Source organism: Leuconostoc sp. BM2 (genome assembly GCF_002095565.1).
Taxonomy (GTDB): domain Bacteria; phylum Bacillota; class Bacilli; order Lactobacillales; family Lactobacillaceae; genus Leuconostoc; species Leuconostoc falkenbergense.
On sequence record NZ_MOWQ01000007.1, the window covers coordinates 1 to 57671 of the forward strand.

The following is a 57671-nucleotide window of genomic DNA, read 5'->3' on the forward strand; positions in this document are numbered from 1 at the left end:
GTCTTTGACTGACCCTTAATCATGATTGGGGTAGCTTGTTTAACCCAAATAGCAATAGAATCTTTTGATGGTCCAAATTCTTCTGCTAATGATTTGAGTGAACGGCCTTCTTGGTGAAGTTTAACCAATGAATCTTTGAAATCTTGTGAATAACGAATTGACATAAAAATACTCCTATACTTTCATTTTACGGACTGAATAAAAATAGTCCATTTTTTTAGTATAAGAGCAGCTAAGTATATAAGGACATATACTTTATTCCATCATAAAACTCACATTATAAAAGTAATATATATATATATATATATATTACTTTTATAATTTTAAAGGTATTTTGTATCAAATTCAGGATCTTGACTGGTCAAAATTTTTGGGCCATCCTTAGTAATCGCCAAAGTATGTTCATATTGTGCTGACCATGAACCATCAGCCGTCGTAACAGTCCAACCATCTTCTTCGGTATGATCTGTGTTGACTTTCCAGCCACCAATGTTAATCATTGGCTCAATTGTAATTACCATGCCTTCACGTAAGCGAACGCCATGACCTGGCTTCCCATAATGTGGCACATTTGGCTCTTCATGCATTGTTGGGCCAACGCCATGACCAATATACTCACGCACATCACCATAATGATGTTCAACTTCTGTATATTGTTGAATCGCATTCCCGATGTCACCAATGCGATTACCAACAACAGCTTGGTCAATACCTAAGTACATTGCTTTCTTAGTAACAGCCATCAAGTCTTTAATCTCTGGTGTGACTTCGCCGACTGCATAAGACCAAGCTGAATCTGACACGGCACCATTCAAGCCGACAACTGTATCAACTTTAACTAAGTCACCATTCTTGAGCCTCAAACCTTTACGAGGCAATCCATGTGCGACCTCGTTATTAATACTAATTGTCGTGGCATACTTGAATCCTTCAAAACCGATTTGAAGTGGCACGCCACCATGACTTTCAATATACTCGCGTGATTTTGTTTCAATTTCCCAAGTGTCGATTCCTGGCTTAATTAAGTCGCGCAACATGAGGTGCATACCAGCAATGATAGCGCCTGATTGACGCATGGCTTCAATTTCTCGTGGTGATTTTAACTGAATCATTTTTGTTTTGACTTCTTTCCATTTTTAATACTCCATTTTATTATAGCATTTCACCCCAAAATAAAAAGCACGCAATTGCGTGCTAACTATTACTGCGCCATTTGTTGTGTTATTGATGTGTGAACACGTTCAATCTCTGTTTGGCTCATCACTTCAGTTGACCCTAAACCACTAATACTTTGGGTGGTTCCTTTTAGTTGATCCTGCTTAACCGTCCCGAATGCTTTACGATAGCTGAGGGCAAGATTCTTCATAGAAGTTGTTGAAACATCCGTTTGAACATTGTTAGAAATTGTCGTTAGCAGTGAATCATTAAATAATGTGCCAACTTTAGCTGAGTTTTTCAAGACAGCCTTGATAACGAGTTGCTGTCTCATTTGACGACCATAATCACCATTAGGATCTTCATGTCGCATACGTGAGAACGCCAATGCTTCATTTCCATCCATGTGATAAGTCTTGCCGGAAACAAATGAATATTGACTCTCAGAATCAGCTTGTGTTGTGTCACCAGTCGTGGTGAACGTCAAAGGTGATGTGACATCAACACCACCAACGGCGTCAACCATTTTAACCAGACCACCCATGTTAATCAAGATATAGCCACCGTTAATATCAATATTTAACAGATTTTCAACAGCTGACACCGCTGAATCAGCTGATCCATAGGCATATGCAGCATTTATCTTCATTTGTTGACCGCTGACTGTTACCAACGTATCACGTGGAATTGATGTCATTGTCGTGACATTAGTTTTGGGATTAATGGTCATGACGATCATTGTATCTGTTCGACCTTTATAGTTACGACCCAGTTCGCCAGTATCTGTTCCAAGCAATAAATAAGAAACTGGCTTTTTGCTACTAGTAAGTTTGTTAGCAGATTTTGTCGTTTTGGACGATTTCTGCATTTTAGTAATTGTGCTGTTAACTTTATAGTACGCGTATGAACCTGTTGCAATTCCCCCAACTACGAGTAGTCCAATAATCGTTAAAATAATATTTCTTACTGTGTGTCGCTTTTTTGGACGCATTTTTGAACGCCTTTGCATGAGCAATTCCCCTTTGTTGTTTGTTACATAATTGTAAAATAGTATAACACAAAATGAACCTTAATAATCAATCCATACAAAAAAGTCCACAAAACGTGAACTTTTCATTAGGTATAAATACTACATTGTACCAAATAAACGGTCACCCGCATCCCCTAGACCCGGAACGATATAGCCATGTTCATTCAGTCCTTCATCTAATGATCCTGTATAGATATCAACATCTGGGTGTGCATCTTGAACTGCTTTGACACCTTCTGGAGCTGACACCAATGTGATTAACTTAATATGCTTAGCGCCACGCTTCTTTAAAGCAGAAATAGCATCCTTAGCTGACCCACCAGTTGCCAACATAGGGTCAACCAACAATACGTCGCGTTGATCAATATCCTCAGGCAATTTAATGAAATATTCAACTGGCTCGAGGGTTGTTTCATCACGATACATACCAATATGACCAATTTTGGCTGCTGGAATTAATTGTACAATGCCATCGACCATTCCCAATCCAGCACGTAGGATTGGCACGACAGCTAATTTTTTACCTGCTAATTGCTTTTTAGTAGTTGTCGCTACTGGTGTCTCGACAACAACATCTTCCAATTGCAAATCGCGGCTAGCCTCATAAGTCATCAACATCGCGATTTCGTCCACTAATGCTCGAAAGTCCTTAGTGCCGACATTCTTGTTACGAATCATTGTGAGCTTATGTTGGATCAACGGATGATTCATTTCAACAAATTTTCCCATGATAGTTTTGAATGAACACAAACGAATCGACTGAAAACGCCGTATTCATTATTTCCTTCCAATTCAATTTACTATCTTAAATTATACCAAAAAATAACGTTATCCGGATAAAAATATCATTCACAAGAGGATTGGACAATTAATCAAGCACAGTTGCGTTTTGATGATTAGTAACAAGATAGGCACCTAAACCTACAAGTGCACCAAGAGCAGCCGGTACAACCCATCCAAAGCCAAGTGAGGCAAATGGCACAAATTGGTGATATCCATTCACAACACGCTGTACGCTAGCCAACGACACTAAAGGTGAGCTAGCAAGGGCATCTAAAACAGCAGGTAAAGTGACAGCAGCCACAACAAAACGATAAACTAGCGCTGATTGCTTGAAATATTTGCTGAATAGCGACAATAAGATAAGTACCAAAGCAAATGGATACAATAGCATCAAAACCGGTACTGACCAAGCTACGATATTAGTCAAACCTGCGTTAGCTGTGACAAATGATCCAAACGCAATGACACGCAACCACCAAAGATAACTCACTTTTGGAAAAACACGGTGCATATCTTGTGAGAATGAGACGAACAGTCCCATAGCTGTTGTGAAAACTGCTAAGGTCACGATAACGCCGGTCAACGCTGTCCCAAAGTTACCCATATAATGGCCAACAATTTGAGCAAAAGCATCGCCACCATTTGCTGATGGTTTGAACAATCCCAAACTACTAGTACCAACCAGAACTAGCGCTGCATAAATCACCGCTTCCGCGACAATACTTAACAAACCAGCCTTTGCTAATACAGTCGATACTTGCTTTTTGTGGAATTCTAAGCCTTTGACAGCATATACAACTGAAACGGCTAAGGCCAACAAGGCTATGCCATCCATTGTATTATACCCATCTAAAATTCCCTGAAAAGCGGCATTACTTTGATACGCCGCAGATACCGTTTGATGTGTGTTCCCCATTGGCATAACTAACGATAATACCAACACTAATAACAATAGTCCCAAGAATAGCGGATTAAGATATCGTCCCACCCATTTCAATAAGCCTGATTCTTTAACTGTTAGAAAGTAAGCCAATCCAAAGAAGACAGCCGAGAAAACTAGCATTGCTAATCCTTGATATTTAACAGGTATAAATGGTGCTACGCCCATTGAAAACGCCGTTGCTGCTGTACGCGGTGTTCCAAAAAAAGGACCGATTGTCATGTGAATAGCAACTAAAAATACTGTGCCAAACCAAGGTGCGACTGGTTTGGCAATGTCGTAAACACTTTGACTATTGGTGACACTCACTGCCATCATTGCCAAGAATGGCACAATAGTACCAGTAATCAAAAATCCAACCGTTGCTGGTAACCAATTACCACCTGATAATTGACCTAACTGGACAGGAAAAATTAAGTTTCCTGCTCCAAAAAACATTCCAAATATTAGTGACGCCACTAATACTAACTTTTGTCACGTTAATTTCTTTTCGTCCATTTCTTTTCTCCCTAGTAGTATACGTTATTGCTTCAATTTACTCACTAAATCATTTGAATATTCATACCAATTCCTCTTCCCTCTATGATAAAAATAAAAAAGACTAGCTACAATTTTTTAGCAGCTAGTCTTTCAACATATCAAATCAGCTACCTATCATGTTTGGTCTGATAGGCGCAAAAAATTTCAGCACTTATCACTAATTAATGATAATAATGCTGATAATAATTTGTGTTGTTGTTGCGAATTGATTTGTCATATTATTTTCTCATTTATTTATTAACAATATTAAACCAAATATCATTTATTTTGTCAACCTCTAATTTTAGTCAAAAAAAAACGCTTATCGCGTTTTTTTAAATTAGCGTTGTACGGCTACTGTCGTTTCAGTTGTTGCTGCAGTACGTTCTTGTACCAAAACATTTTCTGATGACAATGCAGACTTTGCTTGCTCAGCCAACTTTGAGAATGTGTCAAAATCAGAAACAGCAAGATCAGCTAACATCTTACGGTTCAATTCAACACCGGCCAATGTCAAACCATGCATCAACTTTGAGTATGACAAACCGTTCATACGGGCTGCTGCGTTGATACGAGCAATCCATAGCTTACGGAAGTTACGCTTTGTGTTCTTACGATCACGGTATGCATACAAGTATGACTTGTAAACTTGTTGCTTAGCAACCTTAAAATTAATACGACGTTGTCCACGGTAACCCTTGGCCAACTTAACAAACTTTTTACGACGTGCGCGTGATACTGTACCACCCTTAACTCGCATGGGTATTTCCTCCTAGAAATTAAATAATTAGACTTACCTTGAAATTAGAGCGTGCTCAACATCTTAGCGTATGTCTTAACAGTCGTTGAATCCATCATGCGTGTGCCACGCAATTGACGACGTTGCTTCTTTGTCTTACCGTGGAAACGGTGTGAAGTATAAGCTGAAGCTGACTTCAAGCCACCGTTAGCTGTCTTCTTAAAGCGCTTTGCTGATGCGCGGTGTGTCTTCATCTTTGGCATGTGACCAATTCTCCTACTTTACGATTTTTGTTTATGCTTGATTAAACAAGCGACTAAACCCTTACTTACTTGGCATCGCGTGGTGCCAAGACCAAAAACATTTGGCGGCCATCCATTTTGGCACGTTGTTCCACCTTGGCGATGTCATCAAGTTCTTCAGCCATGCGGTCTAAGACCCCACGTCCAATGTCTTGGTGAGTAATCATACGACCACGGAAACGCAAATTCAGCTTAACTTTGTTGCCTTGCGACAAAAACTTGATTGCTGCCTTTTTACGTGTTTCGAAATCGCCTGAATCAATCACTGGTGACATACGAACTTCTTTAACTTGAACAATTTTTTGGTTCTTACGTTGTTCTTTTTGCTTCTTTTGCGCTTCGAACTTCGCTTTACCCCAGTCCATGATTTTGGCAACTGGTACTTCAGCGTTAGCCTGTACCAATACCAAATCAAGGTCTGCATCATTCGCTAATTGTTGGGCATCACGTGTTGACATTTCTTCTTGCTTACCATCATGGATAAGCAAAACACGTGGTGCGCGGATATTTTCGTTGACTAGATCAACTTGTCGTGGTTGACGTGCTATTGTCTGGCACCTCCAAATTTATTTTGTGAATCAAGAAGAAAAGTGGGCAAGAACTTAATCTTTACCCACTTCAACACTTGCAGTACTTAACGTACAACTGTATCTGCCAAGTAACGATATCACTTGGCGAGAAGCGGGTGCTTCTACTTGTTCAACAGATACTAGTTTACTACCTCATAGATCATTTGTCAACTGTGTTCTGGATTAAACGAACGCCATAGTGACTAATGACTAAAATCGCGAATTGAACGCCGGCAAACAACGTGACAAAAACAATCATATGCATGCTGAACGATTTAGCTATTAAACTTAAAACATGTTGTAATCTTGTGAAAACATCCCAAGAGTTCAAGCGAAGAAAACGGCCGATATATATGCCAACACCCGATAATATCGACAAAACAGCCATAAGGAATAATTCTAACACATCGTGGCGTTTGTCAAAATAATGTTTAAAAATAAGCTCTAAACTTAAAATACCTAACACAACACCGATAAAGATACCTGCCGACAAAACCGCATAATTGAAATATTGCATACGGACTGTCAAACCAATACCGATGTATTGTAAATGAATATAATCTGTAATCATATACATCGTATTTGGATAGAATAGCAACCATAAAATACTAAAAATTGTCCCCACTGTGACACGTTTAGTAAATGCCACTACTAAGGCAAAATCCAAAGGTAACAATGCCAAAAACACATTCCAGTTTAAAAATGTAAAATGTGTGGGGGTCAGGTAGACAAACAAAAAGAAAAGAACCACAATTAGATGAATAGCACCTATACTAATTAAATTTTGTTTTCTCATCCGAGCACCTCCTTAATTTGCTACATCTTATATTTTAGCACGTCATTGCGTTGTCGTTTCCTGTGTTTATAAGGACCATAATTGTCTTTATCGTGATAAAAAGTTGGTCTCACTGGCTGTAACAGTATTCAGTATCATTCTATGGTACAATAACGATAATAAAGCTTTATCAAAACCTAGAATTTATAGTAACCTTATGTCAAGTAAATACCCTTGACATTAAATAGAGTTTAACTGTTGACAAACGCTGTAAATTTAGGTAAACTTGACTAGTTGATAAATTGAAACGAAAGGAGGTGCTATCATGGCTACCCCATCAAACAAGAATTCAAAGTCTCACAAGCGCAATCGCCGCGGACACATCGGTTTGAATGTTCCAAACATTTTGTTGGATCAGACAACTGGTGAATACCGTGTTGCTCACCGCGTCTCACCTTCTGGTGTTTATAACGGCAAGCAAGTTGTTGATAAGAAGTAACAATGATGCCTGTTCTATTTGTAGAACAGGTTTTTTTGTTTGCGAAATAACTTTAATTTAGGATCTATGACTATAAAAATCAAAGAAGCCGCGGTTGACTCTGCTGACCGCGCCCAAGAAATGATTGCACGTGGTGCTAACCGAATTGAATTAAACGCTCGCCTTGACTTAGGCGGCATTACCCCTGACACACGAACTATAATCGACACGCTAACTATTGCTGGTGATATACCAGTTGTCATTATGGTTCGCCCTCGTGGTGGCGATTTTGCATATGATAATACTGAATTAAACCAAATGCTAGAAACCTTACAAATTGTTGCAGATTTAGGTGGTCAGCATGTTACTTTCGGTGTTGTGCGAAATGGATCACTGGACACAGACATGATGTCGACGTTAATCGAGACTGCAGATACACTGAATTTACATGTCGTTATGCACATGGCATTTGATAAGATTACAATAGACCAACAACAAGCAGCTATGCAATGGTTATTCACACATGGCGTTACGCGTATTTTGACCCACGGTGGTGTGCTAACAACGGCCATCACTGAACTAATGCCACAATTAGAATTTCTTGTAGATCGCGCACCAGTTGGCATGACCATTTTACCTGGTGGTGGTGTGACACACGATAATGCTGACGAAATTGCTGATGTGCTTGGTATTTCTGAGGTACACGGTACTAAAATAGTATAGCTTCATTTGACTGTTGGTTATAAATACTTACTAATTGAACAATAAAATACTTTTAAGCTTTAAATCTCAAATTGGCTATTGTCCGAATACGTGCCAAGCGTTCACGTTAAAAAGTTTTGGGAGAATTTTTGAGATGAATAGAAACAATTCGAAGGCTTTGAATCATCATTTAAGTCCTATCATCATTTTTTTGTTGTCTATCTTTGTTAGTTTTTCTGCTTTTAATACAGTTCAATCTAACGTTGACGCAAGTACCTTTTTAACAAAGCACAAAATATACAAAGTTAAAGTCGCAAGTGTCAAGACAGATAAAAAAGCAAAATGGATAGTCAAAGGCACTTCTAAAGCCCCAAGTGGCACAAAGATATACGCAACAACTGCAGATAAGCAAAATGCTAACTATGGTGTGAACGCTGCACAATCAACCAAAAATAAAACTTAGGCAACTATGAAGCATGGCAAGTTCAGCCTAGCCATTAATCCTCATGTTCTAAAAAATGCTACGGATTATCAAACTAATCAACATTTCAAAGTATACTTATTTGCTGTCTCAAAGTTAAAGTCTTCTTGGGCCAATTCAAATGCGATATCAGCGTCAGCAATGCATGATATCAGGTCAAAAGTGTCCTCAAACAAACTAAAATATACTAAATCTCAGTCAAACTATTATCAATATTTAGCAGCAAAAGCAAGTTCAAAAGCAGCTAGTGAATCAATAAAATCCTCATCTAGTCTCGCAATCGCATCATCAGAAAGTGTAGCACGTGCGGCTAGTGAATCTGCGTCACGCGCTTCTTCAGAAGCCATTGCATCATCGCAAGCGGCTGTTGCGGCAGCTAGTTCATCGGCAGCACAACAAGCACAATCGACGGCGGCTGCAACCGATAATAATTCAGCTACCAATGTTAATTCAACTAATCGCGCCAAATGGGCGATTCAAAATGGTTACACATGGGCCACTAGAAAAGGACATTCTCATATCATTGCCCCAGGTCAACCATTACCTGATGGTTACTACTGGCAAGTGCCTTAAAAAGATTTAGAAATCAAAAACCACCCAATAGGTGGTTTTTTAATGTCAGTAAGTCGCTTATCATTACGTGATACAATGAAAGAGTCGATATTTAAAAAATACATATTAATTATCTTGCTATCATTGATGAAATGACACAATCAAAGCAAACATTTTTCAAAATTGGTTACATATACCAACAGCACAAGGAGCTAATCACATGCCATTAGATGGACTCTTTACTCATGCCATCATTCATGAACTTAATACATTGATAACGGGTGGCCGTATCACCAAGGTACATCAACCCTATTCAAACGAAATCGTCCTTGTTGTACGTAACAACGGGCAGAATTATCCACTGCTTTTGAGCGCACATCCAAGCTATGCCCGCGCACAAATCACCTACATTCCATACGAGAATCCACAAACCGCGCCTAATTTTGTGATGTTTTTGCGACGCTATTTGGAAGGCACTAAAATACAACGAATTGAACAAGTTGACAATGATCGTATTATCAATTTTTATGTCAACGCCCGTGACGAATTAGGCGATGTACAAGAAATTCGAGTCACGCTTGAAATGATGGGACGCCACTCTAACCTTTTTCTCGTACGCGAGCATGATAATCGCATTCTAGAACTCATCAAGCATGTACCTGCTGACCAAAATCGCGTGCGCTCATTGTTCCCAGGCGCAACCTATATTTTGCCGCCAGCGCAAAATTTGTTAAATCCCTTTGAAAGTGGTTTAGACGGCTTAGCATCTATGATTTTGGATGAGCCGTTCGACAATTGGGCAAAGCAAATTCAAAGTACCTTTCAGGGATTTAGTCGCGACAGTGCATTAGCTTTAGCACGCGCTATCAATCAGGATGGGGATCATTTGGCAAATGCGCGTCATTGGTTGGCACAATTTGATAATCCGCAACCAACCTTGTTTACCTCAGCCAACGGTGGATTCAGTTATGCAGCATTTAATTGGCAACAAGAATCTGCAAGCGCGCAATCATTTAACACAATTGGTGAAATGCTAGATGCTTATTACGTTGGTAAAGCTGAGCGTGAACGTGTTAATCAACAAGCCGGATCATTGGTCCGCGTTGTTAAAAACGAGCTCAAAAAAAATATCACAAAACGTAAAAAGCTTTTAAATACGCTATCAGACGCTGAAAATGCCGATGATTTGAAAGTCAAAGGCGACTTGCTCATCACCTATCCGCATCTTGTAGAAAAAGGTATGACAAGCGTACAAATCGAAAACTACTACGATAACAATAACTTATTGTCAATCACACTTGATCCTAAACTTAATGGGCTCAAAAATGCGGAAAAATATTTCACGAAATATCGCAAGTTGCGGACAGCGGTTGACTTTGTCAATGAACAGTTGGCGCTCACTGACGCTGAAATTTCCTATTTCAATAACATCATGGCGCAATTAGATGTGGCTTCACCAAAAGATGTTGAAGATATTCGCATTGAATTAACAACAGAAGGCTATATTCGAACCAAAAAGAAAAGTAAACAGCGACCCAAAGTGTCACACCCCGACAGATTCGAAAGTAGCGATGGTACGCTCATTGAAGTCGGAAAGAATAATTTGCAGAATGAACGTCTCTCGCTTAAGCAAGCTGATCGTCGCGATATTTGGTTACATGTTCAGAAAATTCCAGGATCACACGTCATCATTCATGACGCGAATCCCTCAGAAGCAACGCTTATCGAGGCAGCCAAATTAGCTGCTTATTATAGTAAAGCTAGAGATTCGGCTAATGTTCCTGTTGACTATTTACCTGCTGGTAAATTGCGAAAGCCAAACGGTGCAAAACCTGGCTTTGTCATTTTTGAAGGTCAGCAAACACTCTATGTGACCCCTGATGCTGCACTTGTTTCACAATTGAAAATAAAAAAATAACAGCCTGACGGCTGTTTTTTTTGTTAGTTAGGATTTGGTAAATAAAGGTTCCCTAATGTGGCAGCTAACACTGCTTTAACTGTGTGCAAACGATTTTCTGCCTGTTGAAATTGGTGTGCATACGGTGCATTAAAGACATCGTCAGTGATTTCCATTTCTGTCAAACCGTACTTGTCATAAATATCTTGTGCCATTGTCGTTTGAACATCATGAAATGCTGGCAGATCATGCAGAACAATGACTTGATTATTATGCGTTTTTGCTACCAATTCATGATTGATTTGATAAGGTAGCAATAGTTCGATTCGTTGTGCGAACTGGTCTTCCTCACCCATTGACGCCCAGACGTCTGTATACAAAATATCTGCGCCTGAAACACCTAAATCAACATCATCGGTAATAGTAATTTTTGAACCAGATACGGCAGCCTTTTGCTTTGCCAACTGTTGCACATCATCAGTTGGCTGCAAACTTTTAGGCGCCACAATATGAACATTAACACCCAAAATAGCGCCTGTCACCAACAAAGAGTGGGCAACATTATTACGGCCATCCCCTAAATAAGCCAACGTAATGCCTGACAAATGACCAAAGTGTTCTTTGATGGTCAAAAAATCAGCCAACATTTGTGTCGGATGCCACTCATCTGTCAGACCATTCCACACTGGCACGCCACTGGTGGTTGCCAACTCTTCAACAATTTTCTGAGAAAAACCACGGTATTCAATACCATCATACATGCTGCCCAAAACTTTTGCTGTATCTTGTAGCGATTCTTTTTTGCCAAATTGAATGTCATTGTGACCCAAAAATTCTGGATGTGCACCCAAATCATTGGCCGCAACTGTGAATGCCGAACGTGTCCGCGTTGACGTTTTTTCAAATAATAGGGCAATATTTTTACCCGCCAAATACTGATGGGGAATATTTTGTTGTTTGAGTGACTTTAAATGCGCTGCCAAATCAATCAATGTTTCTAGCTCTGCTTTAGTAAAATCAATCTCTTTCAAAAATGATTTACCTTGGAAATGTGAATTCATTGGCGCTCCTCCAAAATTTTATAATTACGCGTTACTTCTTTTTTGACGTTGGTCACAGCCGTACCACCAAGTGATGTACGACGATTAACAGCCGTTTCTGAAGCCAAAATTTGATAAATATCAGCTTCAATTTGAGGTGCAGCAGCTTGTAAGTCAGTCAAAGTCATTTTCTGTAACGGTGTATGTGTCTGAATGCCCTTCAATACCAACTGACCAACAATCGCATGTGCTTCACGGAAAGGCACTCCTTTGGTGGCTAAATAGTCAGCGAGTTCTGTTGCATTTGAAAAATCATCTTGCGTTGCAGCTAACATTTGACCCTCATGAACCGTTAAGCCATTTAACATGCCAGTAAATATTTTCACCGAGGCAATTACCGTGTCCATCACATCAAAAACTTGTTCCTTATCCTCTTGCATATCTTTGTTATAAGCAAGTGGTAGAGATTTCATTGTCGTCAATAGCGCCAATAATGAGCCATAGGTACGGCCAGTTTTACCCCGCACCAATTCCGCAAAATCAGCATTCTTTTTTTGAGGCATGATTGAAGAGCCTGTTGAAAAATCATCTGACAATTCAATATAATTAAATTCATAGCTCGACCATAAAATTAACTCTTCAGCCATACGTGATAAATGCATCATTAAAATCGAAGCATTGCCGAGAAATTCCAATGCGAAGTCACGATCTGACACAGCATCTAACGAATTATGATAAATATCACTAAAGCCTAGCTCATCCGCAACAAATTCACGGTCAATGGGAAATGTGGTACCCGCCAAAGCTGCAGCTCCTAGTGGCAGAATGTCCGTATGCTTTTGGTTAAATTCAAAACGTTCGTAATCACGTTGGAACATGTTGAAATAAGCTAACAAATAATGACCATAAGTTATAGGTTGGGCATGTTGTAAGTGAGTATAGCCAGACATAATCGTGCCGGCGTGTTTGTCTGCCAATGATAATAGCTCACTCTGCAAGTCGGTCAAGGCTGACATCACATGTGGTAAACGGTGTTTTACCCAAAGGTGAAAATCAGTTGCCACCTGATCATTTCGAGAACGCGCAGTATGAAGTTTGCCAGCAACAGCGCCAATTTTTTCTGTCAATAAAGCTTCCATATTCATATGGATGTCTTCATTTTTAACATCAAATGTCAAATTACCCGCTGTTAATTCTTGTTGCAAACTTTCTAAGCCAGCCACAATTTGTGCTGATTCGTCACTTGATATAATAGCTTGTTTGCCCAACATTTTTGCGTGGGCAATTGACCCTTCTAAATCTTCAGCCGCCATTTTTTGATCAAAATGAATCGACGCCCCAAACTCATCAACCCATTCAGATGCTTTGGCAGTAAAACGACCACCCCATAATTTATCACTCATATCACTTTTTTGCACTGCGCAATGCAACAGTGTTTTCCCTTCTTCAAAGCTATGTACGCGCCGAAGCGCTTGTTTATTTCACTGTATCTTTCTTTGGTTGTGAATGAACATGGTTCACTTGTTCATACACCGTGTTACTCAATGTCCACAACTTGATGAAGCCAACAGCAGCTTCTTGGTCAAAGGATGATGCAGCCGTGTAAGTTGCCAAATCTTCGTTATATAATGAATTTTGCTCTGATTGACGCGCAACAGCAATGGCATTACCTTTATAAAGCTTCATTTTAACAACACCGTTCACATTTTTTTGTGTATCATCAACGAAAGCCATCAAACTGTCAAACAAAGGTGATACCCACTTAGCTTCATAAACGAGATTAGCTAATTGTTGCTCAATTAATGGCTTGAAATGGGCCACATCACGTTCGAGCGTCAAATCTTCGAGATCCTTGTGCGCTGTCATCAACACTGCAGCAGCAGGCGCTTCATAAATTTCACGAGACTTGATACCTACCAGACGGTTCTCAATATGATCAATTCGACCAATACCATGTTGACCAGCAATTTCATTGACGGCAACAATTAGTTCAGCAAGTGGTAATTGCTCACCATTTAATGCTACCGGCACACCTTGTTCAAATGTCACATCGATAAATTCTGGTACATCAGGTGTGTTTTCAATAGCCTGTGTTAAGGCGTATGCATCTTCAGGTGCTTGGTTCCATGGGTTTTCTAGGATACCTGCTTCATTGGCACGTCCCCACAAGTTTTCATCAATTGAATAAGGTGAGTCCAAATCAATAGGCACTGGCACGTCATGGGCATGGGCGTATTCAATTTCTTCTTCACGCGACCATTGGAAATCACGAATTGGTGCTTCAATTTTCATTTCAGGATCAAGGGCATGGATAGCTGCTTCAAACCGTACTTGATCATTACCGTGCCCAGTCGAACCATGAGCAATGGCAACAGCATCATTTTCATGCGCAATGTCAACTAATTTTTTGATAATCAAAGGACGTGACAAAGCAGAAACCATTGGATATTCGCCTTCATACATCATGTTTGCTTTGATAACTGGTGCGACGTATTGCTCAGCAAATTCTGATTTTGCGTCAATAACAATTGACTGTGTCGCCCCAACTTGCAAGGCTTTGGCTTGGATCATGTCCATATCTTTGCCATGTTGACCAACGTCTAAAACGACAGCGATAACGTCATAACCCTTTTCGTTCAACCAAGGAATGGCTACTGAGGTATCCAACCCACCGGAATATGCTAATACTAATTTTTCTGTCATGATAATGTCCTCGCTGTTTTTTGTTTTAGTTATTTGTTGATTCTATATTAGCGCGCCTTGTTTAAATATGCAATAAAATAACGATTATATACACTTAAAAGTTGTATAAACTGATTTTAAGTGTATATTTTTGCAATAAAAAAGAACCTTTCGGTTCTATTGATATATCTTATTCATGCCAAACAGGTTCCAACAAATGGGTTTGTTCTGGCGTTGGCCCTACGGCGAAGCTCAACAAATCGACTTCCAACAATTCAGAAATACGTTGGAGATAATGTTGGGCATTGACTGGTAGTTCTTCAAATGTTGTCACACCCGTAATGTCTTCATCCCAACCGGGCAAGGTCTCACAGTTGACGTCCAACCCATTAAACCAAGTATCTGAAGCTGGGAAATGGTGAATTTCTTCGCCTTTATAAGTATACGAGGTCGCAATTTTTATTTCTTTCAAACCTGACAAAACATCCAATGAGTTAATGGCTAACTTGGTCAAACCAGAAACTTGTACCGCATGTCGCAAAGCAACCGCGTCTAGCCAGCCAATACGGCGAGGACGCTTAGTAATCACACCGTACTCGTGACCCACTTCGCGAATATGATCTGCAATGTCATTAAACAATTCAGTTGGGAAAGGTCCCTCACCAACTCGAGACGTATAAGCTTTAATGACACCAACAACGTCTTGGATTTGCTTTGGGCCTACCCCAGCACCATTCATCACACCACCCGCTGTTGGGTTAGAGCTTGTCACATAGGGATACGTACCGTGATCAACGTCAAGCATTACACCTTGTGCACCTTCAAATACAACACGTTTGCCAGCTTTCATCAATTGACCCAGCAAATAAGACGTATCTGTCACATAAGATGCCAACTGACGACCATATTCAACATAAGTTTGGTAAATATCATCGTAATCTAACGCTTCTTCACCATACAATTTAGTCAATTGGGCATTTTTAAATGGCAAATATTCTTTTAGCAACTTACCAAATACTTCTGGATCAATCAAATCAGCGACGCGAATACCAACACGTGAGATTTTATCCGTGTAGGCAGGACCAATACCTTTTTTGGTCGTACCAATTCGATTATTTGAAGCAGATTCAGATGCCTTATCCAACGCAATGTGGTACGGCATAATAACATGTGCACGGTTTGAAATGCGCAAATTCTCAATCGTAATTCCTTGGCTTTCAACTTCTTTAATTTCAGCTAAAAGTGCTTCGGGATTGACAACAACGCCGTTGCCAAGTACTGCTAGTTGACCTTTCGTGATGATTCCAGATGGTAGTGCAGACAATTCAAATTTTGTTTGGCTATGCCAAATCGTGTGTCCCGCATTGTTACCACCTTGGTAACGGACAACAGCATCCGCATGTTCAGCGAAAAAATCAACGATTTTTCCTTTACCTTCATCGCCCCATTGGGAACCAACAACAATTACACCAGACATATTTTTCTCCTGTTACGCCGATAGCTGCTTTCAGACGGGATAGGTTTGTCGGAGAAAGCCAGTATTCTACATTCAGAATAACTAACCTGTTTGCGCCTATCCGTGAGTGTCCCTCTATCATCGTTCATTTTTATGTAAAACACGAACATTAAATGTGATAAACTCCTTTTACCTATTTATTTTACCATAATCCTAAATTTATTTTTGAGAAAAGTGATGTTAATTTCTAATATTATCGGTTAAAACGTTTGCCTCATCGAATTTATAGAAATAAAAAAGGACATATAATGTCCTTTTTAATCAATCTGCCGTCGTATAAACAGCCAAAACGTCTTCGTTTTCTTCAAGTTCATCGACTAAATGATCTAATTTTTCGCGATCTTCATCAGTAATTGTCATTGGATTTTGCGCAATCATCGTAATTTCAGCATCTTCAAAAACGAAACCCGCTTCAGTCAAAGCACCTTCAACTGCCTGAAAGTCCGCTGGATCAGTGTAAATTTCAAATACTTCATCAGCTGTTTGAACATCTTCAGCACCGGCTTCCAGCGCCGCCTCCAAAACAGTGTCTTCATCCAAATCAGGATATGCTTCACGATCAATTGCTAAGTAACCTTTTCGGTCGAACTGGAAAGCAACTGAACCAGATGTGCCCAAAGCACCGCCAGCATGTTTGAATGAATTACGAACGGTAGAAACTGTACGATTAATGTTATCCGTTGATGCTTCAACTAACACAGCGACACCGGCTGTGCCATAACCTTCATAGGTCACTTCTTCAAACTTTGCACCACCAGCACCAGATGCTTTATCAAGTGCACGTTGAATGTTATCTTTTGGCATGTTAGCTGCCTTAGCTTTTTCAACAACCAAACGCAATGATGCGTTCATCTCTGGATCTGCACCGCCAGCCTTTGCAGCAACATATAAGTCGTGTGCCAGCTTTTGAAAAATCTTACCACGCTTAGCATCTTGGGCGTTTTTACGACCTTGGATGTTATGCCATTTACTATGTCCTGACATTGTGTCATCTCCTTGAAATATAAATATTCAATCTATTTTATCAAAAAAACGAACGATTTACCAGCTTGACCGATATGATAGTTATCGAGCTAACCGTTGTAACCTCAATTTTACTTGATCAAGGGCACCACGTAACCGTTTAACAGCAGCCAAAATTTCAGCAGTTGTTGATGAATCATCCAAGGTAGACAGCAACTGTTTCTTTGCTTCTTGCACAATTAATTCTTTCTTAAATACACGCCTATTTGATTGTTTCAATAGCATTGTTGCCATTGCAGTCACGCCTTGCCTAGCCGTTTGCAAATCAATAAATGTCTCTGACAAATCACGGTGTGTCTTTTTCATGGCGGCGAATCCTTCACAGGTATGAATGCGACCAATTAGTTTTTGTAACGTGGGTTCATTGGCCACACTACTCTGATAAACTTCCTCCAAAAGAATATCTAACTGACTTTTCTCAGTTTTAGTTGATGCATTAATCATTTTTTGAGTGGCTTGCAATTGCTGATAGGCAGCCATGATGGCTTTTGAATTAACCGACTTCATAGTGTGCTTTAGATAATTGATCTCGCTAATAATTTCTTTATCTTGATGAGATCCATGGATTGTCATGAGCAATTGCCGTGCCAGCTTCAACGCCTCATCCAATTCTGCTTGTTTCCGTCTTACAGATGCTCTTAATCGATTGGTTAAAGAATAGATTGAAGCAATTGTCGCCTTGCTGTCGTACAATGTATTGTCTAGTACGAGTGCATCAATTTGGACATCATTATCTTCCGACCAACGACTCATGTTAAGACCATTAAGGTATGTTTCAGCAAATTTAACAGCTTTTTCACGTTCAACTGTTGCTTGTGTCACCCGATCAGATAATAACTTAAGAACAAATTGTTCATCTGCCATGGCGCCCTTATACATCGCCTGAATAAATTCAATGACAATTTTCACTTCAGGTTCCATTGCCACACTGCTTGTCATCATATTTGCCACTGTCTCTTCTAAATGAAGATCAAATTTTTCACGTTGTTGCAATAATACAGCAAGTTCTTTTTCAGCATTTTGATACAATTCATTCCAATTTTCATGGCATTTTTTGGCTGCTTGAAGCAACTTAGTATTTAACTGTTGGTATACATTTTCGGAAGATAAAAGCTTATAACGCTTTAACAATGCGCCTAAATCACGACGATATTTGGGTGCTAAATTTGTTAAATCACTAATTTGGTTTGTTTGCAATAACTGTTCATCAGACATTTTTTTAAATAACCCAATACTTGGCCCAGCATTCAAGTCTGTTAAAGCTATTTTTCTATCAATTCGTGCCAAAACAGTTGTACTTGTCAATTTAGAAATCGCTGCTTTTAATTCATCAACATGAGATTCAGGGCGGAGCAATAACTGTGATAACGCCAATACTGTTTGCCTAACCTTTGTCTCATTACCAACTGGTGTAACATCATAAAGTGTCATTTTAGCTTGCCGGAGTGTCTTCTGATATACTTTTTCTGCTGCAAGCATTGTGTCGTGTAAGTATCGACGAGCTGTTATTAATTTATCATTGGATTTTGCTGTACTTAAACATTTTTTTAATTTTTCCAGAGCAGTTTGAACGTCAATATTCTTGACTAGATGTGGTGGCACTTGCAATCTTCGCGTTGACTCAAGCACTTCATCTCGGACATTTTCATCAGGATGAAAAATTAAATCAAAATCGAATTGATTCGAAAATTCAGCGGCATTTCTGTCAGAAACTTTATCAATCTTTTCTTCCCAATCTTTTTCTTTCCCTAACATTAGTGATGCAATTGTTCGTCGCTGATTGACCCAAACATAATGTTTTTGAGGTGCCTTATCCATTCTTCTTTCTCCCCTTCATTTTTTGACCAGTCATACTATATTTCTATTTTAAAAAATGAAAGTGAATAATTATTGAACTAATCATGTTGAGATAAGTAAGAATTTTAAGTATTATGAAGAAATTGCGTCCAAAAAAAACGCATTACTGCGTTTAATAGTTATTACCACCAAGTAACTCCAAGTACGTCATAGCAGCACTGGCAATCAATGCTGCTAAAATATCGTCAAGATAAACATTAATACTATCTGTTTTATCGTTGATGACACCAATCAAACCTGGCTTTAAATCATCTAACAAACCGTAATGAACCGTTGCTGCCGCAGAAAATTGCTGGGTAATTGCAATCGCTAAAATTTCATCAACATTGTGCCCATTAGCATCTCGTTGCAAGCGAGGCTTTAACGGTTGATCATCTGACATTGTTTCTGCTTGTTCATCCAAATAAAGCGCTGTCAAAATAATATCTGCGACTTCATCTTTGTGTAACACACGTGAAATAGCTTGTGCCAATGTCTGTTCATCAAGTTCATCATGATATTTATCAGTCAAAAATGTACGAGTGCCTTCTGCAATATCTTCAATTTTAACGCCACGCTTTGCTAACTGCGCAATGGCTTGCTCTTGTAATTCTTGTGTCATGATATCTCCTTTAATCACCAATTGTCATATTTGGATTTTGATAGCGTCTTGTCAAAATCACGTGTGGAATTTCATCCAAAGCTGTTTTTACATGTTCCTGTTGTGCTGCTGTAAAATCATTGATTGCCACCAAAGTATAAGCGTATTGTCCAACAGCACGGTTGCTCAATTGTTCAATGTTAATGCCATTATCTCCAAAAAAGGCAGAGATTTGCCCAATCATGTTTGGTACATTTTCATGAATTATACCGACGCGATAGTTGGTTGTAAATGGTTCATTAACATCAGGATAATTCACAGAATTAATAATATTTCCAGTAGTCAAATATTCATCTAGCTCCTTGGCTGCCATCAAGGCGCTAGTATCTTCGGCTTCAATTGTTGAGCCCCCAATATGTGGTGTAATAATAACTTTAGGATTATCAAACAAAACATCATCGGCAAAATCAGTGATATACATACGAAGTTGATCACTATCTAATGCGGCTTTAGCCGCGTGATCGTCAACAATGCCACCACGTGACAAATTCAATAGTGCTGCTTCTGGCTTCATTAATTGCAATTTGCCAGCATCAATAAAGTGGTCGTTCTTTTCTTCCATTGGAATATGGACGGTCACATAGTCGGCTCGGCGCAAAACCTCTTCAACATTACGCGCATGAGCAATGTGTCGGTCTATTCGCCATGCTGTATTAGCATTTAGACCCGGATCGTAGCCAATCACATCCATATCCAAAGCCAAAGCTGTGTTGGCTACCTTAGATCCCACATTTCCCAATCCAATCACACCAAGTGTTTTACCAGCTAACTCTGTGCCTCGGTAACCGCCTTTATTTGATTCAGTCCGCAATGACACATCACCACCACGTGTTTGGTTAGCAAACCTAATCGCGCCAACCACCGGACGAGCTGCTAAAATCAATGAAGCAATTGTTAATTCCTTGACAGCATTTGCGTTGCCACCCGGCGTATTAAAGACAACAATGCCCCGCTTTGACAAATTTTCAATCGGAATATTATTAAAACCCGCCCCCGAACGAACAACAGCTCGGACTGTATCTGGAATCACTTCATCAAATAAATTTTGTGAACGTAATAAAATTGCCTTAGGCTGTTCTGTTGAATTAATATCGTAGCCATGTTGCGCTAAATAATCCAATCCTTTGTGGCTAATTGCATTATACGTTTTTATGTTAGTCATTGCTTATCCTTTTTCTACTTTGTTTAAAAATTCAATCAGTGCATCAACGGCTGCCATTGGCTGAGCGTTATAAAGTGAAGCTCTAAAACCACCAACAGAACGATGACCACCAAGATTAAATAAACCATTTTCTTTTGCTTGAGCAGTTATTTGTGCATCACGCTTTGCGTCATTTGTCGTGAAAACAATATTGGTCAATGAACGATCTGAGGTCTTTACTGGTGCCTCAAACAAACGAGATTCGTCCAAGAAATCATACAACTTAGCTGCTTTTAATTGATTACGACGCGTCATTTCATCAACGCCACCCTCTGCTTGTACCCAAGACAAGACTAGGTCAAGGGCATAAATAGAAAATACTGGCGGTGTGTTATACATTGAATCTTTATCTAAATAATTTTGATAACGCATCATTGGACCGACGTTTTCAATTGATTGCGAAGCTAACCAATCTTTTTTGACAATGGCGAGTGTGACGCCAGCAGGACCGAGATTCTTTTGAGCACCTGCAAAAACAGCATCAAATTGTGTGATATCATAGGGTTCTGCCAAAATGTTCGAGCTCATATCAGCCGTTAAACGACCAGTTGTCTGAGGCAACATATCTTGATGATAGGTTGTGCCCTCAATTGTGTTGTTGGTAGTGATATGCAAGTAATCATAAGCATTCGCATCAAAATCACCCGTCAATTGTGGTAAATAACGATAATGCTGTGATTTACTTGAACCAACAATTGTCACTTCTTTGCCCAGCATTTGAGCAGCTTGCGCCGCTTTGGCAGCAAAATTGCCCGAGTCAAGTACCGCAATGCTTTGTTTGTGTGTTGCCAAATTCAACGGTAACATTTCGAATTGTAACGAACCACCACCTTGAACAAAAGCAACACCATATTCGTCGGGAATAGACATCAAATCACGCAGGCGTTGCTGCGCGCTGGCCATTATTTTTTCAAATTGTGCCGAACGATGTGAAATTTCCAAAATGGACAGATGTGTGAATTCATTTTGTGCCAAATCTGCCTTTATTTGGGAAATAACTGGGGTCGGAAGTACACCCGGACCCGCCGAAAAATTATACGTTGCCATGACCATTCCTTTCAGTATACAAAAAGACGACATCAGTTGTTAAACTCATGTCGTCAGCAATTCCACGTTATCATACGCAAAGAATCCCAATCACACGAGTGATTGAGTGGAGGAAGAAGCTAAGTTGACTTTGAATTCTGTCATTACAATTTCCTTTTCTTACGTAACACTAGAATACCTTATTTAGAAAATTTGTCAACCCTCTTTTTTTCGGGTATAATGAAAGAGTTGATTTGCCGATGTGGCGGAACTGGCAGACGCGTACCGTTCAGGTCGGTATGATGGCAACATCGTGCAGGTTCGATTCCTGTCATCGGCATATTCCCCGTTTTCTCACAAATGTTGAGGGAACGGTTTTTATTTGCATCAATGTTGGTTTAATAATTTATCAATCATATGTCGTCAGACCATTTGATCTCATCTATCATCACTGAAACCCTGCTTTTCAAACAAAAAACGACCTTACCACAAACATGGTTGAGTCGTTTTTTTCGATGATTTAGAACCACTCATCATCAACTGCTCTTTGCAAAGTTAATGGACCGGTTTGGGACTGAATTGTAAAATTGTCCGATGTTAATCCGGTCTTTTTTTCAAAAGCTTTGATAAATGTACCAATATCCGTATTCGGATCTTCATTTGATCTTAAAGTGACAAGATAATGTTTGTTTTTAGGATTACTCCAGATACCTAAATTGCCTAATGTATCTAGGTTTAACCCGTTAATTGTGTCATCAATTACAATTTTATATTGCCGACGATGCAAAACATTGTTTATTCCCATTTTACTCTCCTACGCTCATTAAAATTCTAGTAATAGATTACCTAGAAATTATCATGAAAGCGCTTTCTTATCAAATAAATAGCCTTTTAATATTACCTCAAAAAAATTCACTGTTGTGAACCGTAATTGATGTTGGTCATTCAATTCATAAAGAATCTCTAAAAAAAGTTATCACTTCCTTAACGGCAGTGCGCTTTCTTTGATTTTTCACAATTTAGCATTATATTTAAGTGAGAGAATACTTTTTGAGGAGGCGATAATATGCGAATTACTTGGTGGTTAATGGCTGGCATTAGTTATTTATGTGCTTTATTATTATTTGCGCTTATCGTCATTGGTCGTTCAATTATGGATTGGTAGCTAATTTCCCATGGAATAGCGTATAATGGCTTCATTATGAGAAATCCAAATGGACGTATGAGTCCCACAGAAATTAAAAAGCAACTCGCCCATTCTGACACAACAGCCGTTGAAATGTTACGGTTCGTGTTTGAATCCGTTTTAAAGCGGCAATGAATCTTAAAAAACGATTCAACATGCGCTTGACAATTTAATGATTGCAAAGACGGCAATCGTCATTGCTCACCGACTAAGCACTGTTCATAAGGCCGATCAAATTATTGTGATGAATGATGGTCGAGTTGCTGAAGCTGGTACACTGGTACACATGACTCTCTCTTGCAGCAGAAAGGTATATATAAACGACTATACGATGCCCAATTTGAATAATTTTATGACAAAAAAGACTTTATACGATTTGATGGTTGATCATCAAGATAAAATAGCGAAACTGCAATTTTACGACATGGCTGATCAGTATTTTTTAACGATTGGTGATTGGTCGATGTCACTTTCTGAAAGCAATGCTACCGAACTATTTTCAATTTTTAAAGATGATGAACAAGCCACATTTTCAACGTTTAACCAACGAACGTCGCTCATAGTGACACAAAAAAAGAATCCAAAATAATTTTTGGATTCCTTTTTTATCAATTAAACGATTTAGGCCAATGCTTGTGCTGCAGTAATAATAGCAACCTTATAGACATCTTCTTCATTGGCGCCACGTGATAAATCAGAAACAGGTTTTGCCAAACCTTGAAGAATGGGACCAATTGCTTCATATCCACCTAGGCGTTGGGCAATTTTGTAGCCAATATTTCCGGCTTCTAGACTTGGGAAAATAAACGTATTGGCGTGCCCAGCAACCTTTGAATCAGGTGCCTTAGCTGCACCAACTGTTGGCACAAATGCAGCATCAAATTGCAACTCGCCATCAATCACGTCAGCAAATTCTGGCGCCAACTCTTTAGCTAGTTTGGTCGCTTCTGCAACTTTATCTACCAATGGTGACTTAGCTGAACCCTTTGTTGAAAATGACAACATAGCTACTCTAGGGTCAATTTCAAAGACTTTGGCAGTCTTGGCTGATTGAACAGCAATTTCCGCCATGGTTGGCGCGTCAATATCAATATTGATAGCAGCGTCGGAGAAAACGTAGCGTTCATCACCCTTTTGCATAATGAAAGCACCAGAAATCCGGCTTGAGCCGGGTGCAGTTTTGATAATTTGCAACGCCGGACGAACCGTATCGCCTGTTGGATGTGTTGCGCCAGAAACCATGCCATCAGCCTTGCCTGTGTAAACAAGCATTGTGCCAAAATAATTAACATCTTTTAGCCACTTAGCAGCAGTCTCAGCATCTGTCTTACCCTTACGACGCTCAACCAGCGCAGCATTTAATTGAGATAGTGCGGTTTCGTTATAGTTGGCAGGATCAATTACTTCTACACCGGACAAATCAAAATTATTAGCGGTTGCAGTAGCTGCTATGGTTTTGCTATCTCCCAACAAAATTGGCTTCAAAAGGCCATCCGCTGCCAATCTTACTGCGGCGCCTTGAATACGGACATCTTCTCCTTCAGGAAACACAATTGTTTTATTTTGACCACTAATTTTAGTTTTAAGCTGCTCAAATAGTTCCATAATTCCTCCAAATTCACCACTGTGAATCATTAAATTTTCATTTACACCTTAATTGTAACAGACCAATTCATAATTGTCTGCGATTTTGTTGTTATTTTGTGAATGTTTTAACTATTTCAGCCAATCAATGGCCGTCCGATTGTGTGTGCTTAAATAAGCATTGGCTTTTGAAAAGGGTTGGCTACCAAAAAAGCCACGATATGCCGATAACGGACTAGGATGAGCACTCGTGATAACTAAATGCTTTGATTCATCAACAAAGCGCCGCTTCGATTGGGCGAATTTTCCCCACAAAATAAAGACTTTCGGTGCACTATCTTCTGAAGCAATTTGAATCAAAGCATCAGTTAATGGTTCCCAAATTAAACCTTGATGTGCATTAGCACGCCCTTCCGGAACAGTTAGTACAGCGTTGAGCAATAAAACGCCCTGCTCTGCCCAACTGGTTAAATCATGAGACTGACGCTGCCCGATATCTGTTGACAGTTCTTTTAAAATATTTTGCAAGGACGGTGGCGCAGGAACGTCATCAGGAACTGAAAAACTCAGACCTTGTGCTTGACCAATTTCATGATATGGATCTTGCCCCATTATCACGACTTTAGTCCCAGGAAGTGGTGGTGTTTCCAGTGCAGCAAAAATTTTCTCTCTAGGCGGAAAAATATTTTCTTCGAACTGATAGTTTTGATTAATAAACATTGCCACACGATCTAAATAATCCGAAGTAAGTTTTGCTTTGACGGCTGGTGCCCAAGTTGTATGAGTTAACGGCATTTTTTTCTTCTTTCATGATAAAATAATAGGTGAATGAGAGGTACTTAGCAGATGACAAAATATTATTTGAGACAGCGACATAGTATTGATGATGGTGTCAATATCGTTTTTGATTCCGACTTTAAGGCATCTTACCTTGTTTCAGGTCGCTCCGGTAAAAAGTCTGATGAACTTCACGTTCAAGACATGTCAGGCAATGTGCTAGTACGTATTCGTCAAACATCTTATGGCATTTTACCACGCTTCACCCTTAACTACCGTGGCCATATTGTTGGCTCCATCAGTTTTACTTTTGGGCATCTCGGTGATATTGTTTATGTTCGTCATCTTGGTTGGTTAATTTCAGGTAATTTTATTGCCAATCGCTACCTCATCTACCACAATACCAAAAAATTACTCAGTGTCAAACCCGAAAGTCGTCCTGATGGTATCTATAATCAGTTAACCGTCACTTTCGACTCACAAGCACCAGTTCATATCGCTATTGCTGCTCTATTGGACATTTGGGGTGTAAAATCTAACCCGCTAACGGCTATCAAATGGCTACCAGGCCAAAATCGTACCTACAAATTAACAACCAGAATACACTAAAAAACCACCAATTTTTTCATTGAATAATGAAATTTGGTGGTTTTTATTATTTTAGAGCTTGGTTAAATTAGATCATTTCCAAGTGCAACTGTTGTGGCTTAGCCCAACCAATTTTACGCATAATGCGATAGCCAATAAATGAAACAACGACTGGTACAGCAACGCCGACACCCATATAAGCAGCAAATGCAACTGGGTTAGATCCTGCCAATGCCAATGGCACAATGAATGAGTTAAATCCGATACCTGCCATCGCGAATGGTGCCGTCACATGGAAGACCATTGTTGCAATTGGCGCAGCAATTGCGGCGCCAATCATTGGTGGGATAATCAAAGCTGGATTTTCTGTCAAATTAGGGAATTGAATTTTTGGTGTTACAATACCTTGTGCAATGGTTGCCCCAATCTTGTTTTCATGGAATGACATTGCAGGGAAACCAACGAATACTGCGGTTGTACCAATCAAGATAGCACCGGCTGCTTCCGGCGACGTTACACCCGTGGCACCAATAGCAACTGCCAATGCGGCGGCTGAGGCTGGTGTCATTGTCAAAGCACCGAATACCATCGCAACAACAGCTGTTCCAATAATTGGGTTAACTGCAACACTTGAAGCAATGAAAGCACCAATAGCAACCAAAATTGGTGTTGTTACAGCGGCCAAATAGTAACCCGCAACTGTTCCAACAATTGTTGTTGCAGCAGGGACAATCACCATATCCAATGGTGTTTTTCCACTCAACCATTTACCAAACAACACGGCAATCAAACCAGCCAATACAGCCGAAATCGGTTGTCCAGTTGTAATAATTGCTGACCCAGCAGCTTGTGCACCGGCATAACCAGTTGCGGTAACACCTTGCACAGCTTTATCAGTGAAAAATACAGCGTTAGCACCAACCGCTGATGCAGCCATAGCACTAAACATAACCATTGTATTGGTCTTCATTTGTGAAGCAATCGCTGCGCCAAAAGCAGCTGGCAACATTACTTTTGTGATGGCACCCATTTGTACCATTGGTGCCCAGTGAATAAATCCTGCAATTGTTTGCAACAATAGGCCCATACCCAACGTCACCAATATTGCATTAGAGACAGCGGCGCTGACTTTGTACACTGTATCGCGAATTGATTCTTTGTCGACCGCTGCTGACTTTTTGTTACTTGCTGATTTTACCTGTTTTGCTGTAATTGCATTTTGTGCCATAATTCTTTCTCCTTAAATGTGTGTTCTCCAATGTGAGCCCACAATCGTTGAGAAAAATAAAAATGTCCCAACGATTGCTCGTTAGGACATTCCTACCTAACCAGCCACCAAACTTATCAATGACGATAGTCTAGTAGCTGATGTTGCTCAAATAACAACCTACTAGACTCAAATGAGTTGGAGGTTGAGGAGGAGGGCGTTATTGAATTTGATGGTCATGTGCTTTGTCATGATACGACTCCTTATATTTGAGCGACGAATGCGCTATTACTTTATGAATATTAATATACACTACTAATATTTACATGTCAATACTTTTTCTAAATTCTAATAAAAGTGTAGTATAATTGAATGATTGGAGGGTTTATCTATGAAAAAATTATTTCAATTCATTGGTGCTATTGTCACAATCATTGTTGTATTACTGATTCTCATCCCTATTCTACTGGTCGTTATCGGTGTCGCTGTGCCAGTTGTTTTGAGTATCATTGGTATTGCACTATTATTTGCTCTCATTGTCGCAGCTATTGGTGGTATTATCGCTATGCTCACAATGTGGCGCTTTAGACGTGATATCAAAAACAATGATTTTGACTTTGAACATCATGGTAAACATTATAACGTCCACATTGATAAAAAAGGCGCAAGCTTTAAAAATCGACGCGACGTGACTGAAGAATGATAGCCTATCTTGAACTACTCAATCAATGGGCCAAAAAGTTTGAAACAACTTCTGATATTCTTTTTAAAATTCAAGCAGCTCAAGAAGCTATGATCTGCTTGAATCAACATCAATTACCTAAAAGCAACTTACCCCTATTATCATTTTCAGAAAGAGACATTTTTAGTAATTTTGCTTTAATGCCACTGGATGATGATTTAGCCATGTTTCGACAAGAAATTATTACAACATTCGGGCTTTGGCATATTCCTAATCAACAATGGTTGATGGACTTACATCATTTTATCAGTGGCCGTTCAGTATTAGAAATCATGGCTGGCAATGCTGTCATTTCTGCTGGGCTTCGCCAACTCAATGATCAAGTTGCCAGTACAGACAATTTTGATTGGCGCGGTCAGGATATTTTGGCACCAGAACCATGGACTTATGTTGAACAAGAAGATGCACTTAAAAGCGTCAAACAGAGAACCTTTGATGTTTTAATTTTAAGTTGGGCTCCTGACACTCAAAACATTGACTGGCAAGTTCTGACTGCATTGCGTAGCAAAGGATTTACAGGGGATTTTATTGTCATTGGTGAACAAAATGGTGTCACAAATTCTCCTGACTTTTGGCAAAATGCAATTTTATCGGAACCAGAAATTCTCAATCAAAACCATCAACCCTTTGATACTATCAAAGACGCTGTTTGGTTAGTCAAATAAAAACGATTACGAATTCTCACGTAATCGTTTTTTTTATTTGTATTTTTTTTCTAAACCGCTCATCCAGTAGCCTAATACGATACCTAAAGCAAACAAAATCGCACTAACTATGACACTGGTCATGTTGAAACCACTATAATCAGCAACTGGTGGGATGACAATTAAGATTGTTGAAACCACAACAATCGCCAAAATAAAGTGGTAAACAAGTGAATAAAAATGTTGTAACAGATAACTCATGACTTTAGAAAAAGAAACTAAAGTCACGATTGCCCCCACAGCAATTGGTATGAAGACACCCATATCCGCGCGCTTGAAGCCAGCTAACATTGGATCGAAAAGGCCAAGATATAACAAAAAATTCGACGGACTTAAGCCTGGCACTATCACACCGAGCGCAATGAGAGCCCCTGCCAACAACCAAGAGAAGAAATTAATTGGCATTTGTCCAAAAATAGCAGTCATGTTATACAAAAATAACCCGCCAACAACTGCTGTTACACCAAACATGATCCAATCACGATAACTGCGCCCTTTTTTTGCACTTTCCTTGAATAGTGCAGGCAATGTACCAACAATTGCACCAGCAAATCCCCAAAGCACCATTGCTTTATAAGAGACCAGTAAAAACTCAAGTGGTCGACTGAGTAAAATAATGCCAGCAATTCCACCCAAACCGACTGGCAAAAAAAACGCAAAATCTCGTTTGAAATTTTGACGAATATGAGCCATAAAATTGAGCATTCGCTCGTAAAGCCCTAATATAGCAGCAAGAACGCCGCCTGAAACGCCTGGTAAAATAAAACCTAAGGCAATAAAAACACCTTTTATAAAGCGAATAAACCAATTCGTAATTTGTTTTTTTTCCATAGCATTAAGATTAAAGGATAAATGAGAAGGTGTCAAGCTCTGCCACTATCCCATTTTTGAAACTTTTAATATTCCATCAACGCTAAAAATGGTACTTCCCCTGCTTCCATGATCTTCTCACGACCATGTAAATCTTCTAGCTCAATAATGAAAGCAACACCGGCAACAATACCACCTAATTTTTCAATGATTTCTCGTGTCGCATTAATTGTGCCACCAGTAGCGAGTAAGTCATCAACAATCAAAACACGCTGACCTGGTTTGATAGCATCCTCATGAATTTCAAGTTCGTTGACGCCACCATACTCAAGTGTATAGGAGGCACTGACAGCTTTACGCGGAAGTTTGCCACCTTTGCGCGCTGGAACAAAACCAATTCCCAAAGTGTAGGCTAATGGTGACCCGACAATGAAGCCACGCGACTCAGGACCTGCAATTAAAGCAACATCCAATTGCTTGGCAAAATCTGCTATCGCGTCAACCGCTTGTTTGTAAGCAACGCCATCCCCCATCAGTGGTGAAATGTCACGAAAATTAACGCCTTGTTCAGGAAAGTTTTCTACTGTTGCAACGTAATCATGTAAATCTACTGTCATTCTTTTTCTCTGAGCCAAAGCTCATACTTTCTAAATTATCGACCAGCTAAATATTTTTGATATGTTTTGGAAGTCGTTAACGATTTTTGTGCGGCATTTGGGTTAATTTTGACAAAACCGTCATGTACCGACACAAAATCTAACTCGATAAACACTTGCACCATAATATTTAGGTCCGTTTTGCTAATATTGAATTGTTTGGCAATTTTATCCAAATTTTCGGCAAAATTCAAGGTTTGATTGTGATAAATAAATTTATATAAACTTGCAAAAAACCTTTTATGCTCTTCATTATCATCTTTTTGAACCGGTAAATCAACATCAAGTAATAATAATTGTAATGTTTTTTTGCCTCGAAAATAATTCAAACCTAACGTACCAACCATGGCATGACCATTAGGCTGTGCGACTACCGGCAACCAGTCAGGGTGATTAAAACCAAGTACCTCAACATTATTTTGTAATTTTAACTTGATATGTTGTTTAGCATTGCCCATTGTGACAGCACTAACAACACTTGGTGATTTCAAAGCAAAGACAGGCTGTGGATTATCTGTTCCAAATGGTTCCATCATTTGCAAATCATGATAAATTTCAGTTGTCATCGCTTCAGGTGGCAAAACCAAATTGACATCAATTGGCTCAGGTTTCACAATAATTTGATTATTTTGTGATCGTATTTGTTCAATTAACTTTTTTAAGTTATCTGGCTTTATTGCCAAACCCAAAGCACTTTTGTGCCCACCGAACGTTTCGTATAAATGGCGATAGTTATTCATCAATTGATACAAGTCAAAATCACCAAATGTTCGGCCCGATCCTTTATAAATACCATCAACTAAACTCAAAACAATCACTGGTTTTTGGAGCATATCAACCAATCGACTAGCAACAATTCCCAAAATACCTTGGTGCCAATTATCCCCTGCTACAATAATCACTTTATCTTGCTGATATTTATCTGACAAAGCAACTTGTTTCGCTGCCCCCAAAACTTCCTCAACAATTTCTTGTCGCTGAGCATTCAATGCTTCAACCTCAGAAGCTAAGGTAGTGGCTTCATCTGGATCTTGACTCATCAACAGTTTTAATGATAAATCAGCATCTCCAAGTCGTCCCACCGCATTTATGCGTGGTGCAATCTTAAAGCCGACTGTTTCTGAAATCACTGGTTCATTATCTTTTTGCCCAGCGTTCTTTAAAACGGCACTCAAGCCTGGACGTGGCGCTTGATTGATTTGATGCAAACCAAGCGCAACAAGGACACGATTTTCGTCGGTTAGTGACACCATATCTGCTAATTCGCCTAATGCCACCAAATCTAAAAGTTCTGTGGGTAGCTCAGAAATATCAGCGGCAGTTTGACCATCACTGAGTAACGCCTGCGCCACTTTGAATGCCACACCAGCTCCTGACAAATCACCAAATGGATAGTTCCCTTCAGGATGTCTTGGATGTACAATTGCAAAAGCGTTTGGCAGTTTTGTGGGTAATTCATGATGATCAGTAATAATGACATCAATCCCTTGCGCCATTGCATATTCAACAGCTTCATGACCACTAACACCATTATCAACTGTCACAATTAGCTGCGCACCGTCTGCAATTAGTTTTTGGTACGCCGCTAGGTTAGGGCCATAACCATCAGAAAAGCGGTTTGGAATATAGGCCGTCACATCAGCGCCTAAAACCTCTAGTGCCTCGACCATGATGGCTGAACTAGTAACGCCATCCATATCGTAATCGCCATATACAACAATTTTTTCTCCGCCAAACGCGGCTTCCTGCAAACGTTCAATTGTGATCGCCATATCATGGAGCGCCATCGGATCATGGAGCGTAGACATACTAGGCTTTAAATACTGAAAAGCAGCCTCAGGCGAATCATAACCTTTTTGCGCAACAATCATCGCGGAAAGTTGGCTAATATTCAATTGTGACACCAGTTGCTTAACAACTTTGTCATTTGGTTTTGGCAACATATGCCAGTTACTTTGACTCATGAATTTCTTTCTTAAATGGAATTTCGATCACATCCAAATCTCGTGCAACATACGTGTTTGGAAATACTTTGCGCACATCTTGAATGAGATTTTTGACCAATGGACCAACATATCGTGCTGATAAATGTGTTAGCACTAGCTTGCCAACTTGGGCTTTTTTCGCCACATTAGCTGCGTTAATACTAGTTGAATGAGCGTGTGCTCTCGCCATCTTTGATTCTTCATCACTGGCACCATAAGTGCTTTCATGAACTAATACATCAGCATGATGGGCCAATAAAGCAATATTATCATTGGGCCGCGTGTCTAAAATCAATGTCACGACACGTCCTTTTTGTGTTTCCCCGATGTAATCCAGTCCGCTTATCGTGCGTCCGTCAGCTAATGTCACGGTTTTACCAGCTTTTAATCGCCCATATATGGGCCCAGAAGGTATATTTTCAGCACGTAACTTGTCAACCAAGAGTTCTCCTGGATGATCTTTTTCAACGACGCGGAATCCCCAAGTTTCAATGCGGTGACGCATAGGTGCGGCAATCACTTGAAAAGTCGGATCATCAAAAATAATTCCCTCCTGCAAAGCCACATAATTGATAGGATAAGACAAGCGTGTTTCAGAAACACGCAAAGCAGTCTGGACAAAATCTTTAATGCCCTTAGGGCCATAGATCGTTAATGGTTCATTTTTATCAGCACCTTGAAAAGAGCGAGAGCTCAAAAAACCAGGAAGGCCAAAAATATGATCCCCGTGTAAGTGAGAGATAAAAATTTTTTCAACCTTGCGTGGTCGAATTGTCGTTTTTAAAATTTGGTGTTGTGTGGCTTCCCCAACATCAAAAAGCCAGACAGCATTTCGTTCATCCAGTAACCGTAAAGCAATACTAGTCACATTTCTAAATTTAGATGGCTGGCCAGACCCAGTTCCAAGAAATTCAAGTTGCATGTTTTTTTACCTACGGCGTGCTTTCCTTTTAACGTTCATAACGAAATCAATTATAACAAAAAAAAAGCGTCTCCGCTCATTTTCACTGTTTTTCAGTATCCTAACAATCTGTTAATCTTGTTGCCAATTAGCTAGTTTGAAAGCTAATCGTTGCTCCATCTCAAGCGCTTCGCGAGTCGGATCTTTCTTGTAAAATTCTTGATGATACTCTTCAGCTTCATAAAATGGTTTAACATCTTCAATCGTTGTGACAATTGGATCGGTAAATCGGCCAGACGCGGCTAATTTCGCTTTAGATTGTTCGGCAATTTGGCGCTGTTTTTCGTCAGCAACAAAGATAACAGGTCGATAGTTATCACCACGATCTTGAAATTGCCCCATTGCGTCAGTTGGATCTGTTTGTTCCCAATAGATCTCAACTAATTCTGCATAAGTTATTTTTTCGGGATCAAACCAAATTTTAACTGCTTCTGTATGACCAGTGGTGTGTGATGATACTTCCTCATAAGTTGGATTAACCGTGTGTCCACCTGTATACCCAGAACGGACCTTTTCAATTCCCGGTAACGAATCAAAAGGTTGCACCATGCACCAAAAGCAACCGCCTGCAAATACTGCTGTTTCAATTGCCATTATTTTCTCCTTACAAATTAAAAGTAAAATGATTTTATTCTAATTTTACTTTAATTGTCATCAAATTTCAAAGGTTTCTTGTTGTTTGGCCAATTTAACACGTTCAATATCTTCTTTTGCATGAATTAATCGTGTTACAAGTGCATTAAAAGGTGTGGCGATATGATTTTCACGTCCCAATTTAGCAAAATAGCCATTCAAAAAGTCGATTTCAGTTCGTTTACCAGCTTGAATATCTTGGTACATTGATGGGTAGTGATTACCCGCGTTTTCTGGTTTTAGCAAATTCGACAAATCGCTTAAAATACTATTCACATCGACATTAACGCCAGCCACGTCACCAACTTGCTTAATCTCATCTAAAATGTTCAATGCAAGATCCATACCATTCCCTGCTGTGCCAAATTCAGCAATATTAGCATCAAGTAAGACTGTCAATGGGTTAAGGACAGAATTAATGCCCGCTTTATGCCAAATAGCTTCTACAACATTATCGGATACCTCAGCATTAAGCCCTGCTTCATTCAAAGCAGTGACAACAGCGGTAATATCTGCGTGATCAATCGCTTGCAACTTGATGGAGCCTGTACCGGTCACATGAATTTCACCAGGTTGAACCAAATCAGATGTCCACAAAGTTACCCCAGCAATAATTTGTTGTGATGACACATGCTTTGCCATTACTTCAACATTACCTAGTCCATTTGACAAGACTAATAACTGCGTTTGTTTTGTGATAAGCGGTTGAATATCAGTTAACATACGATCCAATTGTGGCGTTTTCGTCAATAAAATCACCAAATCAAATTCACCAGTAACTTCTTTGGATGTCATGACTGGAATAAAATATTTTTTAGATGACCCGTCATCCTCTGTCACAGTCAATCCCTTAGTGTTGATTGCTGCAATGTGTTCTGCCCAGCCATCTATACCAGTTACATCATGACCAGCGCGTTGCAACATTACACCAACTCGCGCACCCAATGCACCAAAACCCGCAATTGCAATTTTCATGATTTATTGTCGCATATCACCCAATCAGTAGCGATTGTGATACACTTCCTCCACTTTACTTATTAGTACCGTACCATATTTTCTCATTAATAAGTAAAATAAAAGGCTAAGATTTTTCTTAGCCTTCCGTCATTTCTTCAGTTCTAATGTCATCGAGTAAATCACGTTCTTGTGCGGATAATTGACGATTTTCTAGCAAATCCGGTCGTCGCAAGTAGGTCCGTCGTAGCGATTCTTTCAGACGCCACTCTGCAATTTTAGCATGATTACCGCTAGTTAAAACTTCCGGCACTTGTCGTCCTCTAAAGTCTGCCGGTCTAGTGTATTGCGGAAATTCAAGTAGTCCATTTTGAAAGGAATCATCATCAGCACTTGAAGCGTTACCAAGAATTTCTGGTAAGAAGCGCACTGTGGCATCAATAATAACCATCGCACCCAGTTCACCACCAGTCAAAACATAATCTCCAAGTGAAATTTCATCATCCACTAACTCACGAATACGATCATCATAGCCTTCATAATGACCCGCAATAAATGTCAAATGATCATATTGCGCCAGTTCTTGTGCAACAGCGTGATTAAACTGTCGTCCAGCAGGATCCAGTAGAATCACATGTCCCTTATCACCGGCTTTTTTTTCAACGTCGGCCATCGCATCAAAAATTGGTTGTGGCATCAATAACATGCCCGCACCACCACCGAATGGATAATCATCAACATTATTATGCTTGTTGTCCGTAAAATCTCGGAAATCAGTCACATTAAAATCAAGTGCTTGTTTGTCAATCGCTTTTCCGATAATGGATTGGCGCATTGGCGCAAACATATCTGGAAAAAGGCTTAAAACATCAATTCGCATTAATCTAACAACCCTTCTAAAACATCAATGGTAATCAATTTGTCGTCAGCGTTTATTTCCTTTACAACATCATCAATCAGCGGAATGAGCGCATCAGATTGACCTTCACGTTTAACAATCCAAACATCATTAGCGCCAGTGGTCATAATCTCTTTAACGATACCGATATGATTGCCTGATAAGTCAACAACCTCACTATCAATGATTTCATCATAATAATATTCATCATCGCCAAGTTCTGGACGTGAATTACCTTCTACATAAACGTCATCACCTTTGTATTTTTCGATCTCGTTAATATTGCTGACACCGTCGAAGAGTACCAACCAAGCATTTTTGTGTAAACGTGAGGATTTAACTGTTACCGGTACGCGACCTTGTTTTGTATCAATAAAAAGAGACGCTCCTTTTTGGAAGCGTTCTTCTGCAAAATCGGTGATAGCCATAATTTTGACTTCGCCACGGATACCATGCGTATTAACAATTGTGCCAACTTTAAAAAAATTATCTGTATTAGTCATGACTCTATTGTATCAGGTTTTTAAGTAACAACCTATACTCCATGTCAATCAATTTTAATGCCTTCTAGGGTTAATAGTTGGGTTTTGACTAAAGTACCATATTGAAATTTGCCAGCGCCACCACTTTTAGGCAAAATACGATGACAAGCATTAATAATTGGCAGTGGATTTTTACCAACAGCGCTTGCAACAGCACGAATCGCCTTAGGACGACCGACTTTTGCTGCTAATTGACTATAAGTCAATGTGCCTTTGAACTGATTAAGCATTCGCCAGACTGATTTTTGAAATTCAGTACCCGAAAGAAAATCAATTGGCACACGCGTCCAGTCAACTGGCAAACCGTTTTCATATTCGTGGAACAGTTGCGCAACCGGCAGTGTATCTTGTTCTAACTCATATCCCTGATATTCAGACAGAAACTCAGCTACCCCATCGTTTGCCAAACTGATAAAAACTAAATGTCCATCATGCTCAAAAAGAGTTAAATGACCATCCAAAAATGTAATTGTTTCATACTTAATCATATGTTTAGTTTATCATGATGGTAATGATTCAACAATTTTGTTGCATTAAAAGTTAACCCTATTTGCCAAAATAGTTTTACTTATTTTTTTCAACTTTAAGCGATGTGAGTTGGCTTAATAATTTACGTATTCGTGAATTGCATGTATCAGATTCTGTTTCATTAAAATCAGTACCGAAGACTTTCCATAGCAGATAAGCAATACCCAAGACCAACAAAAAACCGCCAAAAACTTCAATAATAAGTATATCGGGAATTAAAATGACAATAACAGTTGTTAAAAATATAGCAAATATAAATGCAGGTATAATATTTCTCCATTCTGCGATAATATTAATTGCTAAACTGCTGTTTAGTTACCATTTATAATATCATTAAATTTTTGTAATAGATATCTCATTTAAATCTTTTTTAGGATTAAAATAAAAATTATTTTGGGTGATGCTTCCCACTGAAACTTGATTGCGATTTGAAATAATTGCGGGTTTTTAAGTATTCGGATAATATATTATTGGCCTGCCCCACTGAAGCTCTTTTTAAAACGGTTATATAAAGTTTGAGTATAAAGCCCCATTGATCTGACATACATCTGAAGCGTAGGCTTGCTGCGTCTTTATTACCATAATATATAAAGCCCCATTGATCTGACATACATCTGAAGCTCATCTACTCACTAGATGTTGAGCCGCAACGTATAAAGCCCCATTGATCTGACATACATCTGAAGCATAAGTTCACTTCAATAACAATTGTGTTTGGTATAAAGCCCCATTGATCTGACATACATCTGAAGCCTACCCGACATATCATAGTTAATAAATTGGGTATAAAGCCCCATTGATCTGACATACATCTGAAGCAACAACTATTGCCGTTTATTTGGCGAATATGTATAAAGCCCCATTGATCTGACATACATCTGAAGCGTAAATCCAGAAGTATTGGCACCAATCGTGGTATAAAGCCCCATTGATCTGACATACATCTGAAGCCAAAGGGGTATTCAACCGGCGATACAAAGAGTATAAAGCCCCATTGATCTGACATACATCTGAAGCAGACCACCTGTTCGCATTGGCTAGTCACTTCCAAATTGAACAAAATCTTCATCAAAGAAGACTTCGTGGTATGCCTCGCCATTTTTTTTGATGGGTGACGCAGCCATTCCAAGGGATAATACTTTCATGCCGTGAGTCATGCTAAAATCATGTAAACTCAAAATTTCCAGTGGCTTTAAATAGAGATGTATATTATTAAAGACTAAAATGCGCTGCTCTGAAAAGTCAGACATAATACGTACCACGTCTACTATTTTATCATATGCCGACCCACTATTGATAGTATCAATTAGCACCTTTTGTGATTTGATCAACTCATTAAAATCCCATTCTCGTTCAATACGTAAAGGTAAATCATTATCAAAAAGTATTTGTTGGAAAATCGTTTTAATCGCCATATCATATCGTGCTAGCTGCATTAAATTATCTTCATCAGCATGACATGCAATAAGACTCAAAATAGATTTAGCATAAATTTTACTCAAATCAATTTTATTTTCAATGCCACCAATGTACTGTACTGCTTTATTAAGGGAAATTAATTGACCATTTTCACTAAATATCAATTGATCTCCCACTTGTAGCTCCTGTATCCATTGCCAATAATATCTGGCGGTCTGGAAATTGACAAAAGTAACGCCTTCATTAACTATAATAGGTTCATTGGGATAAAGTGTCATTTTCATATAATCACCAATCTATCGTTCGTGTTACGTACATCTTGTTTTGATTCACCGGTCAGAAATTTCATGCTAGCATACTGTTTCTCAGTGATAATGAGTGTTTGAACTAACCCATCGGACGGTGCTGATTTTGCTAAACGTTTTTCTAGTAAAGCTGCAGATTGTTTATTTGTCGTGACACGTACATACACTGACTCTTGAATCATTAAAAAACCTTCTGATAACAATAATTTTCTAAATTGACGATAATTTCGCCGATTTTCACTTGTCTCAACTGGCAAATCAAACATTACCATCAATCGCATGATACGATACCTCATATTTCAAAATTCCAATCTGGAAAAGCAGATTCATGATTTAAATAACCAACAGATGTACGTACAATATCACCAATGGCCTGAGTTAACAACATTTCTTTTCCGTTAATGTTTAGACTTTGATTTAGTACATCAATTAGCTCAAATTTTATTTCATTTGTTAATTGTGCCTCCATTGCATAGCGTTTAACAGTACGGTCAATAATTGGCCGAAAGGGTTCCATAAAGTCAGAAGCTAAATTATAGTGGTTATGTGGACCCTCATGGTGAATTGCTAACTCAGTAAGATACCCAGCAGCAGAAATTTCTCTTGCTACCGCGGCCGCCAATATAGAATAACCGTAATCAAGCATATCGTTGATGCCAATATTTTCTCCTGAACGAACAAAATCATTCCCAAATAATCTTGGGAAATATAATCTGGCTGCAACTGCTTCACGATTGCTAGTATCACCTACTTCAATTGTTGCCAAAAGTGCATTGATACTTTCAATATCTGTCACTCGATATTCATTAAGTAATGCGACTTGATTTTGAATTTTACATTTCACAATTTTTGACCATAATAATGCTTTATCATTTGTTCCCCATTCAATTTGTTTATGAATATTCTGATTACGATTACTGTTAAGATGATAAGCATTAATTTCACCAATCGGGGCCCCGTTAAGATCTGAAAACACAATTTTAATACCGCTCTTAATAATTTCAGCAATCGCATATGTTGTAATGACTGCGCGCGTTGTTGTAATCACAATTGCTTGAATGTCTTCAAGTGGTATTTGATAAACATCTGAGTCAGTTTGAACAACTAACTGATTCAGCTTATACTTAATCTTACAATGTTGTGTAATAACGATATTTCGCCATGCCATCTTGTTTTCGCTCCTAAAATATGCTTTAATAGTTGTAGAGAGATTAGTCATCTCTCAGGGTATAGAAACCATTGATCTGACATACAAAGTTGAAGTAACGCAAGGCGTCAGCCAAGCTTATTGACTCTTTACGAGTGGCCCTATGGCCGTACATAAAATCCCGTGTTGCCTTTGCAACACGGGATTTATCTTTATTCATCCTTTATTACATTAGCTAACTCAGCTACAGTGACTCTTCTTTCAAATATGCCCGTTGGCGACTGGAAAATGAATATGTCATGTGGCTGCATTTTACCATTACTTATTAACTGACCAGCACTCGTTCCTTTTTCTGTTTCAGTTTTGAATCCATACAGCACGCCGTTAACTTTACCGCCAATTTTTCCTACTGCACCTAATTGATTTTTTGATATGTTCATAAATTTTAGTAAGGAATTTATAACATTTCTCTTTGCTTCATCAGGCATTTTGTCAAATAGATACTTATTATCAAATATTTTGTTGTACATAACCTGATGAATGCCAAACACAAACTTATCGTGTAATGTTGCCAGCAAAGACTCAAAAACTTTCTTATATTCATCATCAGTTACTGAGTGATTAAGATAAATATTATCCAATATTTTTTTGACATCTACACTAGGTACAAATTCAAAATTATTATGATAATCTCCACCTGTTGCGATTCTCAAGCTAGCAAACTTTGATTTTTGTGGATCTGAACTATTACTTAATAATATTGGCTGTCCCACAAGAATATGGTTCAAAATCACTTTTGCATCAGGATATTTATCGTGAAGATATTGTTCACTGCTATTGCGAGCATACATTGGTATAGAAAGCCACCCGTATTCATCGTGGTTTAAAATCAAAACTGAATATTCATTCTGCAGTTTATTAAATCCACCATATAAGTCGATATTTTTGCTCTTTGAAATTTGTAATTGTGCTTTCTTTTTTCCAGATCCTTTAGCACTAATTAAATTCGCATCATACATTGCACCTTTATTATCTTGAAGCTTTGTTGTCACTAAAATTTTCTTATAACTCACCACTTTTAGTAAGTAATCTAAATCATCTTTTGACCAATAGTTATTTTTAACAACTTTCAGTTCACCAGTTTCATAGTCAAGTTTGCCTCGGGTTGCCGTTTGCATAGAACCGACCACAAACCCAAACGGATTAACACGACCATAGTTGGTGTTTTTACGAGCTGTTTCAATCCATTTTTTCGTATAACGATTATACTCATTCCCGACGCTATCTGATAACTTTCCGGCTTTCATAAAGCCTTTATTTTCAATATACTGACCAACTGTTGCCACGAACAATACATCATGGGCATGGTGATAATCATTAATATCACGATTTTTTGGCACTTTCGTATAATGGCGCATATCTGTCGTCATATTTGATTTGACTACAACTGCCTTTGTATGATTAAAGTGAGAATCAATCAATGAAGATACGTTAACAATGATTTGTCTCGTTTCAACCAGTGCTCGAGCAATAAAACGTTCTTTTTGTTGTTCTGAAAAATCACCTCGACGTGTCAAATTTTCAAATTTGCGCTTACTAATAAAGCCTTGATCTTTCATTCGTAACCATAGTGGTTTCATTTTTTCGACAACTTCACTGGGTACCACAGAAGCATTCGTTTTAGGCGATTTGCTTTTGATGAAACTAAAACACGATTATCAAACGAATTGTCTTTGGTGTAAGCTTGAGGAATAATGTGATCAATATCATAGCTAGATAACTGATCAATATTTAACTCATCATTGGAATACATGTCTCGTCCCTGTTGCAAATAATACAAATATAGGCGATCATTTTGTAGATTTTCTTTGGTTTCACTCTCAAGTTGAGATTTAAGTTCTTTGAATGTTTGTTTTAGAGAATCATTTTCGTATAATTTTGACAGTAAATTTTTCCTAGAAAAAGATACACCAGATTGTTGATTTTCTCTGGCAAATTCTAAATAAACCCGTTCAGGTTCCCCACCCATCGCCTTAACAATATCATCAAGTATTCGAAAACTTTGCGTAATACCACGCTTAATCTTTTTATCTCCAGCTAGTTCTTGAATTTGATCATAGACATCATTAGTATCTGAACTATCACTTTTATTTTGTTCACTAATCCACTGACGAACACCATATAAGTCCTCTGCATTATTAATGATTTCCATTAAGTTAAGTTGTGTATGATACAGTGTGTCGATGATAGTTTGTCTACTTGTTGCAGGATAAAATGTCGAATTTGTGATTTTATTAACATCAACTACTTTTGAAGATAACAACTTGCGAGATAGCCGTCCCCAGCCGGTCCAGTGTTTTTCAGCTAATTGATTTGCTTGCGCCAATGTTAATTCTGAAATCATTGATAATTGTCTTAACAGTACAGTCTTATCTTCAAAAACAGTTTGCAATTCAATGATTTTTTCCAAGACATCTGATTTGACTGACTCAACAAAAGTTCTACCCAGCTTATCAACCAAATAATTGTAGCTAGACAATTTACTATTAAAAGTTTTTTCATTCGTATCTGATAAGCCTGTGATTTGTATACTTGGCGCAGCGTAACCATTGGCAATTAAATAATTCTTAACATCCTTAGCAGAAACACTATTTTGGGTTTTAAATAAATGTTCAAAAACATCTTGCTTAATTTTCACATCTAATTTGTGATTATCTACACGGATGTTATTAAGTTCCTGCAAAACATTATACTTTTGATATAGCAACGAGTTTTGCGGCAAAGTCGGTTCACCAATTAAGTAAGTATCCATTCCTGTCAATCGCTCGATAAACTTCGCTGCTGACTTATCTTTATCAACAATTTCATTAAAATTCCATGGTGTTAGATTAGATAAACTAGTATTTTCTTTAAATTCTACCCAGTGATTTTGCCCACCGTCAGGATTATTACGATCAGCATTTTCTTTAGAAACGAGTGGACCAACATAATATGGCACTCTAAAATTAACCAATCCGGCGAGCTTTGTTTCAGTTTTACCATTTTGTGTATACGAATCGGCTAAAAATGGATAATATTTGCTTTGTTGCGAAATAATTTTATCTAATTCATTACGGTGTAGTTGATGCGGAATAGCCCCATTAATTTTGCTTCGTTGTGACGGCAAAAAATCATGATCATCAATTTTCTGCAATAACTCAATTTTCTTATCCTTTGAAATTATCGAGTCGTCAATTATTTTCTTAAAATACTTATCAACATTATCAACGTCTTTTTCCGCTAAATGAGCCTCATAGTATTTATCAAATTCTTTCTTCTTATCCTTACTAAATGAATTTAAAATATTTTCCTTAATGAATTTTAAATCGTCCTTGTGCACTTTATAACGTTCAACCATCGCTTCAGACACAGATTTAGCGTTACCAAGTAACATTTTTAAAGTTAATCCATCAAAAGATAATTTCAACAACGACAAGAATTCAATTTTCTGCTCATCTTGTAATAAATTAGAGAGCTCATCCAACTTAGCCTCAACCTCTTTATCAGAATACTTAAAGGGTTTACTATCAGTTACAGGGTGATTGATTTTTTTCTTTTCTTCCTTATCCAAATCACTAAGCGAAAACATAGCAACACTGTCAACTGAGTTACCAACAACAGCATTTAATATGGCTTTCAGTATCTTCTTCGCACCAGAGTTCGCTAATTGTACATGTTGCAAAACCCTGTCAACTCGTTCACTTTTACTTATTTTCGAATCACTGATTTCAGAAGAAATTTTATCTGGTAAATCCAATTGATCTAAGTTTAAAAACTTAACAGCATCGGGATAAAAAGTATTATCGAATTCACACAATAATGCCAGAAATTTTTGCGCATCAAAACTACTATTTGCACTAATTTCACCTGAATTCAAAAAATGGCCACGATATTTAACAATATGGTGAATCGCTAAGTAAACTTCACGCAAGTCATGTTGTCGATTGTCTGTCATCAGCTTTTGGCGCAAATGATAAATTGTTGGATAATCTTGATAAAAAGCCTTTTCTTGTTCAGAATTATCAAAAACCCCTACACCAAAGTGTACATTATCAGTATCATTTTTATTAACCCAACTATATTTTAAGCGTGGCAAAAAGTTTTCATCAATTTTAGATAACTCCGATGCAAAAATATCATTCAGCAATCGCAAACGCCACCGACGACGTGATAAACGACGGCGTGTAGTACGATAACCACGTCGTTCAGCAGCAGTATCAGCTCCTTCAAACAGGCGTACCCCAATCAAATTCTTGCCTTTTGTGCGCTTCAGTCGATAGTCTTCACCAATGACAGCCTAACCAACAGAGCCCGTTCCAATATCTAATCCAACACTATATTTCATATTTTTAATCCCTTCTCACTTCAGAATATCACAATTCATTAACTTAAATTGTGAACTTTTACAGTCACCCAATATCCATCACCTCACCCACGCTCAAAGCAATCAGTTTAGGTGGGTTTATTTTATATTCTGGATATTCTTGTCCTAGTGCTTCTTGATATAAATTAAGCTGCCCTTTATAGCGTAGCTTTAGTTGTGCTAATCCTTCTGCAAGGCGCGTTTGTTGCACAAAATCTGTTTTGTAATCAAATAACGTCACGCTTTTAGTCGCTTCGTCAACAAAATAACCATCGATGATACCATGTATGAGTACAGGCGCGTCGTCACTGACTTCTTGATAAATTTGATTAGCCGGTACAATCATGGCAAATGTGGCTTCTCGTTGCAACGTACGCTGATGTGCTGCAATTTCTTGAGCAAATGGCGTGTGTACAAAACGTAAGATATCATCAACTTGTATCAGCGATGCCACGCTAGGCAAAATTTGTTCACTAGCCACTAATTTTGTCAATAAATCGTCAATACTTTTAGCATCAATGGGTTGCGTTATATCAATCAGTTGCAACAACAAGTGTGTGGCTGTGCCAATAGCGGCGCTTGAAGGCTTTTGCAGACCATCACTCAAAAAATTAGGTAACGGCAAGGTCTCTGACACGTAGGCATTAGCAGCTTGTGTATTGCCCTGTTCATCAAGTATCAGTGTGCTCATATTCAAGCGATCAGGATCTTCAAATAAACGCTTAATTTCACTAACAGATTGATAAGCTGCCGTTTTTGTTGCTGTCATATTGGGATATCGGTACGATAGCAATGCTTTAGCTTGAGTATAGTCTTCAGCTGTGTAATCATCTTGTTGTTCTGTTTCATTAGACAAGCTTTCTGACGATATATTCGGCGCAACAATATCTGTTTGCGGTATGATGGCAACCGATGCTGTTGCGTTGGTTGGTGTTTCATTTCCCATCAAACGCGGTAGACTATCGTCGCCTAACCACGCGTCCAATACTTGATTCTCAGTTCGTGCAAAACTAATCAGCAACCATTGCAAATATGAATTTGCTTGTAATCGTAAGTTTTCTGACAAAAATTGACCGCTAGTTTGCTTCGCTGATTGCCATAATGCTTTAATTGCTTCGTTGCCCTCTTCACCTTTAATTTTGATCGTCCCAACAATATAAAGTTGTTGCTCAGCGCGAGTTAATGCGACATACAGTAAACGCATTTCTTCGGACCAGCTTTGCCGTTTTAAGGCTTGTTTGACAACTAATTTCTGCAAGGTCGGCATCGTAACCAATGCATCGGGTTGCAAATATTCCAGACCAACACCCGCATTTTTTTGAATTAATAGTCCCCCATTCAAGTCTTTGGTGTTAAAAGCTTTATCCGCTTCCGGTAACATGACAATCGGAAATTCTAATCCTTTTGACGCGTGAATCGTCATCAAACGAACCGCTTGTGCGTCAGCTTCTTGTGGTGCCTCACCCAAGTCGCCATCAGAACTTTGCAATTGTTCAATGTAACGAATAAATCGAAATAACCCAGCATGTGTGTTATTTTGGTAGCTTTGCGCATACGTGTACAAAGCGTGTAGATTAGCTTGGCGCTGGGAACCACCCGCCATCCCCCCAACATAATCCAACCAAGCTGTCTCGTCATAAATGGTCCAAATAAGTGTCACGAGGTCATTTTGAATCGCAATATCGTGCCATTTGTTAATCAATGCAATCACTTTTTCAGCTTGTTCGTTTGATTTGGCATAGCGATTGAATGCTGTCCAAAAATCATGTTGCTGATCCGCCGTCCGAATGGCTGCCAAATCATTCTCATTAAATTCAAACATTGGCGAACGCAATATTGCTACTAACGGAATATCTTGATGTGGATTATCAATGACACGTAGTACATCCAACATCAAGTATATTTCCATAGCCTGAAAATAATTACCAACACCATCCACTTGGACTGGAATACCTGCTTGTCGCAACGTCGCGACCAAATCAATATAGCCAGTTTTAGAACGCGTTAAAATTGCAATATCACCATAGGCAACCGGTCGCATTCCCGCTGGCTCAGCTTTGCGATCATAAATAGTTGTACCGCGTAAAGCTAATATTTTGTTGGCCAGTAAGGCATATTGTGCTTGACGTTTTTCAAATGTATCTTCTTCGCTCGTTTCGTCATCATTATCTTGGGTTATGATATCAAGATGAAAGACAGGTGCGACTTCCTCCGGATATGAAGCTTTGGGAACTAATTTGGCATCCCCGACGTAAGCAATATCGCCCAACGTTTCATCCATAAGTTGGGTAAAAATTAAATTCGTCACACGCGTGACATTGTTTTGTGAACGGAAATTATCAGCCAAATCTATCCGACTGTCATTATTTCCCGATTGTGCAAACTTTTTGTACTTGGCAGTAAATAATGATGGTTCTGCTTGACGAAAACCATAAATGCTTTGCTTCACATCGCCAACCATGTACATGTTGTGTCCGTTGGAAACACTGGTTAGTAAAGTTTCTTGGAGCTGGTTAATATCTTGATACTCATCAACTAAAATTTCTTGAAATTGGCCTTGTATCGTTTGTTTAGTAACGTCATCAGATAAAATTTGTAAGGCTAACGTCCCCAAATCTGGAAAATCGAGTAACTTCGCGTCTCGTTTTTCTTGCTCAAAGGACTTCCGGAAAGATTGCGTCACAATAACTAACGTGTCAATTAATTGAAAGGCCAGCCCTTGAACACGTAACCACGCCGACTCGTTTAATATGAAGTAGTCTTCCAACCATGGCTTTAATTGTGATTTTGACCCAATGACTTGTGTCCGTACTTGCCGCGCGGCGGCCACCAATGCAGACAGATCAGGATCTTCTTTAATTGCTTTGGTTTGCGTGTTCATTTTAGCAGCTGGCACCGCTAAAATAGCAGATTGCAATGCGTCCCAAGACCCCTTTTCAATCTGCTGAGCAACTGACGACAGGTATGTCGCTATTTCTTCAAAAGCATCTTGTGTTTTTTGTAATTCGTCAACACCATCAGCACCGAGCTGAATCTGCTGCACTTTTTGCGTTAAATCAGCGATATCCGCCTTCAAAAATGGTTTGATGTGTTTGATAAATAAATCAGTTTTCGCCAACGGTTCACCAGTAATACGGTACGGATTGCGTAAATTTTCTAACCATTGCGTGCCATCAGCTCGTGCTTCCGCAAAATCCGCTAATTTTAGGACAATATTTTGCAACGCATCATCATGATTTGGATTACCAAAATTGTTGACCAAGGCTAAAAAATCTTGGTGGTTGTCATTTTCTTCCGCATAAAATTCAGCAAACACTTCTATTAAAACATCTTGACGCATCAGCTCACGCTCGGCTGTGTCAGATAAAAGACGGAATTGTGGATCTAAGCCTATCACGTGATAGTACATTTCAATAAGTCGTAAAGCATACGCATCAATAGTGGAAATATTAGCTGCGGGCAACAACAACAACTGCTCTTGTAAAAATCGTTTTTGTTTCCCAGTTGCCGTCTTTAAACGCTTCTCAATGGCTACCTCTAGTCTTTGTCGCATTTCATGAGCAGCGGCGTTAGTAAATGTCACAATTAAAAAATTGTCAACGCTCGTCCCGGCCAAAATTTTTTGAATAATGCGTTCAATTAAAACTGTTGTTTTACCAGAACCGGCTGAGGCAGCCACCAGAATATTATGGTCTGTTTCATCAATAGCGCGTTGTTGATTAGCTGTAAATGTGGTCGCCATTATTCATCCTCATCTTTCAATAATTCTAAAATACGATTCTTATCACCCGTGGTTTGCTCACGATAACGGTCACCAAGCGCGCGATCAAAACGCATAATATCAAGATATGGTGAGTAGGTTAAACCACCCTCAACTGGCGAAAGTGGAAAGTGACCAGCTAATATTTGTTGTCCTGCTGTCACAATGTTTTGTCGATTCCGTTTTAAGAGTGCTTCAAATTCTTCAGGTGATACAGCGTCAACACCTGATTTTCCTAAATCACCATTTTTGAGACGCGCCAGTGGATAATGTGGCGACTTTTCTGATGGTTCAATGTCAGCAAGCGCATCAACATAAGCTGAATCTGAAATGAATAAACCGCGGTATTTGAAGTTTTCTGGTAAAATTCTACCTTCTAACAGCGCATCAATGTCCGTGCTACTCGTTAATGATGTCTTATCAGGTACAATTTTTGCAAAGAAAGCACCACCCACTTTATCAAAACCGAGTTGATTAGCACTTTGCTGCGCAGCATCCCAATAAGTCAACAATTGCATTTGCAAACCATCATAAGCTTGTGCCCAGCTAAATAGTTTGCCATTTGATTTATAGTCAATAATTGTCCCAAATTCACCCGCACTGTCTTGCAAATCTAAACGATCCAACTTACCACGGACATGTATTTTTGGCAACTGTAATGCTGGCAAAGAAGCTTTTGGAAAACCAAATAATTGTTCAACCGCTAATGGCCGACTCGTGTTTTCACGTGCCGCTGCTTGCAAATTCAATAATAGAATGTCACTAACACGTGTCAAATACTCACTGGTAGCACGCATTTTACCATTTTCGGTGAGTATTTCGAAAACTGGCGACGTCATTAACTGCCCCATTTGTTCGGACACCAAATGTTTGATATCATCACTGGTCAAATCACGCAAACTTAAATTATTTTGAATGAGGTGCGCTAACACCTTTTCAAAAATAGCATGATAGAGTGTGCCTGTTTGCGCCACGTCTAGTGTGTTTGTTGTGCGTTCTTTTAAATGCAGCCCATACTGCAAAAAGTAAGCATACGGATTATGATAGTAACTTTCTAATTGAGAAATTGAGACATTTAACTGTTCGCCAAATAGTGCTGCCACAAATTCTGGGCACAATTGGACTGGCTTATTTTGATAATTTGGTGCAGAAAAAACACGAGTGAGTCGTGATTTTACCGTGGTTTCAAGCAAGGATTTCAATGATTTAAACGCAGAAGTTTGCCTAGCAACTGGTAAAATTTTCACTAATTCAGATAACGTTGTTTGCGGCGTTCCAATATAGTGTTTAATTAAGACTGAACTAGAAACTGGCTGTCCACTGACGGTTATCACTTCAATGCTAAAGGTATCAACCAAACGTTTGAAAAATGGCGACATTTCTGCTATTTGTCCACTGCTATCCAAGATTGGGTAAGATAACGTGATATGGTCAGTCGCTGACATCAGGCTACCATAAAATAACAAGTTTTCTTCGGCCATCTGCTGCTGCGCTGTATTTTGTAGGTAACGTGGCTGGTCGCCTGACTGTAAGTCTGGCATAACCATTGTTCGTTCGGCATCATTAATTAAAGCTGTTGTTTTAGTTTGTGCCGGCAAGTTTTGGCGCGTACCGCCAATAAAAAATAATTCCCGATAGCTCGTACTTTGCACAATTCCAGCTTCAGATATTGTTAATTGGTCTAGACTGTTTGGAATGCCTGAAAATTTAGCACCGGAAAAGCCAGCAACCAAAATATCAACCATGTCCGTCAAAACGAAATCATCATCGCCTTTAAAACTAACCATATCATCTAATGTCTGGCTAAACATCTGCCAGACTTCGTCGTGTTGTTGGGCGTGTACTAAATCCCCTTGCGCCATTAAATTATCGCGTTGATTAATCAAAACATCAACAACATGATTTTTTTGTAGCCATTCAATCAACGCAGTAGCTGCTTGACGGAATGTCGTTGCTTTTTTAAGGCCATCATCTAACTGATCAAACGATTTAACCACAAAGCGACGCAAAAACTCGAGCCGTTGATTAATTTTTTGATCTTGTGAAATTTCTGTTTCATCATTATCACGAGTCACTTGGAATAGTTGAAAAGGCCGATCAAACCGACGCCAAGTGGACTCATAGGGTCGATAAGCATATAAATAATTGTCCAAATAACCTACAATATCAAAAAATTCATCACTAGCAACAGACTTGCCATCGATAGTTGGGCACAACAAACCTGTCTTTAAAATTGCTAATACATTTTGATAATTAAATTTTTGTGGTGACAAAAGTGTTAGAATCAGCTCTACCAATGGATGATTCATCATTGTGACATCAGTATCCAGAAAAAAGGGCAGCTCAAATGCAGCCATCACGGCTGGAATATGTGATTGATAGGGTCCCAAATCGCGGGCTAAAATCAAAATATCCCTTAAATGTAACGACGGATCCTGTTGTAAAGCGCGCCTGATGCGTCTGGCTACCTCCTGAATTTCCACAATCGGCGTTTCAGCTACAAAAGCCTTGAATGCAGTTTTATCATCGGTCACTTGAAATGAACGATATTCCCCTAACTTTTCCCATGCTGATAAGACTTGATAATTAGCGGAAGATAGTTTTCGTAAAGTGCTTGCACTACGAGTATTCACTGATTGTTGGTTGCTTGATGCCCATGCAATCAACTGTTGGGCAGTTGTCATCGGCTTAAAAAAAACATCTCCAGCTTGCTGTGTCCCTAATTTTGATATGTCACCCAGAAGTGCTATTGTCACCGGATAACGAGCAATCAAAGCATTCACAACAGCTTGTTCCGCACTTGTAAAACCATTGAAACCATCAAAATAAAACATCGTATTTGACAGTTCTAAGTCATTCAATTCCCCGACAAAATGCAACAAAGATTCTTGTGCAGTTATTCGTTGTTGCCCTAGTTTTTGTTCGAATGCTTCAGCGACAATCGCCAAATCACGAAGTTTAGCGTTTAAAGTTTGTCGTAAAAAAATATTATCCGCAGATTTGGCAACAATATCAAGCAAATCTTGAGGTGATATACGACTGACACGTAGCTCAATCAGTTGCGCTACTAAAGCTGTTACAAAACCACTCTTGGCTTGTAGACGTGCAAAAACTGGTAATTGGCTTGCTTTCTCTCGCAAAATATCAGTCACCAGCATAAATAATCCGGCTGTCGAAACTGTTTCCGGCTGCTTTGTCGGTGTATTTTTCATGAGGGCCCAAGCCAGCCGTGTTAAAGAATATACCTGCAGCCGACTCTGCGAATAACGTTGCGCCTGACTATGACCATTGATTACAGAAAAACGTTGAAGCACATCAACTTCACTGTCAAATTTAACGTGATTAGGGACAATATAATATATGGTTAAACTAGCATTTTTTTGGAGATGTTTTTGAATATCAACCAACATGTCACCACGCATGTCATGCTCAGCACGCCCCATTAAAATATTGAGCGTCATTAACTTAGCCTTTCTTCAGGTACATAATTAATTGGTAGCCACTCTAAGACACGCTCAATTTTTTTATCCCAATAATACCATTCGTGCTTACCGGGTGCCGTTTCAAAAGTGATATCATAGTCTAAATCGCGCAACTTTGGAATGAAATCATCATTAGTTGGTTTTAGATAATCTTGTTCACCAATCCAAGCATACAACTGTGGTTTTTGGGTATTTTTTTTAGCTAACGCAAGCAAGTCATTGTCCGAACCGACAAATTTATCCAAATCACCAAAAATACCTGTCCAATAATCTTGCGTCGTCTCATCAGGTATAGCGCCAAATTGTGGTTCTCCTACTAACGCGCCTGACAATGAAGCTGCATAACTGAAGTGATTGGTTCCTAATCCAAGTTTGAAGGCACCATAACCACCCATTGATAAGCCAGCAACGAAGTTTTTTTCGCGTTTTGTTGATAGTTGTGGGAATAATGAGGCTACTTTTTTGGGCAACTCCTCTGCCAACGCATCAAAATAATTCAAGCCATATGTTGTGTTCGTATACCATGCCAAATCAGTGGAAGGCATCACAACAGCCACAATTGTTTGACGAACTAATCGTTCAATTGACGTACGACGCTGCCAAATATCTTGATCGCCAGACATGCCATGTAACAAATACAATACTGGTATATCTTGCAACATTTCGGGTGTCCAACTCGGATTGTGATCAGATAATTCAGGTAAAATCACATTCATGTGTCGATCCATTCCCAAAACCTGCGAATAATAATTAACTTGTAAAAATGCCATGCGTTGTTATCCCCTTTTAGTATTTACTGCTATTTTAACAGAAATAACCTGCAATTGTGGTTGGAAACAGTAGTTTTTTAGCTATTGTCACAAATCAAAATCTATTTTTTGGCAAAAAAAAAATGTGCCAAATTAATGGCAACATTTTTTAACTTTTTGAATTAAACAAGTGCTAACAAATCAGCCTTCTTTGCAGAAGATGGATATTCAGTACCTTGTGCATCCAAATATGCTTTGATTTCAGCAACTGTATTCTTTTCTGTTGGCTTGTTAGTAGCAGGATTAGTAGTGGCCTTTTTTGCTGACTTTGCAGCTGGCTTCTTACCTGACTTTGAGTCATTAAACTTTGCCAAAATACCAGCGTTGCTCAACAAGTTGCGAACTGTGTCAGATGGTTGTGCACCATTGCCTAACCATGACAAAATCTTGTCTTCATCCAACTTGATTTCAGCAGGTTGTGCGATTGGGTTATAAGTACCAACTGTTTCAATAAAACGACCGTCACGAGGTGAACGTGAATCAGCAATAACGACACGATAGAACGGACGCTTTTTTGCACCCATACGCTTCAAACGAATTTTAACTGCCATGTGGTAGTCCTCCAATTATCTTTGTGTTTATACACATTTATTCTACTAGATAATTATGCCACTACTCGTAAGTTATGTCAAGGGTTTTTACTTGACATCATTTTGCTGTTCACGTGCAATATTGATTTCTTCACTCAAAATAATCAAATTATCTAAAGCACGGCGCGCCAAAAAAGAATCATGTTTGCGATTTGCCTCATTAGTAATCCCACCAAGCGTGTGTGGTGTATTTAAATCATTAATAATTTTTACAAGCTGATTCTGCCAACTAGTGAGTTACTCATTTTCCGTCATAAAAAAATCCTCCAGTTGATATATCATTTATTCTACCAAATTAACAAGAAAATAACAAAAATTCTTCATAAGATTAAATTATTACAATCAAAATTTTAAAAAATGAGTTGTTGGTTACAAAAATAGCCATTTGTTAAGGACTGTTATTGTCTGTTCAGGTACATATCGTAACCGTATGGTGTGCTCACCATTATCATCACGAACAATAATGTCAAGATGTGTTGCTTTTTTTGCTGCTAATGTATACAAACCATGCGTATTAAGTCCTTGTATTTTATCACGCGTGATAAAGTAACCCTCTTTAGTTAAGCCATTGCTACGTTGCAAGTAAATAACAGACTCACAATATCCTATTTTTTGATCTTTGATTGTCATTATGTTTTTTAAAATCAAAAACACTACCACGACCAAAGCAATCAAAATACCGAGCAATATATTATGCCAATCCCAATATTTTGGTAGCCAGATCATCACAATACCACTCAAAACAACAATCATAGTTGCCAACCGCAATAAACTAAATCTAACCTGATACCATGCAGCTGTCTTAATAGCGCTAGGTTGCCACTGCTTGATATCAAAGTCATCAACTCCCAAAACTTTTTGCAACGTAGTTGTTGCCTTTTGACTACTGACTACTGGAATCAGTACAGTTTTCTTATCATCTTCATCTCGACTTGCGGAAAGCAAAACGTTGGCACTCATCAACTTAACCATTCTTCTCAGCAAAGTTTGTCGCAATTGAACAGCCTGAATTCTACTAAACTTAAGTTGGACACTTTTACGTGCTAGTAAACCGCGCGAAATCACAAGATGATTTTCTTCATGTAAAACTTTAAAATCAAAATATTGATTATAAATCCTGAAAAATCCAACGACAATACCTATAAATAGACCAATTACAATCAAAGAACTCAATACTATCATAGATTGATGATTCACAAAATCCGTGAATGTCGCTTTGAGATGTTTTGGTAAAATATCGTCAATTTGCGTCCATAATGTGAATAAAGCTAAAAAGCCACCGAGACCACTCAGTGAGGTAACAGCGTATAACATTAAGTCCCTATTTGTCACATGATATCTTAGCTCTGATATAGATTGCTTTGGCCTAATTTCTTCAACACTGGTTTTTTTATTTTGGGCACTGCGTCTTTTTTGTTCGATAATATCAGCTTGTGTCAAACTCAGAGCATCAAAGACCACTTCTGGTTTTCCTTGCCCTGAAGTGTCAATTTGTAAACGCACGGATTGAAATGGTTGATAATAAAATGGCATCGTTCTAGAAATAGTTTGAATACGCTCAAAAGGCACATGAACTTGCTTTTTATTAAAAATACCCTGTTTTACTGATAGCTCATTGTCATCAAATTCGAAGGTAAAAAATAACCACTGAATCCAAGCGCTACCAATAAATACGACAAATATACCTAATACTATCAAAGGCAAAAAAATCACGCCATCGTTTTTAATATTGAACAAGCCCAATATAATTGGCCAAATCATTATTTTGATGTGACTAAAAAAATTAACAACAATGGCAAACCAACTTTGATGCTGTTTAGTCATCTGAAGCTACCTCACGGGCGTGTAAAGCCGCTTCGACTAATTGACCTCTCAACTTTTTAGCTGTTACTTCACCAATAGCCTCAATTTGGAACCCATGTGCCGCTGTTTCAATAGATAAATCCATTAATTTAAAATAACGTAAAATCGGTCCCTGTTTGGTATCAACATTTTGAATACGATTCAGTGGAATTGATTCAGACTTTCTGAAAATAAAACCATGATAAATGTAAACCGCCTGATCATCAATCACGTAACGTCTAAATCGATAAAAATAAGGGATTAGCGTCATGTGTATAACAGGCAAAATAGCTATCAAAACCATAATGATTAAAATCATCATTGCTAGTTGATGAAAATTACCGCGCAAAAAAAGCATGTAAATAATTATTTCCACGACTACTAAAAACAACAAAGCGATGACATCATGAATTAACCAAACAATTTTAGCCGTTTTAGGCAGCTGCGTGGCTTTTTCTGGAATCATATTTTTCTCCCCCAAATACTAGACATTTATAATATTCAGTGTATCAAAGCCATGTATCGAATGCAAAAAAGCTAGCATTTCACCAGCTTTTGAAAGTTTATAATACTTCACCATTGGTTGCAATGACATTTTGGTACCAATCAAATGAATCCTTTTTGTAGCGTTTTCCCGTACCTTGGCCCATATCATCTAAATCAACATAAATGAAACCATAACGTTTGGCCATTTCGCCAGTTGAAGCGGAAACAATATCAATACCAGACCACGGCATATACCCGATTAGAGGAATACCATCTAAAGCAACTGCTTGCTCCATGGACTTGATATGTCCTTTGAAGTAATCAATCCGGTACTGATCATGTATTTCACCTGAACTGGTCAATTTATCATAAGCACCAAAACCATTTTCAACAATCATCATTTTTTTATGCCAACGATCCCACATCCAATTCATCGCATAACGAACACCTGTTGGATCAATTTGCCAACCCCAATCTGATTGTTTAAGGTAAGGATTATCGCCGTGGTTAGCTTCTTCATCATATTCTAAATAGTCATCGCCAGTTGCAGAAACAGTCCAACTCATGTAGTAAGAAAACGCCACATAGTCGACGGTGTTTTCTTTTAAGATTTTAGCATCTTCAGGTGCCATTTTAATATCGAACCCTTTGTGTGACCAGAATTTCAACAGCCAGTTAGGATATTCTCCCAACGCATGGACATCACCCCAATAATAACGTGTTTGCATCGCTCTCTGTGCCATCAAAATATCTTCTGGGTTTGATGTTGCAGGATAAACGGGGTTCATCGCAATCATATCGCCTACCATGATGTTTGGATTGATTTCATGGGCAATTTTAGTTGCTAAGGCTGAGGCAACTAACTCATGGTGTGAGGCTTGATACATCAATTCTTGTGCCTGTTCTGCTGGATAATCTTTCAACCCAGAGTTTTGTAGCATTGGATGTGAATCCATCCAAGAGGTTTGATTATTAATTTCATTGAAAGTCATCCAGTACTTGACGCGATCACCATAACGTTCGAATACCACACGTGCAAATTTAGTGAAAAAGTCGATCATTTTACGATTACGCCATCCACCATACTCAGTCACTAAATGATATGGCATTTCAAAATGAGATAACGTGATGACTGGCTCTAAGCCATTATCAATCATCGTATCAATCATATTATCATAAAATGCCAAGCCAGCTTCATTAGGTGTTTCCTCATCACCGTTTGGAAAAATTCGCGTCCAAGCAATAGATGTTCTAAACGCTTTCATCCCCAATTCTTTCATCAATGCAAAATCTTGCGGAAACGAGTGATAAAAATCAATGCCTCTATGATTAGGATAATTACCATCTGGTAAAACAGTGTCTGTTACAACGCGTTTAACACCGTTTTTTCCCGCCAGCATCACATCAGCAATTGAGACACCCTTGCCGTCAACATTCCAAGCACCTTCTAGTTGATGTGCTGCTACTGCACCGCCCCATAAAAAATCTTGTGGCATTTTATAACCTGTTGTCATTTGTTATCTTCTCCAGTTCTTAGGTTCATTTAGCAATTATTTTGTAAAAGAAAAGCCCGCAAAAGCGAGCTTTCAATCAGTTCTCTGCCAATTTGCGATAAAGTGCAATGATTTCAACTGCTAAATCACGAAAAGTAATACCATTCATCAAATGATCTTGGGCATGAACCATATACAAGTCAACTTCAGTATGATTACCTTGTGCTTCTTGTGTTAGCATGTCCGTTTGAACATCATGTGCTTCTTTAAGTGATTTATCAGCTTCATCAATTGCTGCTTGTGCACCCTCAAAATCACCTGATTTAGCCAACTGAATTGCCTGAAAAGCTTGCGACTTGGCATTGCCACCATGCATAATCAGACCCATCACAACTTGCATTCGTGCTTCGTCTTGCATCAAATCGGCCATCTTAAACTCCCATCAATGTTTCGGCAGACTTCAAAACATTGTCGCCCTTCATCATGCCATAATCCATCATATTGATGACATCCATTGGCACACCAGCGGCATCTGTGTGTCCCTTAACCTCATTTTTCATATAAGCAACTTGAGGTCCAAGCATCACAACATCAGGATGCTTTTCTTTTAGCTTAGCGTCAACATCAGACGTTGAAGTTGCAAAAATATCGTAATCCTTTTCTTGAGCCGCGGCGGCCTTTTGCATGTTTGCTACCAATAATGATGTTGACATACCAGCTGCACAAGCTAGCATAATTGTTTTAGTTGCCATAATATGTTTCTCCTTTAAAAAATCATTTCGTTTATAGCCTTATCATAGCATGTTTTCAATCAAATGTAAACGCTTTCACAGTTTGTTCATACTTTTCCAAAACGATCAAAAAAACATCACAATTGTGAATTGTGATGTTTTTTGATACTATTCTAGTCCCTCAGTTAGGGCTTCTGGATAAAACTCACGGACAATATCTGCTTCATGCTTTGACAATTCTGGAAAATCAGTGTCAGAACCAATATCGTCATGATACAGGCGATCTCGTGGCGATACTTGACCTGTGGCGTGAGCAACAGTAATGTGCCAACCTGCAAAGTCTTGTACATTTTGCGCACTTTCCAATGATTCCAAATGAAGTTGTGACACCATTAACAACAAACGGACATCCGCATTCAAATCTTTTAACCATAACTGTTGTTCAGTCGTCAGATAAAGCGTCAAAGAAGCCTCAGCATTTTTACCAATTAAGTCGGTTTCACGTGCTTCTTCAAGTGCCTTGTTGACAGCGTCACGAAGACT

55 protein-coding genes, 1 tRNA gene, 1 pseudogene, 1 CRISPR repeat array and 1 other annotated feature (1 of these 59 running past the window's edge) are annotated in these 57671 nt (G+C 38.8%); of the genes and pseudogenes, 11 read left to right on the top strand and 46 right to left on the bottom strand.

The features are described 5' to 3' along the window. From BMG01_RS03525 to BMG01_RS03565, 9 genes are all read right to left on the bottom strand, one after another. Positions 1–164, bottom strand: a 164-nt coding sequence (locus BMG01_RS03525; RefSeq protein WP_080539941.1) for a transposase, incomplete at its 3' end; no start/stop codon positions are given. A gap of 159 nt (positions 165–323) precedes the next feature. Further along, positions 324–1112: a type I methionyl aminopeptidase gene (gene map / locus BMG01_RS03530; RefSeq protein WP_036068234.1), complete on the bottom strand. Its 789-nt coding sequence runs from the start codon at positions 1110–1112 to the stop codon at positions 324–326. 89 nt (positions 1113–1201) lie between these two features. Then, positions 1202–2164 (bottom strand): LCP family protein, encoded by a 963-nt coding sequence (locus BMG01_RS03535; RefSeq protein WP_036068232.1) that lies wholly within the window; start codon positions 2162–2164, stop codon positions 1202–1204. A 120-nt stretch (positions 2165–2284) separates the two neighbouring features. Then, positions 2285–2914 carry a uracil phosphoribosyltransferase gene (upp, locus tag BMG01_RS03540; protein WP_036068230.1) on the bottom strand — a complete coding sequence of 210 codons (630 nt, stop codon included), beginning with the start codon at positions 2912–2914 and terminating at the stop codon, positions 2285–2287. Positions 2915–3053: 139 nt separating this feature from the next. After that, on the bottom strand, positions 3054–4367 hold the full coding sequence (brnQ, locus tag BMG01_RS03545; RefSeq protein ID WP_369802585.1) for a branched-chain amino acid transport system II carrier protein: 1314 nt from the start codon (positions 4365–4367) through the stop codon (positions 3054–3056). Between the two features lie 400 nt (positions 4368–4767). After that, complete coding sequence (gene rplT, locus BMG01_RS03550) at positions 4768–5187, bottom strand: 50S ribosomal protein L20 (RefSeq protein WP_004914648.1); 420 nt, start codon at positions 5185–5187, stop codon at positions 4768–4770. A 44-nt stretch (positions 5188–5231) separates the two neighbouring features. Beyond that, positions 5232–5429 (bottom strand): 50S ribosomal protein L35, encoded by a 198-nt coding sequence (gene rpmI / locus BMG01_RS03555; protein WP_002815120.1) that lies wholly within the window; start codon positions 5427–5429, stop codon positions 5232–5234. A 65-nt stretch (positions 5430–5494) separates the two neighbouring features. After that, the gene (gene infC, locus BMG01_RS03560) at positions 5495–6034 is read right to left on the bottom strand and encodes a translation initiation factor IF-3 (RefSeq protein WP_050799439.1); all 540 of its coding nucleotides are present in this window, start codon (positions 6032–6034) and stop codon (positions 5495–5497) included. A 12-nt stretch (positions 6035–6046) separates the two neighbouring features. Then, positions 6047–6171, bottom strand: a sequence feature (ribosomal protein L20 leader region). A gap of 26 nt (positions 6172–6197) precedes the next feature. Continuing rightward, positions 6198–6833, bottom strand: a complete 636-nt coding sequence (locus BMG01_RS03565; RefSeq protein WP_036068228.1) for a DUF1361 domain-containing protein — start codon at positions 6831–6833, stop codon at positions 6198–6200. A 304-nt stretch (positions 6834–7137) separates the two neighbouring features. Between BMG01_RS03565 and rpmF the strand changes: the two genes are divergently transcribed. The 5 genes from rpmF to BMG01_RS03590 all read left to right on the top strand — a co-directional run bounded on the left by rpmF (position 7138) and on the right by BMG01_RS03590 (position 10943). Beyond that, entirely contained in the window at positions 7138–7311 is a 174-nt protein-coding gene (gene rpmF / locus BMG01_RS03570; protein WP_004914654.1) for a 50S ribosomal protein L32, read from the top strand. A gap of 66 nt (positions 7312–7377) precedes the next feature. Continuing rightward, complete coding sequence (locus tag BMG01_RS03575) at positions 7378–8013, top strand: copper homeostasis protein CutC (protein WP_036068226.1); 636 nt, start codon at positions 7378–7380, stop codon at positions 8011–8013. 133 nt (positions 8014–8146) lie between these two features. Continuing rightward, positions 8147–8455 (top strand): hypothetical protein, encoded by a 309-nt coding sequence (locus tag BMG01_RS03580; RefSeq protein ID WP_036068223.1) that lies wholly within the window; start codon positions 8147–8149, stop codon positions 8453–8455. A gap of 6 nt (positions 8456–8461) precedes the next feature. Next, entirely contained in the window at positions 8462–9046 is a 585-nt protein-coding gene (locus tag BMG01_RS03585; RefSeq protein WP_051586147.1) for a hypothetical protein, read from the top strand. A gap of 199 nt (positions 9047–9245) precedes the next feature. Continuing rightward, positions 9246–10943, top strand: a complete 1698-nt coding sequence (locus tag BMG01_RS03590) for an NFACT RNA binding domain-containing protein (protein WP_036068220.1) — start codon at positions 9246–9248, stop codon at positions 10941–10943. Between the two features lie 23 nt (positions 10944–10966). Here BMG01_RS03590 and argF read toward each other — a convergent pair whose 3' ends face one another. The 9 genes from argF to serC all read right to left on the bottom strand — a co-directional run bounded on the left by argF (position 10967) and on the right by serC (position 21928). Then, positions 10967–11983 (bottom strand): ornithine carbamoyltransferase, encoded by a 1017-nt coding sequence (gene argF / locus BMG01_RS03595; RefSeq protein ID WP_036068217.1) that lies wholly within the window; start codon positions 11981–11983, stop codon positions 10967–10969. Then, entirely contained in the window at positions 11980–13365 is a 1386-nt protein-coding gene (gene argH / locus BMG01_RS03600) for an argininosuccinate lyase (protein WP_036067084.1), read from the bottom strand. Before argH ends, argF begins: the two co-directional genes overlap by 4 nt. Positions 13366–13438: 73 nt before the next feature. Further along, on the bottom strand, positions 13439–14665 hold the full coding sequence (locus BMG01_RS03605) for an argininosuccinate synthase (RefSeq protein ID WP_010291811.1): 1227 nt from the start codon (positions 14663–14665) through the stop codon (positions 13439–13441). Between the two features lie 169 nt (positions 14666–14834). Next, positions 14835–16121, bottom strand: coding sequence for an adenylosuccinate synthase (locus BMG01_RS03610; RefSeq protein WP_036068212.1), 1287 nt, complete (start codon positions 16119–16121; stop codon positions 14835–14837). Between the two features lie 300 nt (positions 16122–16421). Beyond that, complete coding sequence (locus BMG01_RS03615) at positions 16422–17144, bottom strand: YebC/PmpR family DNA-binding transcriptional regulator (RefSeq protein ID WP_036068210.1); 723 nt, start codon at positions 17142–17144, stop codon at positions 16422–16424. Between the two features lie 81 nt (positions 17145–17225). Continuing rightward, positions 17226–19001, bottom strand: a complete 1776-nt coding sequence (locus tag BMG01_RS03620; protein WP_036068207.1) for a hypothetical protein — start codon at positions 18999–19001, stop codon at positions 17226–17228. 151 nt (positions 19002–19152) lie between these two features. Continuing rightward, on the bottom strand, positions 19153–19641 hold the full coding sequence (locus tag BMG01_RS03625; RefSeq protein ID WP_004914672.1) for a phosphatidylglycerophosphatase A: 489 nt from the start codon (positions 19639–19641) through the stop codon (positions 19153–19155). Positions 19642–19651: 10 nt separating this feature from the next. Continuing rightward, complete coding sequence (locus BMG01_RS03630) at positions 19652–20842, bottom strand: 3-phosphoglycerate dehydrogenase family protein (protein ID WP_004914674.1); 1191 nt, start codon at positions 20840–20842, stop codon at positions 19652–19654. Positions 20843–20845: 3 nt separating this feature from the next. Next, positions 20846–21928 carry a 3-phosphoserine/phosphohydroxythreonine transaminase gene (gene serC, locus BMG01_RS03635; protein WP_004914677.1) on the bottom strand — a complete coding sequence of 361 codons (1083 nt, stop codon included), beginning with the start codon at positions 21926–21928 and terminating at the stop codon, positions 20846–20848. A gap of 235 nt (positions 21929–22163) precedes the next feature. On the opposite strand from serC, the gene BMG01_RS03640 reads away from it, so the two are divergent. Continuing rightward, a tRNA-Leu gene (locus tag BMG01_RS03640) sits at positions 22164–22247 on the top strand. A gap of 180 nt (positions 22248–22427) precedes the next feature. On the opposite strand, the gene BMG01_RS03645 is transcribed toward BMG01_RS03640, so the two are convergent. Further along, entirely contained in the window at positions 22428–22712 is a 285-nt protein-coding gene (locus tag BMG01_RS03645; RefSeq protein ID WP_004914679.1) for a hypothetical protein, read from the bottom strand. 523 nt (positions 22713–23235) lie between these two features. Here BMG01_RS03645 and BMG01_RS03650 point away from each other — a divergent pair. Both BMG01_RS03650 and BMG01_RS03655 read left to right on the top strand, forming a co-directional pair. Next, positions 23236–23441 (top strand): annotated as a pseudogene (locus tag BMG01_RS03650) (ABC transporter ATP-binding protein); the annotation flags it as partial. 4 nt (positions 23442–23445) lie between these two features. Next, on the top strand, positions 23446–23682 hold the full coding sequence (locus tag BMG01_RS03655) for a hypothetical protein (protein ID WP_036067095.1): 237 nt from the start codon (positions 23446–23448) through the stop codon (positions 23680–23682). 32 nt (positions 23683–23714) lie between these two features. On the opposite strand, the gene pta is transcribed toward BMG01_RS03655, so the two are convergent. Then, entirely contained in the window at positions 23715–24698 is a 984-nt protein-coding gene (gene pta, locus BMG01_RS03660) for a phosphate acetyltransferase (RefSeq protein WP_036068204.1), read from the bottom strand. Between the two features lie 111 nt (positions 24699–24809). Further along, the gene (locus BMG01_RS03665) at positions 24810–25472 is read right to left on the bottom strand and encodes a uracil-DNA glycosylase (RefSeq protein WP_004914686.1); all 663 of its coding nucleotides are present in this window, start codon (positions 25470–25472) and stop codon (positions 24810–24812) included. Positions 25473–25523: 51 nt separating this feature from the next. On the opposite strand from BMG01_RS03665, the gene BMG01_RS03670 reads away from it, so the two are divergent. Beyond that, positions 25524–26063, top strand: coding sequence for an LURP-one-related/scramblase family protein (locus tag BMG01_RS03670; protein WP_004914687.1), 540 nt, complete (start codon positions 25524–25526; stop codon positions 26061–26063). Positions 26064–26130: 67 nt separating this feature from the next. Here BMG01_RS03670 and BMG01_RS03675 read toward each other — a convergent pair whose 3' ends face one another. Beyond that, positions 26131–27270: a PTS transporter subunit IIC gene (locus BMG01_RS03675; RefSeq protein WP_004914689.1), complete on the bottom strand. Its 1140-nt coding sequence runs from the start codon at positions 27268–27270 to the stop codon at positions 26131–26133. A gap of 370 nt (positions 27271–27640) precedes the next feature. Between BMG01_RS03675 and BMG01_RS03680 the strand changes: the two genes are divergently transcribed. Both BMG01_RS03680 and BMG01_RS03685 read left to right on the top strand, forming a co-directional pair. Further along, positions 27641–27952, top strand: coding sequence for a hypothetical protein (locus BMG01_RS03680; RefSeq protein WP_004914691.1), 312 nt, complete (start codon positions 27641–27643; stop codon positions 27950–27952). Then, positions 27949–28656, top strand: a complete 708-nt coding sequence (locus BMG01_RS03685) for a hypothetical protein (protein ID WP_004914693.1) — start codon at positions 27949–27951, stop codon at positions 28654–28656. Before BMG01_RS03680 ends, BMG01_RS03685 begins: the two co-directional genes overlap by 4 nt. Positions 28657–28689: 33 nt before the next feature. Here the strand turns inward: BMG01_RS03685 and BMG01_RS03690 are convergent, their stop codons facing one another. The 24 genes from BMG01_RS03690 to ileS all read right to left on the bottom strand — a co-directional run. Beyond that, positions 28690–29526 carry a DUF368 domain-containing protein gene (locus tag BMG01_RS03690; RefSeq protein ID WP_036068202.1) on the bottom strand — a complete coding sequence of 279 codons (837 nt, stop codon included), beginning with the start codon at positions 29524–29526 and terminating at the stop codon, positions 28690–28692. Positions 29527–29591: 65 nt separating this feature from the next. After that, positions 29592–30122 carry an adenine phosphoribosyltransferase gene (locus BMG01_RS03695; RefSeq protein ID WP_004914696.1) on the bottom strand — a complete coding sequence of 177 codons (531 nt, stop codon included), beginning with the start codon at positions 30120–30122 and terminating at the stop codon, positions 29592–29594. A gap of 35 nt (positions 30123–30157) precedes the next feature. Next, a complete protein-coding gene (gene recJ, locus BMG01_RS03700; RefSeq protein ID WP_036068200.1) occupies positions 30158–32125 on the bottom strand; it encodes a single-stranded-DNA-specific exonuclease RecJ in 1968 nt (655 codons plus the stop codon). Further along, positions 32112–33068: a ribonuclease Z gene (gene rnz, locus BMG01_RS03705; RefSeq protein ID WP_004914702.1), complete on the bottom strand. Its 957-nt coding sequence runs from the start codon at positions 33066–33068 to the stop codon at positions 32112–32114. Before rnz ends, recJ begins: the two co-directional genes overlap by 14 nt. Before the next feature lie 111 nt (positions 33069–33179). Beyond that, positions 33180–33701 carry a peptide-methionine (S)-S-oxide reductase MsrA gene (msrA, locus tag BMG01_RS03710; RefSeq protein ID WP_036068196.1) on the bottom strand — a complete coding sequence of 174 codons (522 nt, stop codon included), beginning with the start codon at positions 33699–33701 and terminating at the stop codon, positions 33180–33182. A 60-nt stretch (positions 33702–33761) separates the two neighbouring features. Next, complete coding sequence (locus tag BMG01_RS03715) at positions 33762–34715, bottom strand: ketopantoate reductase family protein (protein WP_036068194.1); 954 nt, start codon at positions 34713–34715, stop codon at positions 33762–33764. A gap of 118 nt (positions 34716–34833) precedes the next feature. Next, positions 34834–35574, bottom strand: a complete 741-nt coding sequence (gene trmD, locus BMG01_RS03720) for a tRNA (guanosine(37)-N1)-methyltransferase TrmD (protein WP_036068191.1) — start codon at positions 35572–35574, stop codon at positions 34834–34836. Further along, positions 35574–36095 carry a ribosome maturation factor RimM gene (rimM, locus tag BMG01_RS03725; protein WP_004914712.1) on the bottom strand — a complete coding sequence of 174 codons (522 nt, stop codon included), beginning with the start codon at positions 36093–36095 and terminating at the stop codon, positions 35574–35576. The genes trmD and rimM overlap by 1 nt, the downstream gene beginning before the upstream one ends. A 44-nt stretch (positions 36096–36139) precedes the next feature. Beyond that, complete coding sequence (locus BMG01_RS03730) at positions 36140–36622, bottom strand: methylated-DNA--[protein]-cysteine S-methyltransferase (RefSeq protein ID WP_004914714.1); 483 nt, start codon at positions 36620–36622, stop codon at positions 36140–36142. 559 nt (positions 36623–37181) lie between these two features. After that, positions 37182–37679: a CRISPR direct-repeat array (repeat unit 36 nt; unit sequence GTATAAAGCCCCATTGATCTGACATACATCTGAAGC). Between the two features lie 20 nt (positions 37680–37699). Next, the gene (csn2, locus tag BMG01_RS03735; RefSeq protein ID WP_036067090.1) at positions 37700–38365 is read right to left on the bottom strand and encodes a type II-A CRISPR-associated protein Csn2; all 666 of its coding nucleotides are present in this window, start codon (positions 38363–38365) and stop codon (positions 37700–37702) included. Then, on the bottom strand, positions 38362–38667 hold the full coding sequence (cas2, locus tag BMG01_RS03740; RefSeq protein WP_004914720.1) for a CRISPR-associated endonuclease Cas2: 306 nt from the start codon (positions 38665–38667) through the stop codon (positions 38362–38364). Before cas2 ends, csn2 begins: the two co-directional genes overlap by 4 nt. 11 nt (positions 38668–38678) lie before the next feature. Then, on the bottom strand, positions 38679–39554 hold the full coding sequence (gene cas1 / locus BMG01_RS03745; RefSeq protein ID WP_004914722.1) for a type II CRISPR-associated endonuclease Cas1: 876 nt from the start codon (positions 39552–39554) through the stop codon (positions 38679–38681). Between the two features lie 191 nt (positions 39555–39745). After that, positions 39746–41173 (bottom strand): type II CRISPR RNA-guided endonuclease Cas9, encoded by a 1428-nt coding sequence (gene cas9 / locus BMG01_RS03750; protein WP_051586146.1) that lies wholly within the window; start codon positions 41171–41173, stop codon positions 39746–39748. Next, positions 41170–43863 carry a type II CRISPR RNA-guided endonuclease Cas9 gene (gene cas9 / locus BMG01_RS03755; protein WP_080539851.1) on the bottom strand — a complete coding sequence of 898 codons (2694 nt, stop codon included), beginning with the start codon at positions 43861–43863 and terminating at the stop codon, positions 41170–41172. Before cas9 (BMG01_RS03755) ends, cas9 (BMG01_RS03750) begins: the two co-directional genes overlap by 4 nt. 118 nt (positions 43864–43981) lie before the next feature. Beyond that, on the bottom strand, positions 43982–47677 hold the full coding sequence (gene addA / locus BMG01_RS03760) for a helicase-exonuclease AddAB subunit AddA (RefSeq protein WP_036068190.1): 3696 nt from the start codon (positions 47675–47677) through the stop codon (positions 43982–43984). Continuing rightward, positions 47677–51156, bottom strand: a complete 3480-nt coding sequence (locus BMG01_RS03765; RefSeq protein WP_036068187.1) for a PD-(D/E)XK nuclease family protein — start codon at positions 51154–51156, stop codon at positions 47677–47679. Before BMG01_RS03765 ends, addA begins: the two co-directional genes overlap by 1 nt. Further along, a complete protein-coding gene (locus BMG01_RS03770) occupies positions 51156–51947 on the bottom strand; it encodes an alpha/beta hydrolase family protein (RefSeq protein ID WP_036068186.1) in 792 nt (263 codons plus the stop codon). Before BMG01_RS03770 ends, BMG01_RS03765 begins: the two co-directional genes overlap by 1 nt. Before the next feature lie 161 nt (positions 51948–52108). Continuing rightward, entirely contained in the window at positions 52109–52537 is a 429-nt protein-coding gene (gene rpsP / locus BMG01_RS03775; RefSeq protein ID WP_004914736.1) for a 30S ribosomal protein S16, read from the bottom strand. Positions 52538–52945: 408 nt separating this feature from the next. Beyond that, positions 52946–54400 (bottom strand): PH domain-containing protein, encoded by a 1455-nt coding sequence (locus BMG01_RS03785; RefSeq protein WP_036068184.1) that lies wholly within the window; start codon positions 54398–54400, stop codon positions 52946–52948. Next, entirely contained in the window at positions 54393–54884 is a 492-nt protein-coding gene (locus BMG01_RS03790; protein WP_036068183.1) for a PH domain-containing protein, read from the bottom strand. The genes BMG01_RS03785 and BMG01_RS03790 overlap by 8 nt, the downstream gene beginning before the upstream one ends. A 97-nt stretch (positions 54885–54981) precedes the next feature. Then, complete coding sequence (locus BMG01_RS03795; RefSeq protein WP_036068181.1) at positions 54982–56418, bottom strand: 6-phospho-beta-glucosidase; 1437 nt, start codon at positions 56416–56418, stop codon at positions 54982–54984. A gap of 76 nt (positions 56419–56494) precedes the next feature. After that, positions 56495–56815, bottom strand: coding sequence for a PTS lactose/cellobiose transporter subunit IIA (locus BMG01_RS03800; protein WP_031941278.1), 321 nt, complete (start codon positions 56813–56815; stop codon positions 56495–56497). Positions 56816–56828: 13 nt separating this feature from the next. Continuing rightward, the gene (locus BMG01_RS03805) at positions 56829–57149 is read right to left on the bottom strand and encodes a PTS sugar transporter subunit IIB (RefSeq protein ID WP_004914747.1); all 321 of its coding nucleotides are present in this window, start codon (positions 57147–57149) and stop codon (positions 56829–56831) included. A 147-nt stretch (positions 57150–57296) separates the two neighbouring features. Next, on the bottom strand, positions 57297–57671 hold the end of the coding sequence (gene ileS / locus BMG01_RS03810) for an isoleucine--tRNA ligase (protein ID WP_036068179.1). Its footprint extends 2418 nt past the window's final position; the window shows 375 of its 2793 coding nt (coding positions 2419–2793); the start codon falls outside the window, past its right edge; its stop codon occupies positions 57297–57299.

Bases quoted from the DNA above. Each gene is read 5' to 3' on its own strand.
- argH (WP_036067084.1), bottom strand. From the start codon at position 13,365: ATGAGTGATAAATTATGGGGTGGTCGTTTTACTGCCAAAGCATCTGAA.
- BMG01_RS03690 (WP_036068202.1), bottom strand. From the start codon at position 29,526: ATGGAAAAAAAACAAATTACGAATTGGTTTATTCGCTTTATAAAAGGT.
- cas2 (WP_004914720.1), bottom strand. From the start codon at position 38,667: ATGCGATTGATGGTAATGTTTGATTTGCCAGTTGAGACAAGTGAAAAT.
- rnz (WP_004914702.1), bottom strand. From the start codon at position 33,068: ATGCAACTTGAATTTCTTGGAACTGGGTCTGGCCAGCCATCTAAATTT.
- rpsP (WP_004914736.1), bottom strand. From the start codon at position 52,537: ATGGCAGTTAAAATTCGTTTGAAGCGTATGGGTGCAAAAAAGCGTCCG.
- BMG01_RS03620 (WP_036068207.1), bottom strand. From the start codon at position 19,001: ATGGATAAGGCACCTCAAAAACATTATGTTTGGGTCAATCAGCGACGA.
- argF (WP_036068217.1), bottom strand. From the start codon at position 11,983: ATGAATTCACATTTCCAAGGTAAATCATTTTTGAAAGAGATTGATTTT.
- BMG01_RS03795 (WP_036068181.1), bottom strand. From the start codon at position 56,418: ATGACAACAGGTTATAAAATGCCACAAGATTTTTTATGGGGCGGTGCA.
- pta (WP_036068204.1), bottom strand. From the start codon at position 24,698: ATGGAACTATTTGAGCAGCTTAAAACTAAAATTAGTGGTCAAAATAAA.
- addA (WP_036068190.1), bottom strand. From the start codon at position 47,677: ATGGCGACCACATTTACAGCTAATCAACAACGCGCTATTGATGAAACA.
- BMG01_RS03790 (WP_036068183.1), bottom strand. From the start codon at position 54,884: ATGATTCCAGAAAAAGCCACGCAGCTGCCTAAAACGGCTAAAATTGTT.
- BMG01_RS03695 (WP_004914696.1), bottom strand. From the start codon at position 30,122: ATGACAGTAGATTTACATGATTACGTTGCAACAGTAGAAAACTTTCCT.
- upp (WP_036068230.1), bottom strand. From the start codon at position 2,914: ATGGGAAAATTTGTTGAAATGAATCATCCGTTGATCCAACATAAGCTC.
- BMG01_RS03730 (WP_004914714.1), bottom strand. From the start codon at position 36,622: ATGATTAAGTATGAAACAATTACATTTTTGGATGGTCATTTAACTCTT.
- BMG01_RS03675 (WP_004914689.1), bottom strand. From the start codon at position 27,270: ATGGCACAAAATGCAATTACAGCAAAACAGGTAAAATCAGCAAGTAAC.
- BMG01_RS03800 (WP_031941278.1), bottom strand. From the start codon at position 56,815: ATGCAAGACGAAGCACGAATGCAAGTTGTGATGGGTCTGATTATGCAT.
- BMG01_RS03575 (WP_036068226.1), top strand. From the start codon at position 7,378: ATGACTATAAAAATCAAAGAAGCCGCGGTTGACTCTGCTGACCGCGCC.
- rimM (WP_004914712.1), bottom strand. From the start codon at position 36,095: ATGACTAATACAGATAATTTTTTTAAAGTTGGCACAATTGTTAATACG.
- BMG01_RS03630 (WP_004914674.1), bottom strand. From the start codon at position 20,842: ATGACTAACATAAAAACGTATAATGCAATTAGCCACAAAGGATTGGAT.
- BMG01_RS03655 (WP_036067095.1), top strand. From the start codon at position 23,446: ATGACAAAAAAGACTTTATACGATTTGATGGTTGATCATCAAGATAAA.
- BMG01_RS03680 (WP_004914691.1), top strand. From the start codon at position 27,641: ATGAAAAAATTATTTCAATTCATTGGTGCTATTGTCACAATCATTGTT.
- BMG01_RS03615 (WP_036068210.1), bottom strand. From the start codon at position 17,144: ATGTCAGGACATAGTAAATGGCATAACATCCAAGGTCGTAAAAACGCC.
- rpmI (WP_002815120.1), bottom strand. From the start codon at position 5,429: ATGCCAAAGATGAAGACACACCGCGCATCAGCAAAGCGCTTTAAGAAG.
- BMG01_RS03665 (WP_004914686.1), bottom strand. From the start codon at position 25,472: ATGCCGTTAACTCATACAACTTGGGCACCAGCCGTCAAAGCAAAACTT.
- serC (WP_004914677.1), bottom strand. From the start codon at position 21,928: ATGGCAACGTATAATTTTTCGGCGGGTCCGGGTGTACTTCCGACCCCA.
- BMG01_RS03565 (WP_036068228.1), bottom strand. From the start codon at position 6,833: ATGAGAAAACAAAATTTAATTAGTATAGGTGCTATTCATCTAATTGTG.
- BMG01_RS03685 (WP_004914693.1), top strand. From the start codon at position 27,949: ATGATAGCCTATCTTGAACTACTCAATCAATGGGCCAAAAAGTTTGAA.
- recJ (WP_036068200.1), bottom strand. From the start codon at position 32,125: ATGAGTCAAAGTAACTGGCATATGTTGCCAAAACCAAATGACAAAGTT.
- BMG01_RS03535 (WP_036068232.1), bottom strand. From the start codon at position 2,164: ATGCAAAGGCGTTCAAAAATGCGTCCAAAAAAGCGACACACAGTAAGA.
- BMG01_RS03765 (WP_036068187.1), bottom strand. From the start codon at position 51,156: ATGACGCTCAATATTTTAATGGGGCGTGCTGAGCATGACATGCGTGGT.
- BMG01_RS03580 (WP_036068223.1), top strand. From the start codon at position 8,147: ATGAATAGAAACAATTCGAAGGCTTTGAATCATCATTTAAGTCCTATC.
- BMG01_RS03770 (WP_036068186.1), bottom strand. From the start codon at position 51,947: ATGGCATTTTTACAAGTTAATTATTATTCGCAGGTTTTGGGAATGGAT.
- cas1 (WP_004914722.1), bottom strand. From the start codon at position 39,554: ATGGCATGGCGAAATATCGTTATTACACAACATTGTAAGATTAAGTAT.
- rplT (WP_004914648.1), bottom strand. From the start codon at position 5,187: ATGCGAGTTAAGGGTGGTACAGTATCACGCGCACGTCGTAAAAAGTTT.
- BMG01_RS03610 (WP_036068212.1), bottom strand. From the start codon at position 16,121: ATGTCTGGTGTAATTGTTGTTGGTTCCCAATGGGGCGATGAAGGTAAA.
- BMG01_RS03605 (WP_010291811.1), bottom strand. From the start codon at position 14,665: ATGACAGAAAAATTAGTATTAGCATATTCCGGTGGGTTGGATACCTCA.
- BMG01_RS03785 (WP_036068184.1), bottom strand. From the start codon at position 54,400: ATGACTAAACAGCATCAAAGTTGGTTTGCCATTGTTGTTAATTTTTTT.
- csn2 (WP_036067090.1), bottom strand. From the start codon at position 38,365: ATGAAAATGACACTTTATCCCAATGAACCTATTATAGTTAATGAAGGC.
- BMG01_RS03645 (WP_004914679.1), bottom strand. From the start codon at position 22,712: ATGGGAATAAACAATGTTTTGCATCGTCGGCAATATAAAATTGTAATT.
- cas9 (WP_051586146.1), bottom strand. From the start codon at position 41,173: ATGAAACCACTATGGTTACGAATGAAAGATCAAGGCTTTATTAGTAAG.
- BMG01_RS03805 (WP_004914747.1), bottom strand. From the start codon at position 57,149: ATGGCAACTAAAACAATTATGCTAGCTTGTGCAGCTGGTATGTCAACA.
- BMG01_RS03625 (WP_004914672.1), bottom strand. From the start codon at position 19,641: ATGACACAAGAATTACAAGAGCAAGCCATTGCGCAGTTAGCAAAGCGT.
- BMG01_RS03670 (WP_004914687.1), top strand. From the start codon at position 25,524: ATGACAAAATATTATTTGAGACAGCGACATAGTATTGATGATGGTGTC.
- map (WP_036068234.1), bottom strand. From the start codon at position 1,112: ATGATTCAGTTAAAATCACCACGAGAAATTGAAGCCATGCGTCAATCA.
- msrA (WP_036068196.1), bottom strand. From the start codon at position 33,701: ATGGCAATTGAAACAGCAGTATTTGCAGGCGGTTGCTTTTGGTGCATG.
- BMG01_RS03585 (WP_051586147.1), top strand. From the start codon at position 8,462: ATGAAGCATGGCAAGTTCAGCCTAGCCATTAATCCTCATGTTCTAAAA.
- BMG01_RS03715 (WP_036068194.1), bottom strand. From the start codon at position 34,715: ATGAAAATTGCAATTGCGGGTTTTGGTGCATTGGGTGCGCGAGTTGGT.
- rpmF (WP_004914654.1), top strand. From the start codon at position 7,138: ATGGCTACCCCATCAAACAAGAATTCAAAGTCTCACAAGCGCAATCGC.
- trmD (WP_036068191.1), bottom strand. From the start codon at position 35,574: ATGCGAATTGATGTTTTAAGCCTTTTTCCAGATATGTTTGCGCCAATG.
- BMG01_RS03590 (WP_036068220.1), top strand. From the start codon at position 9,246: ATGCCATTAGATGGACTCTTTACTCATGCCATCATTCATGAACTTAAT.